The 57,671-nt window shown below is 34.2% G+C and carries 50 protein-coding genes and 2 tRNA genes (2 of these 52 only partly in view); 28 read left to right on the top strand and 24 right to left on the bottom strand.

The window, feature by feature from the left end:
* Positions 1-156, top strand: the final stretch of a protein-coding gene (locus tag ACXAFS_RS02185; protein ID WP_475304998.1) for an alpha/beta hydrolase family protein. The gene continues 684 nt to the left of window position 1, outside the view; the window shows 156 of its 840 coding nt (coding positions 685-840); its start codon lies off the left edge, out of view; the stop codon is at positions 154-156.
* 106 nt (positions 157-262) lie between these two features.
* Here the strand turns inward: ACXAFS_RS02185 and ACXAFS_RS02180 are convergent, their stop codons facing one another.
* From ACXAFS_RS02180 to ACXAFS_RS02170, 3 genes are read right to left on the bottom strand one after another with little or no spacing between them, the layout of a single operon-like run.
* A complete protein-coding gene (locus ACXAFS_RS02180) occupies positions 263-745 on the bottom strand; it encodes a hypothetical protein (RefSeq protein WP_475304997.1) in 483 nt (160 codons plus the stop codon).
* A gap of 26 nt (positions 746-771) precedes the next feature.
* Entirely contained in the window at positions 772-2,559 is a 1,788-nt protein-coding gene (locus ACXAFS_RS02175) for a hypothetical protein (RefSeq protein ID WP_475304996.1), read from the bottom strand.
* A 17-nt stretch (positions 2,560-2,576) separates the two neighbouring features.
* A complete protein-coding gene (locus ACXAFS_RS02170) occupies positions 2,577-2,843 on the bottom strand; it encodes a hypothetical protein (protein WP_475304994.1) in 267 nt (88 codons plus the stop codon).
* Between the two features lie 165 nt (positions 2,844-3,008).
* On the opposite strand from ACXAFS_RS02170, the gene ACXAFS_RS02165 reads away from it, so the two are divergent.
* The 5 genes from ACXAFS_RS02165 to ACXAFS_RS02145 all read left to right on the top strand — a co-directional run bounded on the left by ACXAFS_RS02165 (position 3,009) and on the right by ACXAFS_RS02145 (position 7,910).
* Positions 3,009-3,533, top strand: coding sequence for an RNA polymerase sigma factor (locus ACXAFS_RS02165; protein ID WP_475304993.1), 525 nt, complete (start codon positions 3,009-3,011; stop codon positions 3,531-3,533).
* A gap of 49 nt (positions 3,534-3,582) precedes the next feature.
* Positions 3,583-4,485, top strand: a complete 903-nt coding sequence (locus ACXAFS_RS02160) for a FecR family protein (protein ID WP_475304992.1) — start codon at positions 3,583-3,585, stop codon at positions 4,483-4,485.
* Positions 4,472-6,976 carry a TonB-dependent receptor gene (locus ACXAFS_RS02155; RefSeq protein ID WP_475304991.1) on the top strand — a complete coding sequence of 835 codons (2,505 nt, stop codon included), beginning with the start codon at positions 4,472-4,474 and terminating at the stop codon, positions 6,974-6,976. Before ACXAFS_RS02160 ends, ACXAFS_RS02155 begins: the two co-directional genes overlap by 14 nt.
* Before the next feature lie 26 nt (positions 6,977-7,002).
* Positions 7,003-7,623, top strand: coding sequence for a Crp/Fnr family transcriptional regulator (locus tag ACXAFS_RS02150; protein ID WP_475304989.1), 621 nt, complete (start codon positions 7,003-7,005; stop codon positions 7,621-7,623).
* A gap of 71 nt (positions 7,624-7,694) precedes the next feature.
* Positions 7,695-7,910: a YgaP family membrane protein gene (locus tag ACXAFS_RS02145; RefSeq protein WP_475304988.1), complete on the top strand. Its 216-nt coding sequence runs from the start codon at positions 7,695-7,697 to the stop codon at positions 7,908-7,910.
* A 53-nt stretch (positions 7,911-7,963) separates the two neighbouring features.
* Here ACXAFS_RS02145 and ACXAFS_RS02140 read toward each other — a convergent pair.
* Both ACXAFS_RS02140 and ACXAFS_RS02135 read right to left on the bottom strand, forming a co-directional pair.
* Positions 7,964-8,037, bottom strand: a tRNA-Ala gene (locus ACXAFS_RS02140).
* Between the two features lie 3 nt (positions 8,038-8,040).
* Positions 8,041-8,838 carry a universal stress protein gene (locus ACXAFS_RS02135; RefSeq protein ID WP_475304987.1) on the bottom strand — a complete coding sequence of 266 codons (798 nt, stop codon included), beginning with the start codon at positions 8,836-8,838 and terminating at the stop codon, positions 8,041-8,043.
* Between the two features lie 36 nt (positions 8,839-8,874).
* Between ACXAFS_RS02135 and ACXAFS_RS02130 the strand changes: the two genes are divergently transcribed.
* The 6 genes from ACXAFS_RS02130 to ACXAFS_RS02105 all read left to right on the top strand — a co-directional run bounded on the left by ACXAFS_RS02130 (position 8,875) and on the right by ACXAFS_RS02105 (position 12,463).
* On the top strand, positions 8,875-9,375 hold the full coding sequence (locus ACXAFS_RS02130) for a GNAT family N-acetyltransferase (protein ID WP_475304985.1): 501 nt from the start codon (positions 8,875-8,877) through the stop codon (positions 9,373-9,375).
* Positions 9,372-10,709: an MATE family efflux transporter gene (locus tag ACXAFS_RS02125; RefSeq protein WP_475304984.1), complete on the top strand. Its 1,338-nt coding sequence runs from the start codon at positions 9,372-9,374 to the stop codon at positions 10,707-10,709. Before ACXAFS_RS02130 ends, ACXAFS_RS02125 begins: the two co-directional genes overlap by 4 nt.
* Before the next feature lie 40 nt (positions 10,710-10,749).
* A complete protein-coding gene (locus ACXAFS_RS02120; protein ID WP_475304983.1) occupies positions 10,750-10,926 on the top strand; it encodes a hypothetical protein in 177 nt (58 codons plus the stop codon).
* A complete protein-coding gene (locus ACXAFS_RS02115) occupies positions 10,919-11,077 on the top strand; it encodes a hypothetical protein (protein ID WP_475304982.1) in 159 nt (52 codons plus the stop codon). The genes ACXAFS_RS02120 and ACXAFS_RS02115 overlap by 8 nt, the downstream gene beginning before the upstream one ends.
* A 98-nt stretch (positions 11,078-11,175) precedes the next feature.
* Entirely contained in the window at positions 11,176-11,628 is a 453-nt protein-coding gene (locus ACXAFS_RS02110) for a 6-pyruvoyl trahydropterin synthase family protein (protein WP_475304981.1), read from the top strand.
* Positions 11,629-11,692: 64 nt separating this feature from the next.
* Positions 11,693-12,463, top strand: a complete 771-nt coding sequence (locus tag ACXAFS_RS02105; protein WP_475305908.1) for a UDP-2,3-diacylglucosamine diphosphatase — start codon at positions 11,693-11,695, stop codon at positions 12,461-12,463.
* On the opposite strand, the gene ACXAFS_RS02100 is transcribed toward ACXAFS_RS02105, so the two are convergent.
* From ACXAFS_RS02100 to ACXAFS_RS02090, 3 genes are read right to left on the bottom strand one after another with little or no spacing between them, the layout of a single operon-like run.
* A complete protein-coding gene (locus tag ACXAFS_RS02100) occupies positions 12,460-13,734 on the bottom strand; it encodes an MFS transporter (RefSeq protein WP_475304980.1) in 1,275 nt (424 codons plus the stop codon). The genes ACXAFS_RS02105 and ACXAFS_RS02100 overlap by 4 nt on opposite strands.
* Positions 13,735-13,737: 3 nt before the next feature.
* A complete protein-coding gene (recJ, locus tag ACXAFS_RS02095) occupies positions 13,738-15,429 on the bottom strand; it encodes a single-stranded-DNA-specific exonuclease RecJ (protein ID WP_475304979.1) in 1,692 nt (563 codons plus the stop codon).
* Positions 15,430-15,435: 6 nt separating this feature from the next.
* Positions 15,436-15,873 (bottom strand): OsmC family protein, encoded by a 438-nt coding sequence (locus ACXAFS_RS02090; RefSeq protein WP_475304978.1) that lies wholly within the window; start codon positions 15,871-15,873, stop codon positions 15,436-15,438.
* A 66-nt stretch (positions 15,874-15,939) separates the two neighbouring features.
* On the opposite strand from ACXAFS_RS02090, the gene ACXAFS_RS02085 reads away from it, so the two are divergent.
* The 4 genes from ACXAFS_RS02085 (at position 15,940) to ACXAFS_RS02070 (ending at position 24,883) form a co-directional block, all read left to right on the top strand.
* Entirely contained in the window at positions 15,940-16,542 is a 603-nt protein-coding gene (locus ACXAFS_RS02085; protein ID WP_475304977.1) for a carboxymuconolactone decarboxylase family protein, read from the top strand.
* Positions 16,502-17,320 (top strand): toxin-antitoxin system YwqK family antitoxin, encoded by an 819-nt coding sequence (locus ACXAFS_RS02080; RefSeq protein WP_475304976.1) that lies wholly within the window; start codon positions 16,502-16,504, stop codon positions 17,318-17,320. Before ACXAFS_RS02085 ends, ACXAFS_RS02080 begins: the two co-directional genes overlap by 41 nt.
* 154 nt (positions 17,321-17,474) lie before the next feature.
* Positions 17,475-20,303 (top strand): carboxypeptidase-like regulatory domain-containing protein, encoded by a 2,829-nt coding sequence (locus tag ACXAFS_RS02075; RefSeq protein WP_475304975.1) that lies wholly within the window; start codon positions 17,475-17,477, stop codon positions 20,301-20,303.
* Positions 20,304-20,308: 5 nt separating this feature from the next.
* The gene (locus tag ACXAFS_RS02070) at positions 20,309-24,883 is read left to right on the top strand and encodes a TonB-dependent receptor plug domain-containing protein (protein WP_475304973.1); all 4,575 of its coding nucleotides are present in this window, start codon (positions 20,309-20,311) and stop codon (positions 24,881-24,883) included.
* Positions 24,884-24,936: 53 nt separating this feature from the next.
* Here ACXAFS_RS02070 and rsmI read toward each other — a convergent pair whose 3' ends face one another.
* Entirely contained in the window at positions 24,937-25,605 is a 669-nt protein-coding gene (gene rsmI, locus ACXAFS_RS02065; RefSeq protein ID WP_475304972.1) for a 16S rRNA (cytidine(1402)-2'-O)-methyltransferase, read from the bottom strand.
* A 267-nt stretch (positions 25,606-25,872) separates the two neighbouring features.
* On the opposite strand from rsmI, the gene ACXAFS_RS02060 reads away from it, so the two are divergent.
* A complete protein-coding gene (locus ACXAFS_RS02060; RefSeq protein ID WP_475304971.1) occupies positions 25,873-29,286 on the top strand; it encodes a DUF7933 domain-containing protein in 3,414 nt (1,137 codons plus the stop codon).
* Here the strand turns inward: ACXAFS_RS02060 and ACXAFS_RS02055 are convergent.
* A complete protein-coding gene (locus ACXAFS_RS02055; RefSeq protein WP_475304970.1) occupies positions 29,283-30,029 on the bottom strand; it encodes a hypothetical protein in 747 nt (248 codons plus the stop codon). The two genes, ACXAFS_RS02060 and ACXAFS_RS02055, sit on opposite strands and share 4 nt — an antisense overlap.
* Before the next feature lie 169 nt (positions 30,030-30,198).
* On the opposite strand from ACXAFS_RS02055, the gene ACXAFS_RS02050 reads away from it, so the two are divergent.
* The 8 genes from ACXAFS_RS02050 to ACXAFS_RS02015 all read left to right on the top strand — a co-directional run bounded on the left by ACXAFS_RS02050 (position 30,199) and on the right by ACXAFS_RS02015 (position 41,576).
* Positions 30,199-30,855 carry a thymidine kinase gene (locus ACXAFS_RS02050; RefSeq protein ID WP_138432612.1) on the top strand — a complete coding sequence of 219 codons (657 nt, stop codon included), beginning with the start codon at positions 30,199-30,201 and terminating at the stop codon, positions 30,853-30,855.
* Positions 30,839-31,948: an alanine racemase gene (gene alr / locus ACXAFS_RS02045; RefSeq protein WP_475304968.1), complete on the top strand. Its 1,110-nt coding sequence runs from the start codon at positions 30,839-30,841 to the stop codon at positions 31,946-31,948. The genes ACXAFS_RS02050 and alr overlap by 17 nt, the downstream gene beginning before the upstream one ends.
* An 80-nt stretch (positions 31,949-32,028) precedes the next feature.
* Positions 32,029-32,430: a large conductance mechanosensitive channel protein MscL gene (gene mscL, locus ACXAFS_RS02040; protein WP_475304967.1), complete on the top strand. Its 402-nt coding sequence runs from the start codon at positions 32,029-32,031 to the stop codon at positions 32,428-32,430.
* A 193-nt stretch (positions 32,431-32,623) separates the two neighbouring features.
* Positions 32,624-33,613, top strand: coding sequence for an aspartate-semialdehyde dehydrogenase (locus ACXAFS_RS02035; protein WP_475304966.1), 990 nt, complete (start codon positions 32,624-32,626; stop codon positions 33,611-33,613).
* 152 nt (positions 33,614-33,765) lie between these two features.
* Entirely contained in the window at positions 33,766-35,931 is a 2,166-nt protein-coding gene (locus ACXAFS_RS02030) for a prolyl oligopeptidase family serine peptidase (protein WP_475304964.1), read from the top strand.
* Between the two features lie 163 nt (positions 35,932-36,094).
* Positions 36,095-37,453, top strand: coding sequence for an Ig-like domain-containing protein (locus ACXAFS_RS02025; protein ID WP_475304963.1), 1,359 nt, complete (start codon positions 36,095-36,097; stop codon positions 37,451-37,453).
* Positions 37,454-37,466: 13 nt separating this feature from the next.
* Positions 37,467-40,604, top strand: coding sequence for an FG-GAP-like repeat-containing protein (locus tag ACXAFS_RS02020; RefSeq protein WP_475304962.1), 3,138 nt, complete (start codon positions 37,467-37,469; stop codon positions 40,602-40,604).
* A gap of 66 nt (positions 40,605-40,670) precedes the next feature.
* Positions 40,671-41,576 carry an ABC transporter ATP-binding protein gene (locus ACXAFS_RS02015; RefSeq protein ID WP_475304961.1) on the top strand — a complete coding sequence of 302 codons (906 nt, stop codon included), beginning with the start codon at positions 40,671-40,673 and terminating at the stop codon, positions 41,574-41,576.
* 6 nt (positions 41,577-41,582) lie between these two features.
* Here ACXAFS_RS02015 and ACXAFS_RS02010 read toward each other — a convergent pair whose 3' ends face one another.
* The 10 genes from ACXAFS_RS02010 to pdxA form a co-directional block, all read right to left on the bottom strand.
* Positions 41,583-43,835, bottom strand: coding sequence for an efflux RND transporter permease subunit (locus tag ACXAFS_RS02010; RefSeq protein WP_475304960.1), 2,253 nt, complete (start codon positions 43,833-43,835; stop codon positions 41,583-41,585).
* A gap of 32 nt (positions 43,836-43,867) precedes the next feature.
* Entirely contained in the window at positions 43,868-44,317 is a 450-nt protein-coding gene (locus tag ACXAFS_RS02005; protein WP_475304959.1) for a 3-oxoacyl-ACP synthase, read from the bottom strand.
* Positions 44,308-45,426, bottom strand: a complete 1,119-nt coding sequence (locus ACXAFS_RS02000; RefSeq protein WP_475304958.1) for an NAD(P)/FAD-dependent oxidoreductase — start codon at positions 45,424-45,426, stop codon at positions 44,308-44,310. The genes ACXAFS_RS02005 and ACXAFS_RS02000 overlap by 10 nt, the downstream gene beginning before the upstream one ends.
* 52 nt (positions 45,427-45,478) lie before the next feature.
* Positions 45,479-48,457, bottom strand: coding sequence for a reprolysin-like metallopeptidase (locus ACXAFS_RS01995; protein ID WP_475304957.1), 2,979 nt, complete (start codon positions 48,455-48,457; stop codon positions 45,479-45,481).
* A 165-nt stretch (positions 48,458-48,622) separates the two neighbouring features.
* Positions 48,623-49,972, bottom strand: a complete 1,350-nt coding sequence (accC, locus tag ACXAFS_RS01990; RefSeq protein ID WP_475304956.1) for an acetyl-CoA carboxylase biotin carboxylase subunit — start codon at positions 49,970-49,972, stop codon at positions 48,623-48,625.
* An 83-nt stretch (positions 49,973-50,055) separates the two neighbouring features.
* Positions 50,056-50,538, bottom strand: a complete 483-nt coding sequence (gene accB, locus ACXAFS_RS01985) for an acetyl-CoA carboxylase biotin carboxyl carrier protein (RefSeq protein WP_475304955.1) — start codon at positions 50,536-50,538, stop codon at positions 50,056-50,058.
* Between the two features lie 30 nt (positions 50,539-50,568).
* Positions 50,569-51,567 (bottom strand): beta-ketoacyl-ACP synthase III, encoded by a 999-nt coding sequence (locus tag ACXAFS_RS01980; protein WP_475304954.1) that lies wholly within the window; start codon positions 51,565-51,567, stop codon positions 50,569-50,571.
* A 178-nt stretch (positions 51,568-51,745) separates the two neighbouring features.
* Positions 51,746-51,949: a 50S ribosomal protein L32 gene (rpmF, locus tag ACXAFS_RS01975; RefSeq protein WP_111683250.1), complete on the bottom strand. Its 204-nt coding sequence runs from the start codon at positions 51,947-51,949 to the stop codon at positions 51,746-51,748.
* Positions 51,950-51,957: 8 nt separating this feature from the next.
* Positions 51,958-52,497 (bottom strand): YceD family protein, encoded by a 540-nt coding sequence (locus tag ACXAFS_RS01970; RefSeq protein ID WP_475304953.1) that lies wholly within the window; start codon positions 52,495-52,497, stop codon positions 51,958-51,960.
* A 79-nt stretch (positions 52,498-52,576) separates the two neighbouring features.
* A complete protein-coding gene (pdxA, locus tag ACXAFS_RS01965; protein WP_475304951.1) occupies positions 52,577-53,617 on the bottom strand; it encodes a 4-hydroxythreonine-4-phosphate dehydrogenase PdxA in 1,041 nt (346 codons plus the stop codon).
* A gap of 97 nt (positions 53,618-53,714) precedes the next feature.
* Here pdxA and ACXAFS_RS01960 point away from each other — a divergent pair, with 97 nt between their 5' ends.
* Complete coding sequence (locus tag ACXAFS_RS01960) at positions 53,715-54,305, top strand: riboflavin synthase (protein ID WP_475304950.1); 591 nt, start codon at positions 53,715-53,717, stop codon at positions 54,303-54,305.
* Here the strand turns inward: ACXAFS_RS01960 and ACXAFS_RS01955 are convergent.
* The 3 genes from ACXAFS_RS01955 to mce all read right to left on the bottom strand — a co-directional run bounded on the left by ACXAFS_RS01955 (position 54,302) and on the right by mce (position 55,315).
* Complete coding sequence (locus ACXAFS_RS01955) at positions 54,302-54,502, bottom strand: PID-CTERM protein-sorting domain-containing protein (protein WP_475304949.1); 201 nt, start codon at positions 54,500-54,502, stop codon at positions 54,302-54,304. The two genes, ACXAFS_RS01960 and ACXAFS_RS01955, sit on opposite strands and share 4 nt — an antisense overlap.
* Positions 54,503-54,762: 260 nt before the next feature.
* Positions 54,763-54,836, bottom strand: a tRNA-Ile gene (locus ACXAFS_RS01950).
* Between the two features lie 74 nt (positions 54,837-54,910).
* Complete coding sequence (mce, locus tag ACXAFS_RS01945) at positions 54,911-55,315, bottom strand: methylmalonyl-CoA epimerase (RefSeq protein ID WP_475304947.1); 405 nt, start codon at positions 55,313-55,315, stop codon at positions 54,911-54,913.
* A 115-nt stretch (positions 55,316-55,430) separates the two neighbouring features.
* Here mce and rbfA point away from each other — a divergent pair, with 115 nt between their 5' ends.
* Positions 55,431-55,823: a 30S ribosome-binding factor RbfA gene (gene rbfA / locus ACXAFS_RS01940; RefSeq protein WP_475304946.1), complete on the top strand. Its 393-nt coding sequence runs from the start codon at positions 55,431-55,433 to the stop codon at positions 55,821-55,823.
* Complete coding sequence (locus ACXAFS_RS01935; protein ID WP_475304945.1) at positions 55,824-57,026, top strand: ABC transporter permease; 1,203 nt, start codon at positions 55,824-55,826, stop codon at positions 57,024-57,026.
* Here ACXAFS_RS01935 and dusB read toward each other — a convergent pair.
* On the bottom strand, positions 57,023-57,671 hold the 3' portion of the coding sequence (dusB, locus tag ACXAFS_RS01930) for a tRNA dihydrouridine synthase DusB (protein WP_475304943.1). It continues 344 nt past the right edge of the window; the window shows 649 of its 993 coding nt (coding positions 345-993); its start codon lies beyond the right edge, outside the window; the stop codon is at positions 57,023-57,025. The genes ACXAFS_RS01935 and dusB overlap by 4 nt on opposite strands.

Raw genomic sequence — 57,671 nt, 5'->3', positions numbered from 1 at the left:
GAGGCTTATGCTTTGCATAAATGGAACCCAAATAGTCAGTTAAAAATCATCGATACTGCAGATCATGTGTTTAATGTATGCCATCCATGGGAAAACAACAAACTTTCACCAGAGCTATTAAATGTTACCAATACTATTATAGAGTTTTTGTCTTAAACGTAATTTAACTCATAAAACAAGAGCCAGCCATAGAATTAATATGGCTGGCTCTTTTCTTACAATAAACCTTTTTTAAAGGCTAGCGATTTCTTAAAAAAACTTACTAGTTTTTTTCAAATGTTAACATATCTGTACCTCCGTTACCACCACTAATATCAATCAGTTCAATACGTGTAGAAGATGATGTTACTATGTCCCAATCGTCATTTAAATCTTCAAAATCATTACTTTCCGGCACCGGAAAGAAGATATTAAAGTCTATATCATCATCACTACTGCTATCGTCGTTGCTATTACTATCATCCGTAACAGACCAAGTTCCTGTTACAGTATTTGATCCATTTGTGGTAACTAGAGATCCATTAGCGTTAAACGTAAAATTGTAACCGTTAAAATCTGAAGTTTCATTTTGCCCAGAGTCTACAAAATTTGTAATTCTCCATGTGCCTGTTTGAACATTACTCTCTACCTGTGCTATTTGTTGGCTATTATCTGTACTACCATTATCATCGTCTGTAGAACACATTGAAGACATTAATGTTAAACTCAACATTAGCAAAAAACCAAGATTAAATACTTTTTTCATAATTATTAATTTAAAATGTTTTTGAATTATATTTTTTGAAGGGTTAAAGTGTCGGTTCCACCTCCGCCTCCACTAACATCCTGAAGTACTACCTCAGTGTCTGATGAAGATATAACATCCCAATCATCATCATTAAACTCTTCAAAAGGAGATGCTGTACCAAAGTTTAATGTCATTTGATTGCCTGAGCTAAACACAGACCACGTTCCGTTATTTGTGTTAGACCCATTTGAAGCAAAAACTGTACCATCTATATTAAAGTCTAATTCATAACCCGAATAATTTGCGGTTTGGTCATCTGCATCTTCTGTATAAGAAGCAACTATCCATAATCCTTCTGTAAGAATACCTTCTAAATCATCATTTCCGCTTCCACCATCAAAAGGATTGCGTTCAAAAGTTAAGAAGTCTTCAGATCCATCACCTCCACTTATATCTTTTAACCTAATAATTTCATTTGTTACTTCTAGAACGTCCCAATCATCTGCTAATTCTTCTAATGGTATGGTTGTGCCAAAATTTAGATTTAATCCTAACTCTGTGTTATCACCAGAAGTTGTAGACCATGTACCATTAGTTGTTGCACTCATATCTGTTGCAGTTGCCGTATTATCTGATGAGAAGTTAAAAACATAATCGGCAAAATCGGCTGTTTCGTCTGTATCATCAAAGAAATAGGTTATATACCAGTCTCCATTTGTAAGAGCATTAACCAATGCCGTGTCATTAACATTACCACTAGATTGGCAATCGCTTTCAAACCTTAACCTATCATCTCCTAATCTTAAATCTACTTCGGTCTCATCGTCATCTTCTTGTTCAATTTCATGTAAATTCCAGGTATCATTAAAATCTGGTAATCCTGTTATATCAATTGTTACAGAAATATTGTTACCTGTACCTGAGGCTTCCCATGTTCCGTTATATGTATTTGCACCTTGTGTTACCAATATAGATCCGTCGTTGTTAAACTGAAATACGTAACCTACATAGTTATCTTCAAGATCATTATCGTTACGTTCTAATTTATCTACAGTCCATTCTAAACAATCTGCAAAAACCGAATCTAAATCGTTTGTGGTACAGTTGTCACAGTCATCATCATCAAAGTCGTTATCATCATCTTCATCACAGGTATCATCTGCCATTTCTATTGCGTTTTCCAACTCTTGAATACTATTAATCGTTTGGGTACTACCATCTGCAAAAATTACTGTTATAGGAAAGTTTATAGTTACTGCAGCGTATTCATCTAAATCTTCAATAAAATCATACATATCATTATCATTGTTGATACTTATTGAATTGATTAAGTCATTATTTTCATTGTATATAGATGCTGTTATAGGATACTGAAAGTCTATACATTCTATATCATCGTCATCTTCATTATCACCCGCACAATTTGCGGTTAGGGCAGCAAGTTCTTCGTCAGAATTAACAACAACAGTTGTAAAATCGGCAAGTATTACTGTTATAGGGAAAGATATAACTACAGAGTCTATATCGTCATCAAATAAATCGATAATATCTTCTATATCTTCATAACCGTCTTCATCGTTTATTTCGAGTTCAATACCATTAACGGTAACTGTAACCGGAAGTTGAACGCTTAAGCAACTTGCGCTATCTATAATGTTATCGTTAGAGCCATCGTTAAACGCTGTTCGGCTCATTAAATTAGCTACAGTTGAGTTAGCTTCAATAGTTTCCTCAACAGGTGGGTCAATTGACAAATCGTCTTCTGTTCTACAAGAAGTCATCATAAATAACAATCCTAGAACAAGCAGCAAGGTTAGTTTTAATGTTTTCATAGTTAAAATGTTTTGTTTTAAAAAAGTTCGTTTTTTGAATGGCTTTTATCTGCCTCTTTATTATTAAAACAACCCATAAAAAAATTGTCCCAAGAAAAAATCATTTTTTTTTCACTTATGCTTAATTCTAATTGTTTTAGGTTATGTAAAGTGGCCTTTAAGTTATTAAATCTTTTATTTGCTTGTCTATATTTATACAGGTTTATTAAACTATAGTCTTGCTCTAATAACTTTTCTAAATTATTTATCTTTTGTTTATACTGAAATAATTCTTCATTTTTCATTGAGGTGATAGACTTAATAAGCTTTGTAGTTTTATTGGCTTGTGAAACTTGCATAATGAGGCTGTCTTAAAAAAGTTAAGCTATATATTATTGAAACAACTGTAAAAAGTATTATCCCAAAAGAGATTAAAAAAAATTACATAGTTTTAGATAAAATTTTAATTAGTGTCAAAATCTATTTATAAAGATATCTGCGATAAGATTCGGTTTTCAAAACTTTATGAAAAGTATGCGCAAACGTTGAGTAATATTTTGTTTTATAAATATGGAGAGCTTTTAAACCCGTCTGATAAAGTACAAGAGGCATTTGTTAAATTGTGGGAAAACTGTGCAAAAATAAAACCAGAAGCTGCCAAATCTTACTTATACACCACTGCAAATAACATGATGCTAAATGAAGTAAAGCACCAAAAAGTAGTATTAAAATACAAACAGGTAAAACCAAAAGACTATACAAACGAGTCACCAGAATTTATATTACGCAAAAAAGAATTTCTAAAACGGTTTGAACGGGTTTTGTCTCAATTAAAAGAAGAAGAGCGCGTTGCCTTTCTATTAAATAAGGTAGATGGTAAAACACACAAAGAAGTTGCTGAGATTTTAGGCATTACAAAAAAAGTGGCAGAACACAGAATATATGCGGCTTTAAATGCTCTTAAAAGTCAACTCGAAGAGTTAAACAGAAAATAATTATGGGATAATTGGAAGTTAGGTTGTTTTAATAATACAACGATATGTTATGGACAAAGAGCAATTAATAAAAAAGTGGTTAAACAATAGCCTGTCCGATACAGAGCTAAAGGATTTTAACTCATTAGAAGATGCTAAACTTTATAAAGAAATTGTAGAGGAAGCTCAGCGTTTTAATGGCAATATTAATGCCGAGGTAGAACCATTTACTTCTCTAGATAAAAAATTGGCTTCCAAAAAAAGCACCTCCATTAACTGGGTAAAACTAGTTTCAGGTTTTGCCGCCGCACTAATCTTAGGATTTGCTTTATTTACTGTGTTTAACAACGAAAATCTAAGTACGTTTAAAACAGATTTAGCTCAAAACGAAACTATAACCTTGCCTGATAACTCAATAGTTAATTTAAATGAGTTGTCCGAGTTACAATATATTAGCTCTAATTGGGATAATAATAGGGCTTTAGAACTAAAAGGAGAGGCCTTTTTTGATGTAGAAAAAGGTAAAAAATTTGATGTAAACACAAAATTTGGAAAAGTCAGTGTTCTTGGTACAGAGTTTAATATACTTTCTAGAGACAGTGTCTTTAAAGTATCTTGCTACGAAGGTTTAGTGCAAGTAATGTATAATAACAGCAGTGTAAAATTACCTGCTGGTACAGAGTTTGTTTTAACCTCAGGAAAAGGAATAAAATCCAATATTGTAATTGCAGAGCCTTATTGGCTTAAAAATATGAGTGTTTTTGAAAATGTCTCTTTTGATGATGTAATTAAAGAACTTAAAAAACATTATAAGATTGAAGTGAAATATCCATCTGAATTAAACATGAAATTTACAGGTGTTTTTGAACATGATAATCTTGAAAACGCCCTAAAATCTATTACAAAACCCCTTAATTTGACCTATATAATCCTAAACAATAATGAGGTCTTAATAAGGAATGGGCAAAACTAAAATATACATATTTCTATTCCTGTGCTTTATTGCCATCTTTAAAACTCAAGGGCAAGACCTGGAGAAAAAAGTAGCTGTTTCTATAGTTTTAGAGCAAATTACAAAAGCACACAACATCTCTTTTAATTATGAGAGTAGCCTTTTACAAGGTATTGTTGTAAAACCCTTTGCTAAAGATTTAACCCTATCAGAAAAGATTAAGAATCTCGAAAAGCAAACAGGATTGGTTTTCGAAAAAGTAAGCAACCTCGTTTACACCATTTCTAGAGCCATAAGACTATGCGGATTTATTAAAAATTCCGAATCGCAACAATCGCTTTTTGGAGCTACAATAAACAGTAAGTTTACTTACGCTGTAACAGACGAAAAAGGTTATTTTGAAATTGAATTAAAATCTAAAGGTGAATTAATAACAATAAGACATGTTGGTTTTAAAACTATTGAGCGCCAAGCCAAATATTTTAACCTACAAGACTGTGATATAATTACAATGCTTGTACAACATGAAGCAATCTCACCAGTACTTATAGAAACTTACCTTGTAAGAGGTATAGATAAGAGGCAAGATTGGTCTACAACAATAGATTATAAAAGGTTTAGTCTTTTACCAGGACTTATAGAATCTGATGTGCTACAAACCGTACAAGCACTACCTAGTATTTTAAGTGTTGATGAAACCGTGTCTAATATTAATATTAGAGGTGGTTCTCATGATCAAAACCTTATACTTTGGGACGATATTAAGATGTATCAAACTGGGCATTTTTTTGGTCTTATTTCTAGCTTTAACCCTCTAATGACACAAGCAGCAACTGTTATTAATAACGGTTCGGATGTGTCATTAACAGATGGTGTTTCTGGTACAATTCATATGCAAACAGACCAACAATTAGACCCTAAATTCAATGGTGTTTTTGGAGTTAATTTTTTAAATGCAGAGATTTTTTCAAATATCCCAATTGGCAACAAATCATCGCTTCAAATTGCATCAAGAAAGTCTTTAGACGACTTTGTACGTACACCAACTTATAATGTTTATTTCGATAGGGTAACCCAAGATACAGAAGCACAGACTAACGCATCTAATGTTGTTAATTCTAAGCAAAATTTCAACTTTTATGATGCTTCTTTAAGGTGGCTGTATCAACCTACAGATAAAGACTTTGTAAGGCTAAATTTTATTCTAATAAATAATGATTTAGGATTTAATGAAACTGCTGACATTAATGGAACATCAAGAACTAGGCGAAGTAGTGTTTCTCAAAACAGTTTTGCGGTAGGATTAAACTACAAAAAGCTTTGGAATAAAAAATTTACCTCAACAGTAAACATATATGATAGTGAATATAAGCTTGAAGCACTAAATGCAGATGTGCTAAGCAACCAGTTGCAATTACAAGAAAATGTAGTATCTGAAACAAGCTTGCAATTAAACAACCTCTATAAACTAAACCAATGGCGTTTTAATTTAGGGTATCAATTTACAGAAACGGAGGTAATTAACTTAAACGATATCGATTTACCTCGATTTGTTAGACGAGACGAAGAAATATTAAGAGAACATAGTTGTTTTGCACAAGTTTTATACAGTAACGTAGAGAATGATTTTTCTGTAAGAGGAGGTATTAGAGCTAACTACTTAACACGATTTGAAAAATGGATCTTAGAGCCTAGACTAAGCCTTAGAAAATCTCTTGGAGAACATATTGAAATTGAAGCTCAGGGCGAGTTTAAACATCAAAGCACATCACAAATTGTTAATTTCCAAAACGATTTTTTAGGTATAGAAAAAAGGCGTTGGCAGTTAACAGATAATGACAGCATTCCTATTTTACAAAGTAAGCAAGCATCTTTAGGTATAATGTATAAAAACAATGGCTGGTTATTAGACGTTAAAGGATATTACAAAACAGTAGATGGTATTACAACCCAAAGCCAAAGCTTTACAACCAAATACGAATTTAGAAAAGAGAGAGGAAACTATAATGCTTACGGGCTTGAGGTTTTGTGCCGTAAAAGATTAGGTCGCTTTAACAGTTGGTTAAGTTATTCCTACATTAATAATACTTATACCTTTGATGCTTTAGAAGATGTTGAGTTTCCGAGTAATTTTGACATTACACACTCCGTAACCTTAGGTACAACATTTAGTAATAAATCTTGGAATGTCTCTGCAGGACTAAATTACAGAACCGGAAAACCCACCTCAACACCTGTAATTGGCAATGAAATATTAAACGATGACGTTAATTTTAACGAGGCTAATAATGATAGACTCTCTTACTATCTAAGAATAGATGCTTCTGCCATATATAAGTTTAAATTAAGCAAAACGTTAAGGTCAGAGGTTGGTGCATCAATCTGGAATATTTCAAACAGAGAAAACACCATAAATAATTATTACCGAGTTAACCAAGACGAAATAGTAAATAAATTTTCAAGATTTTCTTTAGGTTTAACAACTAATGCCGTGTTTAGATTGTATTTTTAGGTACACTGCATAAAAACAGCAAATACATGGACTTTGATATAAGCATACTATCTTTTTTAAAACCTCCTTTACTAAAAAAAGTACTTGAAGAATCTACCGTAAAAGAGTTTAAAAAAGGTACAGAAATTTTGCGTGCCGAGCAATATGTCAAAGTTTTACCAATTGTTCTAGAGGGACTAGTAAAAGTGTACTCTAGGTTTAATGACAAAGAGCTTTTACTTTATTACATTCAACCATCCCAAAGTTGTGTAATGACATTTTATGCATCATTAAAAAATACACCAAGCAAAGTATTTGCTAGTGTAGAAGAAGATTCTAAAATCTTATTAATTCCTGTTAGGTTGCTTCCTGCTTGGCTAAAAGATTTTCCAGATTTTAATGAGCTATTTTACGATCAGTTTAATCTGCGCTATTCAGAACTACTAAATACCATTGGGCATCTATTGGTAGATAACATGGATAAACGATTGTATGAACATTTAAAGGGCAAACTAGAATTAACTAACAGTGCTTCTGTAAAAATGAGCCACAGCCAATTGGCTAATGAGCTTGGTACAGCACGCGAGGTAATTACTCGCACTTTAAAAAAGCTTGAAATAGAAGGCAAGGTAGAGCAAATCTCTGGCGAAATTAAAATTTACCCTTAGTGTGACCAAGGTCACTGCACAGCTTTTTAAAGTTCATAATCTTTGTAGTATAATTTTAAAAATAAAACACCATGAAAAAAAATATGGGAACTGCAGACAGAGTTATTAGAATAATAATCGCTGCAATAGTTGGGGCACTATACTTTAAAGAAGTAATTACAGGAACTTTGGGCATTATATTACTTGTTCTTGTAGCTGTATTTGTTTTAACAAGTCTAATTAGTTTTTGCCCACTATATGCACCATTCGGAATTAAAACCTGTCCGATTTCAAAACAGAACAACTAAAAATTTATTTGCTCTAAAAAAGAAAAACCTTGAGGTAAACCCAAGGTTTTTTGTGGAGCATATCGGAGTCGAACCGATGACCTCTACGCTGCCAGCGTAGCGCTCTAGCCAGCTGAGCTAATGCCCCAAATTATTTAAGTCCGCTCAACACCAAAACTGGTATTGTAGAACTATGAAAATCTTTTTTCAAAATGACATCATCTTCCCAAAGTTTTGAGAAAAATCCTCGCTTGCGCCTTACCACGCACAACAAATCTGGACTATGATTCTTGTAATGCTCTAATACAGCCTGAAACGTTGTTGGGCTTTCTGCCTTGGTTGTATTGGTAATCATGGCTTTTAATTCTTCATTTATCTCAAAATCTTCAGGTTTATGAAACGATGTTTTCACTAATAATAAATTAAGAACAGCCTTAAATTGGTCTTTAATACTATGAATTGGTTGTAAGACTCCTTCACGCTTAATTACAGCAGATTTTAAAGCCAATAACATCTTTACTATTGGTTTGTAGACATAACCTTCTGGAACAATTAATGCTGGAATTTGCGTTCTTTTTATAATCTTTCCAGATGTTTTACCAAGATAAACCTCGTCTTTAATAGAATTAGTTCTTGGTTCTAATATAATTAAATCAACATCTAAGGCATGGCTAACTTTCTCAATGGTATCAATTAATTTGCCTTTAAAGGTTTTTGTAACAACCTCAACACCTTTGGTGTCAATTGCTGCAACGTGCGATTCTAAAAAAGCTTTAGACTCTCGCTCTAAAATATGATCTACTTTTATCATGGTTCCTGCTTTGGTGTAAACATTATATATTTGAACCACATATAACTTTGCGCCAAATGCTTTAGCAAAATCAACGGCATATTGTAAATGCGATTTCGCGTTTTTTGAAGACCCAACAGGAACTAAAATCGTTTTCATATTTATAATTCTTTAAAACAAAAGTACAATTTAAAAATGATTAGAAAAGGGAAGATTGAAGATATAGAATCGATTATGGAATTAACAAAAGCCTGTGCAAAAACCATGATTGCCAATGGTATTTATCAATGGAACGAACATTACCCAAACGCTTCTGCTTTTACTAATGATGTTGAAAGAGACGAGCTCTATGTTTTAGAATTAGATTCTGAAATAAGAGGTACAATTGTTATTTCAACTTTTATGGATGAAGAATATAAATCTGTAAAATGGCTAACAAAAAACTGTAGCAATCTTTACATTCATCGTTTGGCTATTCATCCTTCTATACAAGGTAAAGGCTTTGCGCAGCAACTCATGAATTTTGCAGAGCAATACGCTATTGAAAACAACTATAGTTCTATAAGATTAGATACCTTTTCTCAGAACACAAGAAACCAAAAGTTTTACGAACTTCGCGGCTATAAACGATTGGGAGATATTTACTTTCCTAAGCAAAGCGAATATCCTTTTCACTGTTACGAATTAGTCCTTTGAGCACAACAAAAATTACTTTAAAACACATCAATAAACTTGCTATACCAGCATTAATCTCTGGTATTTCTGAGCCTATTTTATCTTTAACTGATGCTGCAATTATTGGTAATATGGACTTAAATGCCACAGAATCTTTAGCAGCTGTAGGTATCGTTACCACATTTTTATCCATGCTCATTTGGGTTTTAGGACAAACGCGAAGCGCAATTTCATCTATTGTTTCCCAATACTTAGGCGCAGATCAATTAAGCGAAGTAAAAAACCTACCTGCACAAGCTATGTTTATCATTACATCGCTTAGCTTAATAATTATTGCTATTACCTATCCTTTAGCTTCACAAATTTTTAAACTCTATAATGCCTCAGATTTAATATTAACCTACAGTGTAGACTATTACCATATACGTGTGTTTGGTTTTCCGTTTACACTCTTTACTATTGCTGTATTTGGTACATTTAGAGGCTTGCAAAACACATTTTACCCAATGCTTATTGCTATTGCTGGTGCAGTAGCCAATATTGTTTTGGATGTTGTTTTGGTTTATGGTATCGAAGGGTTTATTCCTGCTATGCATATTAAAGGAGCTGCTTATGCAAGTGTCTTTGCACAAGTAATAATGGCACTTCTCTCTGTTTATTACATACTTAAAAAGACAGATATTCCTTTGTTGGTTAAATTTCCTTTTAACAAAGAGATTAACCGCTTTATTTTAATGATTGCCAACTTGTTTATTAGAACTATTGCACTTAATGTGGCTTTATATTTTGGAACTAGCTTTGCCACAAAATACGGCACCACTTATATTGCGGCTTATACCATAGCCATTAATCTTTGGTTTTTAGGCGCTTTTCTTATTGATGGTTATGCAAGTGCCGGAAACATATTATCAGGTAAATTATATGGTGCTAAAGACTATAAAACACTTATAGACCTTAGTAATAAACTTATAAAGTATGGTGTTGTAGTTGGTGTAGTTATTGGCTTAGTTGGTGCCATTTTCTATTATCCGATTGGTTCTATTTTTACGGATGATAAAGCTGTGTTAGAAGAATTTAGTAAGGTGTTTTGGTTGATTCTTGTTATGCAGCCTTTGTGTGCGCTTGCCTTTATATTTGATGGAGTTTTTAAAGGTTTAGGAAAGATGGAATACCTAAGAAACGTATTGTTATTTTCAACGCTTCTAGTATTTATTCCTGTTATTTTTACTACTGATGCTTTAGATTATAAACTTCATGGTATTTTTATAGCCTTCACGCTTTGGATTATAGCAAGAGGGCTCCCACTAATTATAAAATTTAGAAAAACTTTCAATACACTAATCCAAAACACTTAAATTTGAACAATAATCATTAGGAAACTCTACGCTAGTATTTATGAACTTATTAGTATCGCTTCTACAAGAAGTTAATATTGAAGAAAAGCTAAAGAACGCACCAGATGACAACTATGGTATTGGTGTATTTATAGGGTCAATGTTGCCTTTTATAATTTTAGTGATTATTGCATATGCTGTCTATAGATACAATAAAAAAAGAATGAATAATGATTAGTTTACTTATAGCAACTACTTTACAGAATAGTCAAGCTTATGAAACCGGATTTGATATTGGTTATATATTGGGTTTGTTGTTTCCTTTTGCTATAATTGGAGCTATAATATTCCTTATCATTAAGATTGTAAAAAAGAAATCAAAAAAATAAAATATGGATGTACTTCAATTTTTAGGTGGAAATGGATTGTTTTTAATACTGGCCATTGTATTAATTGTCGCTTATTTCTATAACCGTAAACGTAGATAATGAAAAATATACGTATCACAAAACAATTCTCTTTTGAAACAGGTCATGCCCTTTATGGTTATGATGGCAAATGCAAAAATGTGCATGGACATAGTTATAGGTTAGATGTAACAGTTATCGGCACGCCTATTTCTGACAATACCAATGTTAAGTTTGGGATGGTTATTGATTTTGGAGATTTAAAAAAGATTGTAAAAGATGAAATTGTAGATGTTTTTGACCACGCTACAGTGTTTAATAAAAACACACCACATGTAGAATTAGCTAGAGAGTTAGAGAGCAGAGGACATAATGTGTTACTTGTAGATTATCAGCCAACTAGCGAAATGATGGTCATTGATTTTGCCGAAAAAATAAAAAAACGATTACCAAATAATATAAAGTTACATTCCTTAAAACTTCAAGAGACAGCAACCAGCTTTGCAGAATGGTTTGCTTCTGATAATGAATAAATTTGAAATGTCACCTTGAGCGCAGTCGAAAGGTCTCATAATTATGACTGAAAGTAAATTTCAAATAAAAATCCCTAAAGGCAAAAAAATATATTTTGCCTCAGACAATCATCTTGGTGCTCCTACAAGTGAGGCTTCTCGTCCTAGGGAGAAGAAGTTTATAAGTTGGCTAGATCAAGTAAAAGATGATGCTGCGGCCATTTTCTTAATGGGAGATTTATTCGATTTTTGGTTTGAATATAAAACTGTAGTGCCAAAAGGATTTACCAGAACACTCGGCAAATTAGCCGAAATCACAGATTCTGGAATTCCGATTTATTATTTTGTTGGTAATCATGATTTATGGATGAACGGTTATTTTGAAGACGAACTTAATATTCCTGTGTTTCACAAACCTCAAGAATTTACATTTAAAATGGATACTGAGCATAGTCAAAGTACGTTTTTTATTGGTCATGGAGATGGTTTGGGTCCTGGTGATAAAGGCTATAAACGCATGAAAAAAGTCTTTACCAATCCATTTTTTAAATGGTTATTTAGATGGTTACATCCAGATATTGGCGTGAGAATAGCCCAATACTTATCTGTAAAAAACAAATTGATTTCAGGTGATGATGACGCTAAGTTTCTTGGAGAAGATAATGAATGGTTAGTAACCTATTGTAAACGTAAACTTGAAGAAAAGCATAGCGACTATTTTATTTTTGGGCACAGACACTTGCCGTTAGACATTCAGCTTAATGCTAATTCAAAATATATAAACCTTGGTGATTGGATTCAATATTACACCTACGGAGTTTTTGATGGCTCTACATTTGAATTAAAGGAATACTAAGACTTTACTTCATCGAATTTCTCTTCGATATCTTCTTGTAAATCGAGCTCTCTCAGTGGTTTATTTTTTAAGCTCATTATAACAACTGTTAAAAGGGTTACAGTACCTCCTAAAACAACCGCCAAAGGCGCACCAAAAATACGTGCTGCAATACCGCTCTCTACAGCACCTAGCTCATTAGAAGACCCAACAAACATGGAGTTTACAGCACCTACTCGACCTCTCATATGATCTGGAGTTTTAAGCTGAAGAATGGTTTGACGAACCACCATAGAAATACCATCAAACACACCAGAAAAGAACAAGGCAACAACACTAAGCCATAGTAGTTTTGAAGCACCAAAAATTATCATAAATACACCAAAACCAAATACAGCTACTAATAGTTTTTTTCCTGTGTTTTTTGTGATTGGAATATAAGTTGTAGCTACCATAGTTATAATACTTCCTGATGATAAGGCAGCATTTAAAATACCAAAACCTCTTGGTCCTGCGTCTAAAACATCTTTAGCAAATACCGCAAAAATAGCTACCGCTCCACCAAAAAGTACAGCGACCATATCTAGAGTTAATGCTCCTAAAATAACCTTATCGTTAAAGACAAATTTAATTCCAGATTTAAGACTTTCTTTTATAGATTCGTTTGTTGCTTTGTTTAAAATTGGCTTTTTACTAATTCTAAAAACCAATATCAATGCTAACATTACCAAACCAAAAATAATCCCTAAGGTATAGTGTACACCTATCCAAGCTATTAAGAATCCACCGCATAACGCACCAAACACACTTGCTCCTTTCCAGGTACTACTGCTCCATGTTGCTGCATTTGGATAGGCTGACTTCGGCACTATTAAGGCGATTAACGAAAAAATAGTTGGTCCGAAAAACGCTCTTAAAACACCTCCAAAAAACACCAAACTATAAATACCAATTAAGATGCTTTTAGTACTCCAACTTGCTTCGATTTGTTCTGAAGTCAACCAAAACAAGCCAAAACTAATTAATGAGAATAGTGCTATGCATAGTGTAAAAAGATTGCGTTTTTCCTTTCGATCTACAATATGACCAGCAAAAGGTGCCAGAAAGAACGCTGGTAAAAATTCGCAAAGCCCTATGATTCCCAAACTTAACTCATCATTCGTTAAAGAATACACCTGCCATTCTATAACAACAAATTGCATGGACCAACCAAATACCAAGGCAAATCTTACTAATAAAAATATATTAAACTCCTTAAAGCGGAGTGCTGCATATGGATCTGTTTTTGCCAAGAGTTATGCTTTTATATCTTTTAATTTTAATTGCAAGCTTACACTACCATTCCAATGATTTTCATCAATAGTGTAAGCTGCATCAAAAGTATTTCTATTTTTAATAATATCTAGTTTATCTCCCAATCCAAAACCTATGCAGACTATAGGATTACTATCAGCTTGCTTTGCAGTAAAACGCAAGTGCTTATCATCTTCGCCAACACATTTTCCCCAACCAGTATCTTGTACACCTTGTGTCATAAAAACTGGCGTCATATTTCCTGGTCCAAATGGCGCAAACTGGCGAACAATTCTATAAAGTTTATGATCTATCTGACTAAGTTCTATCTGCAAATCCACCTTCAATTCTGGTATTAACAGCTTTTGGTCTATAGTGTCTTTTACAACAGCTTCAAATTTAGCTTTAAACGCTTCATAATTTTCTGGCAACAATGTTAAACCTGCGGCATATTTATGACCACCAAACTGTTCTATAAATTCCGAACACGCTTCCAAGGCATTATACACATCAAATCCTTTAACCGATCGTGCTGAAGCGGCTAATTTTTCACCACTTTTTGTAAATACCAATGTTGGTCTGTAGTATGTTTCGGTTAGTCTAGAAGCAACAATACCAATGACACCTTTGTGCCAGTTTTTGTCATAAACAACGGTTGTAAATCGGTCTTGCTCTTTATTATTTTCAATTTGAAGTAAGGCTTCTTCGGTTATAAGTCTGTCCGTTTCCTTTCGATCTGTATTAAACTGATCGATATCTACAGCATAACTAGCCACAAGATTAAAATCGGTTTCGGTTAATAAGGTTACAGCATGGTTACCATGTTTCATTCGGCCTGCTGCATTAATACGTGGTGCTACAATAAAAACCACATCGATAATAGATAATTCATCCTTCTTTACTTCCACAATAATTGCTTTTATTCCTGGTCTTGGATTAGTATTTATAACCTGTAAACCGAAATAAGCAAGTGCTCTATTTTCGCCAACAATAGGTACAATATCTGCACCAATTGCTGTGGCTACCAAATCGAGATATTCGGTTAAATCTTCTACGGTTTGCCCTTGTTTTGAAGCTAAAGCAGTAATTAACTTAAAGCCAACACCACAACCACAAAGTTCTTTAAAAGGATACTCACAATCTTCTCGCTTAGGATCTAAAACCGCAACTGCATCTGGTATTTCACTTCCTGGTCTGTGATGATCGCAAATAATAAAATCAATGCCTTTTTCTTTGGCATAAGCTACTTTTTCAATTGCTTTTATTCCACAATCTAGAGCTATAATAAGCGTAAAGTCGTTATCATGTGCAAAATCGATACCTTGGTAAGATACTCCGTAACCTTCTTCGTAGCGATCTGGAATATATGTAGCTACATTAGCCGTTCTGGTTTTTAAATATGAGGACATTAATGCTACAGACGTAGTACCATCCACATCATAATCTCCATAAACCAAGATGTTTTCTCCTTCAGCAACGGCTTTCTCTATGCGCGCAACAGCCTTGTCCATATCTTTCATTAAGAATGGATTGTGAAAATCATCAAAACTTGGTCTAAAAAACGTCTTAGCATCTTCAAAGGTTTCGATGCCACGTTGCAACAATAAAGTCGCCACAATATCATCAACCTGAAGCGCAGTTTTTAAAGCTTCAACTTTTGAAGCATCTGGTTTAGGTTTTAAGGTCCAACGCATACAAGATTACATATTATGCTTAGTTCCTATGTGGTAAATAATTTCAGTATTTACTTTAGCAAACCGCCTAAACATTTCCATAACACCACAATATTTGTCGACTGAAAGATTTACGGCGCGTTCACACTTTTTCTTATTTAAATCTGAGCCATAAAAATGATAATCAACCTGCACAGTATGATAATATTTAGGGTGTTCTTCGGTTAATTCACCTGAAACTTCAATCTTGAAATCATCTATCTTTTCGTTCATTTTATTTAAAATGGAAATCACATCTAAACCAGAGCAACCAGCTAAAGATGACAACATCATAGCCTTAGGAGACAATCCATAGCGTTCTGTTTGCCCTTTAATATCTGTATCCATTTTTACGGTTTTTCCACTAGGGTTGTCCGATTCAAATGTTAATCCTCCTTGCCAATGTGTTACTATTTTATGTGCCATTTTTCTTTACTTTAATTTTTAGAACTGCTATCTTGTACATTCAAAAATACCACTAAAAAAATAACTATGGCATTAGTAACTCCGTTATCTCCAGAACACGATTTAGAAACCAAAGAATTAGCAGAATTCTTTAATGAAACACTAGGGTTTTGTCCTAATTCGGTCTTAACAATGCAACGCAGACCAGCCATTAGCAAGGCTTTTATTAATTTGAATAAAGCCGTAATGGCAAACGAAGGTCGTGTAACTTCAGCCTTAAAACGAATGATTGCTTGGGTTAGCAGTAATGCTACTGGTTGCCGATATTGCCAGGCACATGCTATAAGAGCCGCAGAGCGTTATGGTGCCGAGCAAGAGCAATTAGATAATATATGGGAGTACAGAACGCATCCTGCTTTTAATGAGGCGGAGAGAGCAGCTTTAGATTTTAGTTTAGCGGCTTCTTTGGTACCTAATGCGGTTACTGCTGAAATAAAAGAACGCTTATACCAACATTGGGATGAAGGTGAAATTGTAGAAATGCTTGGAGTAATTTCGTTATTTGGGTATCTAAACCGTTGGAACGACTCTATGGGTACAGATATTGAAACTGGTGCTGTAGAGAGTGCGAACCAATACTTAGGTAAACATGGTTGGGAGAAAGGAAAGCATGATGGAACCAAATACTAAAAAAATTATGTTACTAAAAAAGTATAGTCTTCTTATAACTCTAGGCCTCATATTATTTGGCTGTAAGTCAGAAAAGGAAACCTCAAAAGATGATTCCTTTACTTTTATTGAACGTAATTCCTACTTAGTAGACAGTTACAACGGTTTAGATTATTATCGCTTAACTGAAACCACAAAGCTTATGGATGGCTACTATGTTGTAGGTGATGAAACTAAAAAATGGGAAGAGTTTGAATGTAAAAAAGGCTTATTGAATGGAGACTATATTGTATTTCATGAAAATGGTGAGATTTTCTCTTTTTCAAAATATGCTAATGGGAAACTGAACGGTGAGGAGTTAATGTATGACCCTTTAGGAAACCTGACCAAAAAAAGCATGTATAAAAATGGTGTTTTAGTAGATAGTCAATTTACGTATTTTGATACCGGAAAAGTAGAGTCTGAAATAAAATATGAAAACGGTCAAAAGGTAGAAACGCTTTATTACAATATGCTTGGTCATATAGTATCACAATCTTTTATAAAAAATAGCCGAACCATTACTCAACGTCTCAAAGACGGGAAATTATACTCTGAAATGGTATCCTCTAATTACGATGATTATAAAACCATAAAATTTTTTAACGAAGACGGAAGCACCAAAGCATACTTAAGAAAAATTGAAGAACGCGATAGCCTTTTTATAGTAGAGCTTAACGATGACGGTAAGGAAATAAAGCGTGTTAATGTACAGTCCAATCCTGTTGAAGCCTCCCAATATTCTAAGTTGTTTAACTAAAAGACGTTTTCTCATATCATTTTATTAAACCTCATCAGAAATGGTGAGGTTTTTTGTTTTATACACTTTACTCATTCATTTGGGCACTTCACTCATTCCTTATTTCTAGCCAATGAAGTTGGTTATACATTTGAATCAACCAACACACACAACTATGGCTAGAATTTCATTTAAAATATTCGTATTGCTGATATTATTCCCTGTGTTCTGCTTCGCTCAAGAAGGAACTGTAACAGGAACACTAACCACTTCATCAGACGGCTTGCCTTTGCCTGGAGCCTCTATCATTGTTAAAGGAACGACCTACGGAGTTCAAACCGATTTTGATGGTAATTACAGTATAAAATGTAATGTAGGTGACATAATAGTAATTAGTTATGTTGGCATGAACCCTAGAGAAATATTGGTAACAGCCGATATGTTTGGGGCCTCACAAAAGACCTCTGTTGAGCGTAAAAAAGTAAAGCTCATTGAAACTGACGCTTATAGTGAAGCTTTAAAAAATAAAAAAAGGAATAGCTTTAAAATTCCTTCTATTAGAGATGCGAAACACCGTTACAACAAAAAAGACTATTATAACACCTTGTACAGAGTTAAAGACATTCATCTTGACCCAGAACATGTTATCCTAACCTATTTTAATCCGGATATTTATTTCCAGGTTGGTGTAAAATCTAACTTAAGTTTTCAGTTTGTTAAGGAAAGTAACTTGCCAAAATTACAATCCTCTTTTAGCCAAGGTGCTACCGAAAATGGATCTATCGCTTTTTTAGGGCCAGAAACAGGAAACATCTTTTCTTATGGACCAAACCTCAACACTTTAGAATTTGATGGAAGTAATTATATATACGACAATAACGGTAAATTGGTTGCGCTGGGCAATGGAAATGGTGTTAGCTCTAAGCAATACAATAATAGTGTTTTAAATACTGCCATCAATAGATTTACCAATGTCTATTTTGATGTTGACACCAATAAATGGACAGCTGGAATTGATTTTAGTCATAAAAATACCGATGATATTTTTGGTAGAGCACAAAAAATAAACAACGATCTCGCACTAAATTTTAAAACACTTTATGGTAATAGCGAAAAACTAAGTTGGAAATCCTTTGTTAAGTATAGTAATTGGAAAAACAACCAGCCTAACATTAATGGATTTAGAAACAACCTTCTTTTAAATTCATGGGTAACACCTGTGTCTTTTGACAATGGTCAAGGCAGTGTTTTACCAGATAATACACAGCGTAGTTTTAGCCCAACCAACTATAACAATCCTGAATGGTTGTTTAACAATAAAAACTATGATGCCAACACCTTATTTGTAGCCAACCTAGAAAATGACATAGATATTGGAAGTGATTTTAGTATTGGAAGTCGACTAAGCTATAAAACAGTAGAAAACGAGCAATACTTTGGCCTGTTTACCAATACTGTAGGTTTTGAAAACGGTTATCTAAGCAACAAAACCATAAAAAACAATAGCTTCAATGCTATGCTAGACTTGCACTATGACAAGTACTTGGGAGATTTTTCCATAGATGTACGTTCCATTACTAGATTTAAAAATGAGCAATTAGATTATACATTTAAAGAATCTGAAGGGTTTGATGCATTTACCTTTTCAAATCCAAACAATACAAGTGTAATTTCTAATCGTATTGATAGAAATGTGCTGCGACCACATCAATCTATTGCCTTAAAATACAAGAGGTACTCTAAAATTGTATTTAGTAATACTGCGTATATCTCTTCCATTCAGAAAAATAAATTGATTTTACCTTCATCTGTCATAAAAGTTGATTTAGCAGATATTTTAGATATCTATGATTTTAGTGATTTCTCCCTCAGCGCAACAAGTGCTTTTGATGTTAATGAAATGCCTCTTTTTTACAACAATCAAAGCCATAATAGCCTGCAATTGCTACCTTCAGAAAGTCTTGGCTACACTAGTAATTTTGACTTATTTATAAACGAAGATTTAGATTTAGAAGAGCGACACGATTATTCCTTTAATCTCGATTTAGATTTTTATTTATGGGATGTTAATTGGTATTTCACTGCTAGCTATTTTGGTTCAAAAACGAAAGGAAGTGTATTTCCTGTTTTAGAAGGCAATCAATTCCAACTTCAAAATATTGCAGATATTACCAATAAAGGTCTAGAGCTACAATTGGATGTCTCTGAAAGGTTTGGCAGAACGCGTTGGAATAGCACGATAAGTTTTATGACCAACCAAAACAAAGTTACCAACCTTTACAATAATGAAGAGCGTGTACCAATTGCAGGTTTTCAAAATGTGTCTAAAAACTTAATCGTTGGCCAACCTGCTGGTGTCATTGTAGGAACTGCTTTTGCAAGAGACAATCGAAACAATATCATTATAGATAGCAATGGCTACCCAATTGTAGATACAGATCAACAAATTATAGGTAATCCTGTACCAGATTTTACACTTGGCTTTTCTAATCGTTTTACCTGGAAGAAATTAAAATTCCATTTCACGTTAGACTACCAAAAGGGTGGAGATACTTGGAATGGAACCCAAAATGTACTCAATTATTTTGGTACATCACAACAATCTGCAGATCAAAGAAACATTACAAATTATGTTTTTAATGGTGTAAATGCACAAGGCAATACCAATACAATTCCTGTAGATTTTTATAATCCTGAAGATGGTATTGAAAACAACCGATTTGTTCGCTACGGTTTTAGTGGTATTGCAGAAGAAGCCATTGAAGATGCCAGCTATCTTAACCTAAGAACCGTCGAACTATCTTATGATTTTGCTAAAAACAATCATGGTTTTTTCAGACAAGTTGAAATAGGGCTTTACGCTCACAACCTCATCACATTTACAAAATACAGAGGAGCATCCCCTTATTCATCACTTTTTGATACCAATTCTGGACATAATCTTAACTTTTTCAATACTCCTTTAATGAGTGAGGTTGGGCTAAAAGTCAACTTAAAAATATAAACACTATGAAAAAACTTATACAAAACACCAAACTTTTGGTAATTGCCGGACTTTGCTTCTTCACGTTGCTGTCTTATAAAGCTTTTGAAGCATTTAATAATCCAATAGAGAAGATATACACACAAACGGACAGACCATTCTATTTTCCTGGAGAAAGCATTTGGTTTAAATCTTATATCGTAGGTGCAGACAATACTATTACGACCATCAGTGATGTAATGCATGCGGAATTAATTTCACCTAAAGGTGCTATTGTAAAATCCTTAAAACTCAATGTAAAACAAGGATATGCTTACGGAAATTTTGATATAAGCTCGGATTGGGTTGGTGGCATTTACACTTTAAAATGCTACACCAATTGGATGCGTAATTATGGTGAAGATTCATTTTTCACAAAAAAAATCACTATTCAAAAAGTGGTAAAACCTAAGCTGTTACTTAATTTAAAATTCGAAAAAGAAGGCTACGGAAAATCCTCTGAAGTTATCGCAAATCTTGAGGTTAAAGATTTAAAGAATCAACCTTTATCGCATACTGAAGTTACGTATAAAGTGAGTGTAAAAGGCACAGACATTATAAAGGATGTTGTGGTTACAGACAAAGACGGTAAAGCCAAACCTAGCTTTACATTACCAGAAGACTTGGAGTCCGTTGATGTGGTTTTAAACGCTTTGGTATATCACAAAGGCACCACAGAATCTATCTCAAGAGCTGTTCCTGTGGTTTTAAACACTATTGACCTTCAGTTTTTGCCAGAAAGCGGCAAAATTGTAGCTGGCACTTTAAACAAAGTTGCTTTTAAAGGTCTTAATGAATTTGGAAAACCTGTAGATCTCAAAGGAGATATTGTAAATGCGAAAGGAGAAACCGTTTCAAACTTTGAAAGTTTTCATGATGGTATGGGAAGCTTCAATTTTAACCCAAACAAAGACGAGGTTTACTATGCTAAGATTACAGAACCTTTCCGTTCTGAGGAATTAATTCAGCTACCAAAAGTGTACGAAAACGGTGTTCGATTTTCTGTTACAACAGATAGTCTATCAACCAATTTAGATGTTTTTTCAACCTATAGCACACCTTTATTTCTTGAGGTTTCTAATGCAAGTGCATTGCTCTCAAAAAAGGAAATTGGCCTCAAAAAAAATATAAGCTTAAACACTTCAGAATATCCTATGGGTATTACCAAATTCAGTCTAAAAAATGAATATGGCAGCACATTCGCAGAGCGTTTGGTGTTTCTAAATCCTCATAAAAAACTTCATGTAGACCTCAGCCTAGATAAGGAGCTGTACAATACCAGAGAAAAGGTAAAACTTACTATAAAAACATATGATGAGAAGCAGAATCCTATTCCTGCAAACTTATCATTAGCCGTTGCAGATAATAAATTACTGTCCTTTGCTGATGACAAGCAAGACCATATTTTATCTTACTTATTGGTGTCTTCTGAGCTGAAAGGTAAAATTCATAAGCCAGATTTTTACTTGAATCCAAAAGAGCCAAAATCAAAAAAAGCAATAGATTATGTGATGCTAACCCATGGTTGGCGAGACTATATCAATGCTCCTACAGTTACTAAGGAAAATGCACAATACCTACCAGAACAGAGTGCTATACAAACTGGTGTTGTGCTCAACAAAAAAGGGAAACCAACCCAAGCACATTTACTGCTTTTTGATAGAGATGGTAATAAAGTTTTGGTTTTTGACACCGAAGAAGATGGTTCTTTCGCTTTTAAATTCAACAATAATTATCACTTGACTTTATTGGCTTATAAAGACAATGGAGAACGTGTTACCATTGAAGAAACATCCTTAAAAGAAGGACGACACTACAGTCAAACTCCAACTAAAAACGTTGAAAACAAAGAGAACATTAAGTCTTTTGATAAAAATGAAAAACCACTACAAAAGGCTATTAAACAAAAGGCGCAAATCTCTGTCGGTCTAGAAGAAAATAAAAATGGGTTAGACGAAGTTGTTGTTGTGGGTTACAGTACAACACGTAAAGCGAGCTTTTCAGGTGCTGCTACAATGGTTTCTTCAGAAGATATCTCAGCTTATGGCAATTCTGTAATAAATGCTTTGGCTGGCGAAGTTGCTGGTGTTAACATAATTAATCGTAGCGGGCAACCAGGTAGCGCGTCAACAGTTAGAATCAGAGGTTTGGGTAGTGTATCGGGTAATAATCAACCTCTTGTTGTGGTAGATGGTGTACCTTACGACAGTTCAACGTTGAGTGATATCAATCCTCAGCAAGTGAATAATGTGGTGGTTCTAAAAGATGCTGCTGCAACTAGCATTTATGGTTGTAGAGGCTCAAATGGTATAATTCTCATAAATACAAAACACGGAAAATATCCAAATAGTAGTGGCGCAGTAAAACGATTAAATAACAGAGATTATAAAAATTACGCTGTAAAGCAATTTTATCACTATAATCAAAACTACACAGACACTCCAAGAAGTTTCTACATGCCAATTTATGAAGGAAAAAATCTACCAGAAGAGCGTACTGATTTTAGACAAGCCATATACTGGAATCCAGTAGTACAAACCAATGCTGATGGTATTGCCGAAATTGAGTTTTATAATTCTGATGCTGTAACGTCGTTTAAAATTTCTGCTGAAGGGATTGGTTATAACGGTCTTGTGGGCAAAACAGATAAATTATATGCTACCAAGAAGTTATTGAACATAGACATTAAAACACCTAATTATATGGTGTTAAATGACACCATTTCATTACCAATTACCATCACAAATGAAACTGAAAAAGCCATGGAAACTAATTTAAAGTTTCTATTACCTAAACATTTGAAATTAGTGTCGTCTTTTGATGAAAAACTAAACGTGGAAGCTAAAAACGCTATCACCAAAACCATAAAAGTCATACCTATTGAAAAGGGTAAGGACTTAGACATTTCCATTTTGGCAGAATCTGAAGATTATAAGGATCTCATTAAGAAAAAGGTAACTATTTTAAGCCCTTACTTTCCAACTTCTTTGTCATTGTCTGGTTCAAAAACTCAAACGTTTGACTTCGAAATTAACAATGCTGTTAAACATAGTATTACCACAGAGTTTAATATTTACACAGACATTGTAGGAGATGTTATGGATGGTATTGAATCTTTAATCCGTGAGCCTTATGGATGTTTTGAGCAAACATCATCTTCAACATATCCTAATATTATGGTCTTAAAATACCTAAAGGAAGCTGACAAAAGCAATCCTGAAATTGAAGCTAAAGCTCTAGATTTTATAAAACAAGGTTATAAAAGGCTTATTGGTTTTGAAACTTCTGAAGGTGGTTTTGAATGGTTTGGTCATACGCCTCCACACGAAACCTTAACCGCTTATGGTGTTTTGGAATTTACCGAAATGAAAGAAGTATACGATGGTGTAAATGACAAAATGATTTCCAGAACTGTAGATTGGCTCTTAAGCCGAAAAGACGGTAAAGGTGGTTTCAAAAAAAGTGAAAAAGGCTATGATAGTTTTGCCAGTTCACCAACAGATGTTGCCAATGCTTACATTGTCTATGCATTAAGCGAATCTGGTGTCAATGCAGATTATATGCTAGAGTATAATACAGCCTATACAGATGCTGTAAAGAGTAATGACACTTATAAAATGGCATTACTAGCCATGGCTAGTCATAACCTCAATAAAGAAGAAAACTTTAAAACACTTTTAACCAAAATAAAAACAAATATTGAGGAGTATGGTTTTGATAAAATACCTGTAGAAAATACAATTACAAGATCTTACGGTAACTCAAAACAGATAGAAACCGTAGCGCTTACAACATTGGCTTTAATGGACGAGAAAAATGAAAATACAATGCTTGTAACAGAAGGTATAGATTATCTGATTAAGCAACGTAAAAACAACCGTTTTGGCTCTACTCAAGCAACAGCAATGGCTCTTAAAGCACTGATTAATTACACAAAAAGTCAAAAGCAAAAAATACTTAAGGAAAACGATGATATCACCTTAATAATTAATGGTAAATCCATAACTAAAAAATTAGAACTTTCAGACAATGGAAAAATCACCATTAACGGTTTTGAAAACCATCTAAAACAAGGAAAACAGACTATTGCAGTTAAGTTCAACAACCCAAAGGCAACATTTCCTTATACCTTAAATGTAAATTGGGATAGTACTTTACCAGATAGTTCAAAGGCTTGCCCTTTGCAACTCGAAACAACAATTACTGGACAAAACCATGCGGTTGGCGATAATGTAAGTTTTAATATCTCTGTTGCAAACACCAATGCAGAACCCTTAGGCATGGTAACCACAATTGTTGGCGTACCATCTGGAACAACAGCTCAACCTTGGCAACTAAAAAAGATTTTAAAAGAAAACAAGGTCGCTTTTTATGAGGTTTTTGATAATTATCTAGTGTTTTACTGGCGAGAATTTAAAGCTTCAGAAACCAAAAATATTAGGCTAGACTTAAAAGCTGATATTGCTGGCCATTACCAAGCACCTGCAAGTACTGTTTATCTGTATTATGGAGATGAAAACAAAACTTGGATATCAGGAAACATCATTGATATTAAAGATTAGTAATTTCTCATATTTTTAAAGTTGAAAAACCTCATCAGAAATGGTGAGGTTTTTTACCTCTTCCCTCCAACCACAATAACAATCTCACCTTTTGGTGGTTTGTTGATATAATGTTCTAAAACTTCTTTTGCTGTTCCTCTTACAGTTTCTTCGTAAAGTTTGGTAAGCTCTCTCGATACACAAACTAGTCTATCTTCACCAAAGTACTCACAAAAATGCCCTAAGGTTTTTACTAACTTATGTGGACTTTCATAAAAAATCATAGTTCGGGTTTCTTCTGCTAAAAGTAACAATCTGGTTTGGCGACCTTTCTTTACAGGTAAAAAACCTTCAAACACAAACTTATCGTTTGGCAAACCACTGTTTACCAAAGCAGGTACAAATGCAGTAGCGCCTGGCAAACACTCAACCTCAATATTGTTTTCTACACAGGCTCTAACTAATAAAAATCCAGGATCTGAAATCGCTGGTGTACCAGCATCACTAATCACAGCAATTGTAAGTCCAGACTTTAGTTTTTCAATGAGATTATTCACCGTTTTATGCTCGTTATGCATATGGTGACTTTGCATAGGAGTATTAATCTCAAAATGCTTTAAAAGCTTTCCAGATGTTCTAGTGTCTTCGGCAAGTATAAGATCTGCTTCTTTTAAAACCTCTACAGCTCTAAAAGTCATATCCTTCAAATTTCCGATTGGTGTGGGTACTATAAATAGTTTCATCTATTTAAATTTAATCAAATACTTGTTTTTCAATCACTTAATTAGTTTGATGGGCAATATTTTTTATTTGCCAAATACCTATTATGGGCTTTCATTCTTTCAAACTAATTCATCAAAATTACAATCTTTTACTTTTCTTAACGCAACCATTTGTAGTATTTTGTATCTAATCTATAAATCTAGATATTGTATTAGGAAAATTTACGGCTTAACTGTTATAGTATTAAGCTCGTTTATTTTCTCAATGCGTTTTTAAAACTCAATTATATGCTTGTAAAGCTATGTCGCTTATGTTTTTTGTTCCTATTATGCTTACAAGCACATAGCCAAACCACAGATTTATCTATAAACATTGAGGCTCAAAATCTTGGTGGCACTCCTATTTCGCAAGTAGATATATATGAAGATTTTCAATACTTAATCACGCTATCTAATTCTGGTAATGCTGTTAGTAACGCAAGTATTTCCATAGATTTTGATGATGAGATTACTATAATTTCAACAAGTTCTCAAAACAATATTAATGGAGCTACCGATGTTTCAAGTATTGTAATTGCAGCTAATGTTTTGACAGCTACTGTGGCTAATATGCCTAATAACTCTAGTGTAGAGCTCTTGGTTTTAGTCTCTGCGCCAACCAACTTAGGTGGTATTGCAGTTAATGGAACAATAAATCCACCCACAGGCACCACTGATACTAACACTAGTAATAACCAATCCATTATTTCTATAGATGTGTTGGATATTGTTATTGACTTTGAAGTAACTCACACCCAAATTTCACCTACTACAGGAACACCAGTTAGTGCTTGGGGAGACCAGGTTACTTATCAATTTACCATTACCAATAATAGTGAGATAGACTTCCCTGTGGACATTATTAGAGGTCGATTAATTTTAACATCAATCGTTGGTAACGGTCAACCATTTGCCGAGTTTATTTCTTTGGAGTGTATAGATAGTACTAACGGAACCATCTGTCCTGATTTAACTGGTCTTACTACGACTTCTACAACTGTAAACTCATCAAATAGTGCTACTGCTCCAATATTATTTAATTTTAATGATGGTGCTGAAATTACTTCTGGAGGAAGCATCACTTTTGAAATGGTATATCGCTATACCAACTTTACATGCTCGCCAGATCCTATGCCTATTATGGTTGATAGCTTTATTGAAATAGGTTTAAATCATGATAATGTCTCATCAAACCTATCCAACTTTGTAGAAACTATTCTTCCAAACGCAGACCAATGCCCAACAACAGATGTTTGTATTGAAACCGAAATTGTTGATCCCACAGATACTACAGATATAGACTATAATGAAGAGGTTACTTTAGTTACAACAGTATGTAATAATGGTCCCTCTGAAGCTCCTTTGTTTTTCTTTATCCAAAATTTATCCGCAAATGTCGATTGGGACATCATTTCTGTTAATTGTACAGCAACTACTGGACCTGTTGCTTGTGAAGATTTTACAATTTCAGATAATGGTCAATTATGGGTTACTAGTGAGTTTGTGCTTCAACCTAATACCACAATAACTATCGAGACTGTAGTTATTTTTCTTGAACCTCCATGCAACCCGTTTCCAAATCAGGTAGACGCTACAATAAAAAGTCAGATAGTCCTCTTACCTACTCAAACCATAGATATAAACCCAGACAACAATTATTACTATAACTATCTAACGCTTCCAACGGAGGAGCCTTGCGATGAGGAGGATATTTCTGATATTGAAGTTACAAAAACTCAAATCTTTCCTGAATTACCTATTGGAAGTTCGCAAACAAATACTGCAGAATGGGGCGAAATAACTTATGAAATTACTGTAACCAATGATGGTAATACTGATGAGCCTATACAAGTGCAAGACCACATGCCTGTTCCATTGGCTGGCGACGTACCTATTACTGGTACTTTAGTGAGTGTGGAGTGTTCAGGAACAACTGGTACTGCCTCCTGTTTTACTATTGCAAATGCTAACATAGGTGTTACTTTTGATGGTGTAACTGAAGACGGTAGTTTTGACACCTTTTGGGAAATTTTGCCCGAAGACAATTGGATACTTCCGGCAAATAGTTCTGTGTCATTTATCGTTACCATAGATTGGCAGCCAGAATGTTCTATACTACCTATGATTGGTACAAATTATGTGCGCGTAAATTATGTAAATAATGTTCCTGAGACTAATCTTGGTAATAACACTGCTTTTGTACAAACATACTTTGCGCCCTGTATAGATTTAGTAGTACAAACGTATCCTGAATTTGCCCAAGTAGATACTGGAGAATCTTTTGATTGGATTGTAGATATTAGTAATAGTGTAACAAGCTCTAGTGCTATAGATATACAATTTGAAAATATCTTAGATAATGCTTTTACTATTTTAGGCACACCAAACTGTAGTGTTACATCTGGTAGTGCTACTTGTATTTCTACATTCAACATTAGTGGCAATACTATAACAGGTACAATACCCACAATGGAAGCAGGTTCTACGGTTAGAGTTACCATTTCTGTTGCTGCTCCGAGTTTTGGTGGTGGGTTTAACAATATTGCCGAAGCTTTTCCGAGTGCCTCAGATAATGAAGAGCTAACTCCAGAAACCAATATCTCGGTAAATAGTGTTCAGGTGATTTCTCCAATATTAGAAAAAATGTTTGTGCCAGATACAATTTTAGAAGGAGGCCAAAGCGAATTGATTTTTACGGTTTATAACATCGCTACCAATCCAACTCAAAATGGTATAGCGTTTACGGATAATTTACCAGCTGGCGTAACCTTATCTTCATCTCCTGTTTGGGTAGAAGCTAATGGTTGCACAGCCACATTTAATGGATCTGCTGGCGATAATTTTGTTGGAATTACGGATTTAGCATTTCCGAGCGGAGTTGAAAGTTGTACATTTTCAGTAATGGTAACATCAGACATTGCTGGTACATACCTTAATGACTTTCAAAACATAAGTGACACCAATAACCTAGATGCATCACAAGTCAGTGCAACTTTAAATGTTATTGTAGATACTTCTAATGTTGATATTGAAATTCTAAAATCTGTTGAGCCAACAGAAGCTATTGTTGGTCAGGAAGTAACATTTACTATCACTGCAACAAATGTAGGTACAACTCAAGCATCTGCTGTTGAAGTTTTAGATGCGCTTCCTGTTGGGTATGAATACATTTCTGCTACAGTTAGCTCTGGTGTTTTTAATGATAGTACATTTTCTTGGTTAATCCCAGTTTTAGATCCTGGCCAATCCGAAACTTTACAAATTAATGTTTTGGTGGTTTCGTCAACCGATTTACTGAATGTTGCTTTTTTAAATGCATTAAATGAAGTGGATAGAGATGAGACTAACAATGAAGATGAAGCGATTGTAGAAATATCTAATTGCCTATCTATACCTCAAGGTGTTTCGCCAAATGGAGATTTAGATAATGATTATTTGGTGATTCCTTGTATAGAACGCTTTCCTGATAATAGAATTAAAATTTATAATCGTTATGGTACATTAATCTACCAAACCAATAATTACGACAATACTTGGGATGGTAGAGCAAATAGAGGTATCCCAGAATCGTCAGGATTACTTCCAGTTGGTACGTATTTCTACATTTTAGAAATTAATGGATTAGCAAAACCATTACAAGGATATGTTTATCTTAATTATTAACTGAATTTACCTTCAACAATTTCTATAAAGCGCTCTTCGTAATCTTCCTTGCCTTCCCAGTTATTATAATCTGGCTTTACCATTTCGTAGATAAGTGCTCTGGCTTCTACTAGAGAGTCTGTAGTATTTATTTGAGAGATTACACGATCATAGTCTTCACTTTTACCTTCAAAAAGGTGTTTTATGAATGCTAATTTATCATTCAATCCAATCTGTAATCCGTTCCCTTTTAATTTATCATTTAATGATTTTTTAGCTTGTTCTGCTTCACGTTTTTTAGCATCTTCAATAGGTTCAAATTCTGGAATATTACCAAAATCAGAGCTAATAGTTTCAAACTCTATAGTTTTTGGTTTTTCATTTGCAACAGCTTCTTCAACCATAATATCTACTTGTTGACTTTCGCCAGGCATTTGAGCCACCATATCTTTAATCTTTTCCATTACAGGTTCCATAATTCCGTCGTCCTCTACCTCATCTACATTAACATAGGTTTTGTTTCCAACCTCAATATTATCACTTACGGTATTATTAAAAGCTGTATCCAGCATTCCAAAAAATGAAGAATCGTTACCAATAGTTGGCATGTCGTCTTCGAAATTTTCGTGAGCAAATTTTAAAACCGTTAGCTTTTCATAAAGCTTTGTAACCTCCTCGTGCATTCTATCGACATCTTCTCTGCCCTTTAATTTTAGAATCCTGTGTGCTATACTGATTAATTCTGATTCTAATTTCTTTTTCATGTTATTTAATTTTATGTTAAGTAAAGTCAGATGGAACATTTTAAACTACACTATTCTTATTTAAAAATAAATAGTAGATGTTTCGTCCTAATTACTTTTGATTTTTAATATTTTTGATTGACCTTTATACAAACGAAAATTGACTACGTTTTAGTGCTAAAATTACGAAATGTTTCTTGAAAATACGGTAAATCATAAAGAACAATTTGGGTGGATTGAAGTGATTTGTGGATCAATGTTCTCTGGTAAAACCGAAGAGCTGATTCGCAGGTTGAAGCGCGCTCAATTTGCTCGACAAAAAGTTGAAATTTTTAAACCTGCAGTAGATGTAAGGTATGATGACGAAATGGTGGTTTCTCACGATTCTAATGAAATCAGATCTACTCCAGTACCTGCAGCAGCCAATATTCCAATTTTAGCAGATGGTTGTGATGTAGTTGGTATTGACGAAGCACAATTTTTTGATGATGAGATTGTTAGGGTTTGCAATGATTTAGCCAATAAAGGAATTCGTGTCATTGTAGCTGGTTTGGACATGGATTTTAAAGGAAACCCTTTTGGCCCTATGCCTTACCTTATGGCAACTGCAGAGTATGTTACAAAGGTTCATGCTATCTGCACCAAAACAGGAAATTTAGCGCAGTATAGTTACAGAAAAGCGCAGAGCGATGATTTGGTCTTACTCGGTGAAGTTGAAGAATACGAACCCTTAAGTCGTGCTGCTTTTTATAAGTCTATGCTTAGAGATAAAGTGAGACAAATGAAAGTGAAAGACGCTGAAGAGATCAATGCTAAAGAAAATAAGTCTGATGCCAAAAGCGAATGAAACTGTTCTTGAAATTGATTTAGGTGCTTTAACACATAATTTCAATTATTTAAAATCCAAATTACAGCCCAACACAAAATTTTTAGCCGTTGTTAAAGCTTTTGCCTATGGTAGTGATTCTGTTGCTATAGCCAAACATTTAGAATCACTCAATGTAGATTACTTAGCTGTTGCATATGCTAAAGAGGGTGTTTTACTCAGAGATGCAGGTGTTACAACACCTATATTGGTGCTTCATCCACAGCCAATTAATTTTGAAACTATAATAGAACGCTGTTTAGAGCCTAGTATTTATAGTGCTAGAATTTTAAATGAATTCATTTCGGTTGCAGAAGACCAATCACAAAAAGATTATCCTATCCATGTTAAATTTAATACAGGCTTAAATCGTCTTGGTTTTTGGGAAAATGATGTTGATCATATAGTTTCACAACTAAACAGAACTACATCCCTTAAAGTGAAGTCTCTTTTTTCTCACTTAGCTGCCAGTGAAGACAAAAATGAAACTGACTTTACTGAAAATCAAATAGAATCGTTTAAGTCTATAGCTGAAGAATTTAAATCTAAATTAAATTATAAGCCATGGCTGCATTTGTGTAACACTTCTGGAATTATAAACTATCCCAAAGGGCATTTGGACATGGTACGAAGTGGTATAGGACTTTATGGCTTTGGAAACTCAGCTATAGATGATTTACAATTAAAACCCATTGCTTCTTTAAAGTCAGTAATATCTCAAATCCATAATATTGAAAGAGGAGAAACAGTAGGTTACAATAGGGTATATAAGGCTAAAGGATTTGAGAAAACTGCAACAATTCCTATTGGTCATGCCGATGGCATTACAAGAATTTATGGTAAAGAGAAAGGGTTTGTATTTATCAACGGACAAAAAGCCCCTATCATTGGTAATGTCTGCATGGACATGATTATGGTTAATATTTCAGATATTGACTGTAAAGAAGGAGATGAAGTTATCATATTTGACGGCTCACATAAAGCCTCAAATCTTGCAGAATCTTCAGGTACAATTTCTTATGAAATTATTACCGCAATATCCCAACGTGTTAAAAGAAAAATCATCACTGCTTAAGATTTTTTTAACAAATTGTGACTTTTTACTTATTTTAGTATCTCACTAACATATATACTAACTATTTAAAACACTGAATTATGTTAAAAGAATTTAAGAATTTTATTATGACAGGCAACGTAATTGATTTTGCTGTTGCGGTTATCATGGCAGGTGCTATTGGTGCAGTAATCAATGGATTTGTTTCAAAAATTGCTATGCCTCTTATAGGTTTAGTTTCTGGTGGAGTAAGTTTCTCTGATAAGTTTTGGACACCTGGAGACAAAGTGTACAAAACAGTAGAAGAAGCTAAAGAAGCTGGTGTTGCTGCTGTTGAGTATGGTGCTTGGATAGACACTATCATCAGTTTATTATTTGTTGGTTTTGTTATGTTCTTAATTGTTAAGGCTTATAACAAAACTAAAAAGCCTGTTGAGGAAGCTCCTGCAGGACCATCTGAAATCGATTTATTAACTGAGATCAGAGATTCTTTAAAAAAATAAATAAAATATAGCTACCGCTATACTACATATTTATTAATCAAACCCAGACTTAAGGTCTGGGTTTTTCTTTTTAAGAAAACTAAAAAGTTAAATAATTAACACTCTTCTTTTTTAATGTTAAAAGCTTCTCTTTTATTAAAATTAAGGGCTTTATTTTGTTTAATTTTGTCACATAATTATTTAAAAATAACAGATGAAAATAGCTGTAGTAGGTGCAACTGGACTAGTAGGTAATGTCATGTTGAATGTTCTCGAAGAACGAAATTTTCCAATCGATGAATTGCTTTTGGTAGCATCTGAGCGTTCTGTTGGTAAAACCGTAGAATTTAAAGGGAAACAACATAAGGTTATAAGCATTCCTGAAGCTGTGCAAAAACGTCCGGATATAGCTTTATTCTCAGCTGGTGGGAGTACATCTTTAGAATGGGCTCCGAAATTTGCAGAAGTAGGTACGACTGTTATCGATAACTCTTCTGCATGGAGAATGGATTTATCTAAAAAACTTGTTGTACCAGAGATTAATGCTAATCGATTAAATAAAGAGGACAAAATAATCGCCAATCCAAATTGTTCAACCATACAAATGGTTATGGCATTAGCGCCTCTTCATCATAAATACAAAATAAAGCGTATTGTTGTATCAACATATCAGTCAGTTTCTGGAACTGGAGTAAAAGCTGTAGAGCAGTTAGAAAATGAGATAGCTGGTAAAAAAGGTGACATGGCTTACCATTACCCAATTCATAAAAATGCTATACCACATTGTGATGTTTTTGAAGAAAACGGATACACAAAAGAAGAAATGAAGTTGGTGAGAGAGACTCAAAAAATTCTTGACGATAAGAGTATTGCGGTAACTGCAACAGCTGTAAGAATCCCAACTGCTGGCGGACACAGTGAAGCTGTAAATGTGGAGTTTGAAAATGACTTTGACTTAACCGAAGTAAGGCAAATATTAGATAATACCCAAGGTGTTACCGTACAAGATAATTTAGATGTAAACGTATATCCAATGCCGATGTATGCAAATGGGAAAGACGATGTATTTGTGGGCAGAATAAGAAGAGATGGTTCTCAGTCTAATACTCTAAACCTTTGGATTGTAAGCGATAATCTTAGAAAAGGTGCTGCTACAAATACTATTCAAATTGCAGAATACTTGGTTAATAATAATCTCATTTAGATTTTCTTTAATTTTTAGACCCATCTTAAAATTTTGTATCTTTCATCTCGTTATCTAACGAAGTGTTAGAAACTTATCCACGTCTAAAAATATTCAACTCAATATAGTCTTAAGTCAGGCTTTTTATTGAGATTTAATTTTAAAAACCAATTATGAAAAAATTACTTCTAATTACTGCATTACTAAGTATTTTTGTTTCCTGTAAAAACGAATCCGAAAAAGTGAAACCTATTACTGTAAACTATCCTGAAACCAAAAAAGTTGACACTGTAAACAATTACTTTGGTGAAGATGTAGCCGATCCTTACCGTTGGCTAGAAGATGACAGAAGTGCTGAAACCGAAGCTTGGGTAAAATCTCAAAATGAAGCTACTTTTGGCTACCTAGATAACATCCCTTATAGAGAAGAGTTAAAGGAGCGCCTTACTAAATTATGGAACTATGAAAAAATTGGTTCACCTTTCAAAGAAGGTGATTACACCTATTTTTATAAGAATGATGGTTTACAAAACCAATATGTTATCTACAGATATAAAAATGATGCCGATCCAGAGACAGCTGAGGTCTTTTTAGATCCAAATACCTTTAAAGAAGATGGAACAATTTCCTTAGGTGGCCTAAGTTTTTCTAAAGATGGGAAAACATTAGCATATTCAATTTCTGAAGGCGGTAGTGATTGGAGGAAAATTCTAATAATGAATGCTGAAACCAAGGATATTGTTGAAGACACCTTAGTCGATATTAAGTTTAGTGGCATGTCATGGTACAAAAACGATGGCTTCTATTACTCAAGCTACGACAAACCAAAGGGTAGTGAGCTTTCTGCAAAAACAGACCAACACAAAGTATATTATCATAAGCTAGGTACTAAACAGTCTGAAGATCAATTGATTTTTGGTGGTACTCCAGAAGAAAAACATCGCTATATTGGAGCAAGTGTTACAGAAGATGATAAATACTTAATTATATCTGCAAGTGTTTCTACTTCTGGCAATAAGCTCTTTATAAAAGATTTGTCTCAACAAAACAGCAAGTTAACGACTATTTTAGATCACACAGATTCTGATACTTATGTGATTGATAATGTAGACAGTAAGCTTTACTTGGTTACGAACCTAAATGCACCAAATCAAAAAATTGTTACAGTAGATGCGTCTAATCCAACTTCAGAAAACTGGAAAGACTTTATACCAGAAACCGAAAATGTTCTAAGTCCATCAACAGGAGGAGGGTATTTCTTTACTGAATATATGGTAGATGCCGTTTCCAAAGTATTACAATACGATTATGATGGAAAACTTGTAAGAGAAGTAAAGCTACCTGGTGTTGGTAGTGCTGGTGGGTTTGGAGCTAAAAAAGAAGAAAAAGAATTGTATTATTCTTTTACAAACTATGTTACTCCAGGCAGTATTTACAAATATAATATTGAGGAAGGAACCTCTGAATTATACCGTAAACCAAGTATAGATTTTAATCCTGAAAATTACGAAAGTAAGCAAGTGTTTTATACCTCTAAGGACGGTACAAAAGTTCCAATGATAATCACTCATAAAAAAGGTTTAGAGCTCAATGGTAAAAACCCAACTATATTATATGGTTATGGTGGTTTCAATATTTCTCTTACACCAAGCTTTAGCATTACAAATGCCGTATGGATGGAACAAGGTGGAATATATGCTGTAGCTAATCTGCGTGGTGGTGGTGAATATGGGAAAAAATGGCATAACGCAGGTACTCAAATGAAAAAGCAGAATGTTTTTGATGATTTTATTGCTGCAGCAGAATATTTAATTTCAGAAAAGTATACCTCATCAGATTATTTAGCTATTAGAGGTGGTTCTAACGGAGGCTTATTAGTTGGAGCAACCATGACACAAAGACCAGATTTAATGAAAGTAGCGCTACCTGCTGTGGGAGTTTTAGATATGCTACGTTATCATACATTTACTGCTGGTGCAGGTTGGGCATACGACTACGGTACAGCAGAGGATAGTAAAGAAATGTTCGATTACTTAAAAGGCTATTCACCTGTGCATAATGTAAAAGAAGGAGTTGAATACCCAGCAACTTTGGTAACAACTGGAGATCATGACGATAGAGTGGTTCCTGCTCACAGTTTTAAATTTGCTGCAGAATTACAAAGTAAACAATCTGGTGATAACCCAACACTTATTAGAATAGAAACCGATGCTGGTCATGGTGCTGGTACTCCTGTAAGTAAAACCATTGAACAATATGCCGATATTTTTGGGTTTACACTTTATAATATGGGCTTTGATGTACTACCAAGTAAAACAAAGGAAAAAGTAAAAGGTTAACATTTCATATGCTTTAGTTTTAAAGCATTTTATATTGTCGTTTATCTTTTTTTACTTGATTATAAACGATTTAATTAAAAAGTCTTAGATTTACTCCTATTTTTGTTAAAAAAGTAGGAGTTTTTTTGTTGAAACTGTTTTATTTATACGTTGTCATCAATACATGAAAAAGAATTACATTCTAAAACTGTTTTTTTTAACTGCATTATTATCATCTTGTAGTGAATCAGATGACAGCACAACGCCTTTGTCTATTGAAACGGATCCAGACGAAGTCTTTTTAGCTCAAAACTCTAGTGTTGAGATATTTATATTCAATAACGATTCTAATATTCCCCAATCAGGTACGCTATCTTTAACACAGCCATCGTTAGGCTCTGCAGTAATTAATGATAATAATACACCAGATAATGTTAATGATGATTTCATAGTTTACACTGCAAATTCAAACACTATTGGTGAAGATTCTATGCAATACATTATATGTGATGCATCTGAAAATTGTTCAACAGAAAACATCTCTTTATCAATTTCATCTTTGTCTACTGTAAATATGTTTGAAGGTGATACTCCGCATGAAACTTTATCATCTTATAATTTCTTCGAAGGAGATTTAAACAACCTTAACCCTACATTTGGAGTTTTTCCTTATGACCTCATTACACCTTTATTTACAGATTATGCCAAGAAAAAACGTTTCATATGGATGCCTAATGGAGTAAAAGCTAACTATATTAATGATTATACTCCACTAGATTTTCCGACTGGTACTGTTATTATCAAAAATTTCTTTTACTACAATGTACAGCCTGATAATTCAACAAAAATTATTGAAACCAGACTGATGTACAGAAAAGAAAACGAGTGGGATTTTGCAAATTATGTTTGGAATGAAGAACAAACAGAGGCTTTTTTTACAAACTCTGGCAGTATTGTTAATTTAAGTTGGCTAGAAGGAGAAAATATAAAGACAACAGATTATAGAATACCTTCTAGAGCAGAGTGTTTTACATGTCATAATCAGCTAGACGACCCAACAACTATTGGTTTGAAACCTCAGAATTTGAATAAAAATTATGACTACGCTGATGGTTCTGCAAACCAACTGCGTAAACTTATAGAGTTTGGATATTTAAACACTGATGTTCCTGATAACATAAATTCCTCTGTCGCTTGGGATGATAATTCTCAACCACTTGAAGCAAGGGTTCGCTCTTATCTAGATATAAATTGTGCACATTGTCACTCTGATGATGGTCATTGTAATTACAGACCCATGAGATTTGCTTTTCATTTAACAGAAGACTTAGCAAATTTAGGCGTTTGTGTAGAGCCTGAAACTCAATTCATTCCAAATTCTTATATTGTAAAACCCAATGACACCGACCTATCCATACTTTATTACAGAATAAGTACTACTGATGAATCTTTTAGAATGCCTTTATTGGGAAGAACAACTAACCACGAAGAAGGTATTAATCTAATAGAGGAATGGATTAATTCTTTAAATAATTGCGACTAACACAAAAAAAGATATGAAAAAAATTACACTCTTACTTATCGCAGTTTTTACATTTTGCTTGGGCAATGCTCAGGTTTTAAATGAAAACGCAAATTGGCCAAATAGTGACTGGTCTTTAACAGGAACATATACTGCTACTGGGCTTTTATCTGACCCTACAACTACTGGCTCGACATTTACTTTTGATGATGATGCTGCGGGATCGAGTTCTGATGACACAATCCAAGCAACCTCGCCGATAATTGATCTAACTCCTGCAAGTTTAGCAGGTGAAAATTTTATTATTATTAACGGTGATTATGTATATAGACCATTAGGAAACGATGTATTATCAATAGAGGCTTATGATGCTGACACTACTACTTGGTATACCTTATGGACTTTTAGCGGTAATTCTGCAGGTTCTGATTATGAAACATGCTCTAATACAGAATCTTACTCAACTGGATTGCTTGACATAACAGGGTTTACTGCTACTCAATTATCTGGTTTTAGATATCGTATTAATTATGATGACCAAAATGGTTGGCAATGGGGCTGGTGTTTAACATCTCCGACAATTACCTCTTTAGATCCTTCAACTACTTGTCTAGACCCTACAAACCTAGATGTAGTTAACATTGGGCAGACTTCGGCAGATTTAATCTGGACAGAAATCGGAGTTGCTACAACATGGAATATTGAATGGGGTCCTGTTGGCTTTACACCAGGAACAGGAAATGTTATTACAACCTCATCAAACCCTTTCACATTAACAGGTTTAACAGATAGCACAAATTATGAATTTTACGTACAATCCGATTGTGGTGGAGCTAGTAACGTATCAAATTTTGTTGGGCCAATGGGTTTTGGAACAGCCTCACCTTCAGGTGTAGCATGTGCTTCTGCAATCAGTATGACTGTAGAAGAAGACTGTAGTACAGCAACACCAATGACTTTTGACTTTAGTACGGCAATTGATATCGATGCTTCTAATGAAAATCCAAGCTGTGACGCTGTAGGCAACTATGGCTATTTTGTGAGTTTTACTGCACCTACTATTGGTTCAGTAGTTTTTAATTTTAGTGGAGCTGCAAATAGTATTGGTTTAGAAGTGTATGACTCTTGCGGTGGTGCTTCTGTATCTACCTGCACCAATAATGGATTTAATGCAGGAGATACATCTGGCCTTATTGGAGGTTTAACTCCTGGTGCAACTTATTATGCTGTGATTTGGAGGGATCAGCAAAGCGGAACTGCTGACTTATGTATAGAAGAAGGAGCGAGTTGTCCAGACCCAAGTAGTTTAGATGTAACTTCAATATCCTTAGACTCAGCTATTTTGAGTTGGACAGAAAATGGTATAGCAAATTCATGGAATATTGAATGGGGAACAACTGGATTTACGCCAGGCTCAGGAAATGTTGTAAACAACCTTAATGCAACAAATTATAATTTAAATGGATTGTCATCCGGTACTAGCTATGATTTTTATGTTCAATCTAACTGTACTGGTGAAACATCAGATTTCTCAGGTCCTTTTACATTTACAACACAAGCACCATCAAGAATTAATTTCTCTCAGCAGCCAATAACTGTTAACGGTTATGATTTAGCGGTTGTTGATATGAATGGTGACTTTTTAGATGACATTGTTGGTGTTTCTTCCACAAACATTAATATTCAGGAGCAGAATGCTGATGGATCATTTACAAACATAAACATTACAACTCCTAATGCTGATTATTTACCAAGTTGGAGTATGGCTGCGGCCGATTTTGACGCCAATGGAAAGACAGATTTGCTATATGGTGCAGGTAGTGGTGTAACATTTATGCAAGCAAGTAATGATGGTACAAGTTTTACTGAACAATCTACATCGCAGTATGTATTCTCGCAACGTTCAAACTTTGTTGATATAAATAACGATGGTAACCTTGATGCTTTCGTTTGTCACGATGTTGAGCCTAATGTCTACTTCATAAATGATGGTACAGGTGTTTTTACTTTTTATCAATCTGATGTTACACCAGACGCTCCTTACTCATTAGGTAATTACCCGTCAGGAGGTGATTATGGTTCTATATGGATAGACTATAACAACGATAGAAATATTGATTTATTCATCGCTAAATGTGGTGGTGCCGTTGAAAGAAGAACAAATATAATGGTGACTAATAATGGTGACGGAACTTACACAGAAAACGCTGCTATCCTTGGTTTAGCAGATCCAATGCAAACATGGTCTTCTGCTTGGGGAGATTTTGACAATGATGGCGATATGGATGTTTTTGTAGGTGCTAGTTCAGGCACTCACAAATTAATGGAAAACAGCGGTTTTTCGGATGATGGAAATCCTAATAATGATTACATTTTTACCGATGTTACTGCTGGAGCAGGAATTGTTGCTCCAACAGGATGGGAGAGTTCTGTTCATGATATTGATAACGATGGTTACCTTGATATAATTAGCAATGGTTCTATAATGTATGGCAAAGGAGATATGACGTTTGAGGACGCTGATGATCAGCAGATTAACTACAAGAATGGTAGTTTTGGTGATTTAAACAATGATGGATTCATAGACACATACTACAATGGTGTTAGGTATTATAACCAAGGTAACAGTAACAATTGGGTTAAAATAAACACTGTAGGTATGGCACATGTTACACCAAATTATAGTAATAGAAATGGTATTGGAGCACGTGTTGAACTGATTACGCCTTCTGGAACCCAAATAAGAGATGTCAGAAGTGGTGAAGGTTTTGAATTTATGAGCTCGTTAAACGTACATTTTGGACTTGGGGCTGAAACCTCAATTACAGAAATTAGAGTTTACTGGCCATCTGGAGTAGTAGATGTTTTTGAAAACCCAAGTATCAACTCAACGCATGTTCTTGTTGAAGGTTCAGCTCCTTTAAACATAGAAGATGAAGCGTTCGCTGATATTTCTATTTATCCTAATCCTGTTGAAGATGTCTTAAAAATTAAGACCACAGCTATTTTAACAGAAAAAATCGCAACTATTTTTGATGTTTCTGGTAAACGCGTTTTCAATCAAATGATAACTAATGATGAGTTAAACGTTTCTGGTCTTCAAGGTGGTGTTTACTTCCTTAGAATTGAATCTGATGGCAGAAGCATAAGAAGAAAGTTTATCAAAAAATAAATGTTGTTCAATAAATACAGAAAGCCGCTTGTATATCAAGCGGCTTTTTTATGGTATTTTTGCTATATGCTTCAAATTAAAAATGTTAGTTTCAGCTATACTAAAAACCAAATCCTTAAGGATATAAACTTCACCGTTAATTCTGGTGAAAATGTTGCTGTTATTGGTGAAAGCGGATCTGGTAAAAGCACTCTACTTAAACTTATCTTTGGAGAATACGATCTAGAACAAGGACAGATATTTTGGAAAAACACTGAAATTCTTGGCCCAAAATATAACTTAGTGATTGGCTACGATTTTATGAAGTTTGTTACCCAAGAGTTTGATTTAATGCCTTATACTTCCGTTGAAAATAATATTGGTAAACATCTGTCGCGTTTTTATCCAGAAGAAAAAGAAAAACGCACAAATGCGCTTTTAAAGGTTGTAGAACTAGAAGGTTTTGCAAAAACAAAGGTAAAAACCCTATCTGGCGGACAGAAACAACGTGTAGCATTAGCCAGAGCCTTAGCAAAACAACCGGAAATCTTATTATTGGATGAGCCCTTTAGCCACATAGATAATTTTAAGAAACAAAGCTTAAGACGAAGCGTTTTTAGGTATCTAAAAGATAATGACATTACTTGTATTGTTGCAACACACGATAAAAATGATGTGTTGGGTTTTGCTGATGATATGATTGTCCTAGATAACAAAGAAGTCATTGCCAAAGACAAACCTCAAAACCTTTATAAAAATCCAAAGCTGCCCTTAATCGCTTCTTTCTTTGAAGAATTTAACGTAATTAACGGCAAAATATATTACGCGCATGAGCTTAAAATTGTAAATAATTCCGAATTAAAAGCAACTATAAAACAATCCTATTTTAATGGCAATTCTTGGCTATTAGAAGCCTTATTTAATAAACAGTCTATATTTATTTACCACAATAAGTCATTAGCAAAAGGAGAGGAAGTTTATTTTTCTTTTTGAAATAAGCTATTTATCAAACTGCTTTAACAAAGCAGGTAAATAAAATATATCTGTGATCAACGCTATTCCCACTGTTACCGCACACAAAATTCCAAAATCACTTACAGAAGGTGTCGCGCTAGAAGCTATAATTAAGAAACCGCCTACCAGTGCAATAGTTGTGGATATTAAGGCGCCACCTGTATACCGCATTGCGCTATCCATACGCTCTTTTGGAGAACCAGAGACTGTATTACTACGTCGGTATTTATAAACCAAATGTATAGTATCATCCATTGCAATACCTAACATTATTGGAGTAATCATAGCTGTAGATACATCCAACGGAATATCTAATAAACTCATTGCTATGGCCAAAATCGCTAAAGGCAGAATATTAGGGATTAAAACCAAAAGCGTTGTTCTAACACTTTTAATAAAAACCAATAAGCATATAAATGCGACGAAAAAGGCAGCAAAAAATGATTTAAACTGTGTTTCTAGTATAAACTTGTTTAACTGTGCAAATACAACAGCAAAGCCGTTTATTTTTAGGTTAAAATCGTCAGTTTCAAAGCTTGCTTTAAAATCTTGTTCTACATCAACAAGTATTTTTTCTAATTCTGAGGTTGTCATTTCAGGTAAACTAAGTGTTATACCTGCTGTGGAAAAATCTTCAGAAAATAATTTGAAAAAGCTATTGTCATTTGTGTCTACACTAGATAAAGTGGACTTTATTTTAAGTTCAGAGACATTACTTTGAAATAATACAGGCGAACGTTTTTCTAAAAATGATTTAATATTTACAATCGAAACCGGAGCTATGATTAATGGATTTTTTTCAAGCTTATTCTGAAAATCTTCTAACTGCCCCAAAGCCTCTTTACTTAAAATTGGTTCACCGTTCTTTGTGGAAACATTTAGCTGTAATCTTGAGCTTCCTTTTAGTTGATTTTCAACAATTCTTAAATCCTGTTTTGCCTTTCCTTCAGCCAGTAAATCGAGTGACCTTGTATCTATTTTGATCTTAGTTACAGCATATAAACCCAACAATAACAAGGTTGTAAAACTTACAATAATTGTGCGCTTATACTGTGTTGTAAATGTGTTTATCCAATCTATAAATTTCGTCTGATTAATTGATTGTAATGCTAAAACCGGTTTTGCTTTTTCAAAATTTAGCGACATAAAACTAAACCCAATTATAGTTATAACGTAAACCAGCAAAAAGCTCAATAACAATCCTACACAAGTTAAGATTCCCATGTTTTTAAATGCTGGCAACGGAGATAAGAATAGTGCAAAATAACCCACAAAAGTGGTTAATGTAGTGTAAAAACAAGGTGTTAAACTCTTTCTTACTGCTATAGAAATGAGATCTACTTTATCTTTAATATTGTTAGAAAGACCTTCTTTGTGATAAATATTTATGATATGTACGGCATCACTAACGCTATAAACCATTAGAATGGTTGGTATGAGCATTGAGATCATATTTAATGCAAAACCCATTGATGCAATAATGCCAAATAGTAAACCTACTGGTATGGCAACCGATAACAAGGACACTAAAAGATAGCGTTTACTTGGTAGTAAGAATAATAATAAAATGGTAATGACTAAAACGGTTAACACGCCAAAAAGTAAACTTTCTTTGTAAATACCCTTACTATAGGCTTCATTTAATACAGGTGGACCTGTGAGATGATAGTCTGTAAAATGATGCTCTATTGCAGATGTTATTTCACCTAATATTGCTTTACGCTTTGTTTCTATTGTAGGTGTTGGATTGAGCTGTACATAGAAAAATAAATTTTTATAATCTTCTGAAACCAATTGCGAGGTTACATTTGGTAATTTTGAAAATAAACTTTTTAAACCTTTTTCGCTTCGCTTACTATTATAAAGTTCCAAAAATTGAATGTTACCGTTGGCATAAAGTGGATACTTTGCCTTAGCCAAACTAAAAGAGGTCTTTACATAAGGTAATCGCTCGATGTCCTTGGTAAGTGCCATTAATTTACTATTGGCTTCTTCAGATAGTGCATTATCTACAGGAAACATGGCTACATAAATTTCATCTGAACCAAATTTTTCTTGAAAATCTATATATGCCTGATAACTGGGATCGTCCTCTAAAAACCAAATTGTTAGAGAATTATCTATTTTAAGTTTGTTAATTGTTTGATAACCTGCTAAGGCCATCAATACAGCAAGAAGTGCAAGTACTGCTACTCTAAATTTAATTAGAGCTTTAACAAAGATTTTTAGTTTTGCCATCAATCAAAAAATGTTCTAAATCAATAGATTTATTATATCACTTTTACAATTGCAAAGGTACTGCTTCTAAAGCTAATAGTATCACCTTCGGTTTTTCCAAACAATAATTTAGCAATTGGAGATTGTGGTGATATGGCAAAATAAGTCGTATTATCTACATCTAATTCACCCTCACTTATACTAATAAAATAATTGTGTTGAGACGTAAAAACAATACTGCCAAGTGCTATATTGTGATGCTTTGACGAATGATTTATTCTTTGAAGTAAGGTTTTATTCTTTTGTAATTCTGCTAATTGCTGACCTACCTTTTCACGCTCTAATTGCACCATTGCACGTCCCGTTTCGTGCTTGTCCCCTGCACTACTTTTGGTTTCAGATTGTAATGAGGTTTCTAAATCTGAAATAGTTTTTGAAATTACAGATAAACGCACTTCTAATGCTGCGCTGCATTTGTTAAATAATTTCTCTTTTATTGACATGCCAAATCTGCTAATTCTTTACCAACACTACTTCCTATTGCCACACCCATTCCACCAAGTCTAACACCACAAAATACATTGTGATTAATTGCCTTTACAATTGCTTTTTTCTGTGACCCTACTCCCATTATGCCAGACCATCTGTGTTCTATTTCAAAAGGTATGTCTGGTAAAATTGTGTTTTTTAAAATCGATTCTAATCGATTCTGAATAAGTGCTGTTTGTCCGAACTGCTCTGTTTCTTCCGTTTTAAAATCTAAATTCCTACCGCCTCCAAATAGAATTCTATCATCAATATTTCTAAAATAATAGTACCCTCTATCTAAATGAAATGTGCCTTTAATATGAAGATTTTTAAGAGGTTTTGTTATTAATACCTGAGCTCTTGCTGGTTTTACGGATTCATTAAGTAATTGTGAAGCAAAACCATTTGTAGCAATAAGTAATTTTGAAGTCGAAAATTCATTGAAGTTGGTTTTAACTTTCACAGAATTGACATCGGATGAAAACGACTCTACCGTACAACTATTAAGAACTTTTACACCCAAGTTTAAAACTTTTTGTAGTAAAGTTTCCATCATTTTACCCGTGTCTAATTGACCTTCAAATTGGTTAAAGGCGTATTGAGATCGAATATTTTTAAAATTAAAACTATTGTCTTTAAAACTAAAAACATCTGCATTAAAGATAGGCTGAAGAAGCGTATTAATGAATGTCTTTTTTTCTGCGCAAAGACTAAATAAGGCTTCGCTTTCTTTAGCAAACAATTCATAGCCTCCCATATTTTGATAATTAATCTTGGCATCGCCTAAATTTGATCTTAATAACTGTAAGCCATTAATGCGTTTTTCTATTAAACCAAGTACTTCTTCTTCAGAGTGTGTGTTTAAATCATCGATGATTTCGCTTAAACTACCAAAACAAGCAAAGCCTGCATTTTTTGTACTTGCGCCTTGAGGTAAAATTCCTTTTTCTAGAATAACTATTTTTGCCCAAGGAAACTTAGTTTTTAAACAAAGTGCAGCATTTAGCCCAACTATACCACTACCAACAATAGTAAAATCTATTGTATTAAACCACGTTTTTATTTCCCAATACGATAAATTCATAGCAAAAAAAAGCTCCTAAATATAAGGAGCTTTTCGTTTTTATCGTTTAGAATTATTCAACAATAATCTTCTTAGTTACCTTAAATGAGCCATCTGAAATATTTAACAAATAGACTCCGGATTGAGCGTTATTTAATTGAATAACTTCATCAAATCTATTTGTGCCGTTAAAGGTTTTAGTGAATATCGCTCTTCCTCTGATGTCATATACTTCGATATTAATGTCGTCTCCTGATTTTGGGTTGAAGCCAACGGTGAAAGTTCCATTATTTGGATTTGGATAAACACTTAAATTATCTAACTCATTATCATCTATACCAAGGTTATTAATAACATTTAATGAGTAATCTTCTACCTCACCATCAAAACCTGTCTCACATGATGTTGGGAAATCATTAGCGCCTGGTGCGGTATACTTTGTACTAACTCTCATGATAGTTGTTCCGTCTGCTGCGTCAGTTGGAACAGTAATCGTTAAAGGAGATCCATCTGTCAATTGATCTGCAATATTTGCTGTAGTACCCAAATCTAAATCGTATTCTTCACCAGGATCACCAAATGAACAGTTTTGGTTCCAGTCGATCCAAACTCTGGTTATAATCTGATAATTCCCATCTGAATTGGCTCTAACAGATAAATCGTAATCCATACCTGCCTCAACGTCTGTTGAAATATTTGTAAAATCTGAATATGGTGCCGTCTTTGGACCTGCATCTAGGTTGTTAATTGTGTTAAATATTACACCTGTAGTTCTTGTTTGGAAACTCAAATCACCTTCAGAAGGACAAACACCATCAGTAATTGTTAAATCTACTGTGGCTTGTTTTGTGATTGAAGGGGAAGTAGCTGTAAGTGTAATTGTATAAGTATTACTCGATAAAGCATTTAACCCTGTTAGGTTTAAGGTTACAGTGCCGTCGGAATTTAAAGACATAGGGCTTAAGCTTGATCCAGCACCACCTGGCACACCCGAAACGCTAAATGATGTCGTCTCAGAGAAACCATTAGAGGTTACATAACTAAAATCTATTGAGGCTGTATCTTGATTACAGATTGTTACATCTCCATTTGTGGCACTAATGCTGAAGTCTTGAGCACTTGAAATTGAAAACGTATTAGACACTGCATAGAAAATGTTATCAGCCGCTTCTACTAAAACTCTTGCGTTAGTTGTATTTCCAACACCAGGAACTGTTATGGTAGCTGTACCTGTATTAGGAACACCAGAAGCTAGAGTTGTAAAAGATAGTCCTCCATTAGTAGTAAATAGAATATTTACTGTCTGACAATTTATTGGTGCCGAACTTGTTTGACCAACAACCCAAGATACTTGCTGGCTAGAGTTTGCACCCCAAGTCGGAGGGGTGTTTACCGTAAATGGTGTTGAAAAATTTTGTACCGTTACTGTCATTTCATCTGAATCTGTAGCAGCACCACCAGCTTCATTATCCCTTACTGTTAGTGAAAAGTTCATTGTTCTCCCAACAGATGGTACAACTTCCCATGTGGTTGCTAAAGAGCCGGAGAAAACTGTGCTTAATGGCGGCATGTATCTGTCTGGTGATGTAGATGGATCTAATGATCTAAACAAGGGACCAGCAGTATTGGTAGACAATGGAGGCATTGTGGCTGGAGTTGCATCTACTTGCTCCCAGCAATATGTTAATCCAGAAGCTGTATCCGCATCCGTTGCAGACCCTCTTAAAACAAATGCAGTAGATAAAGGAATTGTATAATTAGCACCTGCATTAGCTACTGGAGCTACATTATTAGTTGCGCTACCCGCAAAACATGTGCTACTAGGTCCAGAAGATATATTTGCCCACATTTCTTTTATGTTCTCACCGTTAAAATAATCATCACTATTGTTTTGAACATTTGGCGCACAAATACCTGCATAACCCATAATAGTAGAAGCGCTTCCTGGTTCTACAGAAACACTTGATCTTTGGCAATTGTTGTTTTGGGTATGGTTTGCACCATATTGATGACCCATTTCATGTGCAACATAATCAATATCAAAAGCATCTCCTTGAGGTACAGGTGACCCTGTAACACCTTGTGCTTTATTAACCGTACAAGGTGAACGCAATAGGGCTATTCCGCCACCACCAGTGCTAAAAACATGCCCTATATCATAATTTGCAAAACCTATATTTGCATCACAAGCTGTTTGGTTTTGACCTAGCATGACACCACCATTATTATTATTATATGGATCGGTTGCTGCATTTAAAAAGATTACATTACTATTATTGGCAACTATGACCATTGTTACACCCAAATCTCGTTCGTAAACACCATTTACTCTTGTCATGGTTGTATTCATAGCGGCTAGAGCACCCGCAACAGTGCCTCCGTGGAATTGAGCATATTCGCCTGTACATGCTAAAGCTAAACGATACGTTCTTAAAGTTCCATCATTAGCATTTCTTAACGCAGTTGCATCTGTATTAGATATTTTAAAACCTTCAGGATCGTTTTCTGTTTCACAGATAAAACTTTCTCTTGGGTCATCTTCATCAGAATTTATAAAAGCCATATATGTTTTTAAGTCTTGTGTATAAGGTTCTATAAAAACTGTTTTTTGATCAGAAAGTACCATACCGCTAAAACCTTTTTGAGGAGATATGCTAAATCTCATAATAGCAGCAGGATTATCAATACCCTTTCCAACAAAAGATCTTATTTCAGGAAATTGCATTTGTAGTTCATATTCCATTACAGAAGCCTCTTGTACCAAATAAGATTGAGGCTTCCCATCTTGGTTTGGAAATTGAAGAACAATACCTTCATTTTTATTTGAAAATTGACGCTTAGGAACATTAATCAGCTGTTGTTTCAGCTCTTCGATATTAATATTTATTAACGTTGAATGTTTGGGTTTTGACTTATAAAAACTTACATCCTCTTTATTAATTTGGTCTTTATTTATAGACCAAGTGAGCTCTGTTTTTTGCGCATAAGTTAGCGACATAAAGAATAAGGCCGCCAAAAAGCTTAAAAAGAACTTTGGGTAATTATTTTTCATTATTGAATATTTTAAATGTGATAACAAAGGTATTGGTTCTCTTAAGACTTTACAAAAAAAAACTAAATTCTTTGATATATCTTCAAGTGAAGTGAACAATTTGAATATATTATTAATTCTATGGAGAAATCTGAAAAACAAAAAAGCGACCATTAGGTCGCTTTTTTATTCTTCTTCAGGCTTTATTTTAAAGTCTTCCATAAACTTAGTGGTATAATTTCCTGCTAAGTAGTCTGGATGCTCCATTAATTGTCTATGGAATGGTATAGTCGTTTTTATACCTTCTATTACAAACTCATCTAAAGCACGCTTCATTTTATTAATTGCCTCCTCTCTGGTTTGCGCAGTTGTAATTAACTTGGCAATCATAGAGTCATAGTTTGGTGGAATGCTATAACCAGCATATACATGTGTGTCTAAACGCACTCCATGACCTCCTGGCGCGTGTAGTGTTGTTATTTTACCTGGTGATGGTCTAAAATCATTAAAAGGATCTTCTGCATTAATTCTACACTCAATAGAATGTAAATTTGGTGTATAATTCTTTCCTGAAATTGGAACACCAGCAGCCACTAAAATTTGCTCTCTAATTAAATCAAAATCAATAACTTGCTCTGTAATTGGGTGCTCTACCTGAATACGTGTATTCATTTCCATAAAGTAGAAGTTTCTATGCTTATCTACTAAAAACTCTACGGTTCCTGCACCTTCGTATTTAATGAATTCAGCTGCTTTAACTGCTGCCTTACCCATTTTTGCTCTAAGTTTATCAGTCATAAATGGTGAAGGCACCTCCTCTGTTAGTTTTTGGTGTCTTCTTTGAACAGAACAATCTCTTTCTGAAAGATGGCATGCTTTACCTCTTGAGTCGCCTACAATTTGAATTTCGATATGTCTTGGCTCTTCAATGAGTTTTTCCATATACATATCGTCATTTCCAAAGGCTGCTTTAGACTCTTGTCTTGCTGAATCCCATGCTGCTTTTAAATCTTCTTTTTTCCAAACAGCGCGCATACCTTTACCTCCACCACCTGCTGTAGCTTTTAACATTACAGGATAGCCTACTTCTTCGGCAAGTACAACACACTCTTCGTAATCTGCAATAATACCATCACTACCAGGAACACAAGGTACACCAGCCGCTTTCATTGTTGCTTTTGCTGTTGCTTTGTCTCCCATTTTAGAAATCATTTCCTCAGAAGCTCCGATAAATTTTATACCGTGTTCTTCACATATTTTAGAAAATTTAGCATTTTCAGATAGGAAACCATATCCTGGATGTATGGCATCTGCATTTGTAATCTCTGCAGCTGCTATTATATTTGAAATCTTTAAATAAGATTCGCTACTAGGTGCTGGACCAATACACACGGCTTCATCTGCAAACTTAACATGAAGACTGTCTGCATCTGCGGTTGAATATACTGCAACGGTTTTAACACCCATTTCTTTGCACGTTCTAATAACACGAAGTGCTATTTCTCCTCTATTTGCAACAAGTATCTTTTTGAACATAACTTTTAGTTTAAAAATTCAACTTCCAAGCACCAAATTCCAAATTATTGGGTTTGGGATTAGTGGATTGGAATTTTCAATTGTTATGATGGATCAACCAAAAATAACGGTTGATCAAACTCTACTGGAGATGAGTCGTCTACTAATACCTTTACAATTTTACCAGAAACCTCAGACTCTATCTCGTTGAATAGTTTCATGGCTTCGATAACACATAAAACGTCACCTTCTTTAATTTCTGTACCAACCTCAACAAAAACAGGCTTGTCTGGAGCTGGTTTGCGATAGAATGTTCCTATGATTGGAGATTTAACAGTAATATATTTAGAATCGTCAGTTGCAGGAGCTGGAGCCGCAGGTGCTTCTGGTGCCGCTGCTACAGTAGCTGGAGCTTGCTGTTGAACAACTGGTGCTGCTGCTTGAACAGGCACTTGTTGTACAATAGTTGTTTCATTGTCCGATCCTGTTCTGATTGTTATTTTAACATCATCCATTTCTAACTTAACTTCACTTGCGCCAGACTTAGCGACAAATTTAATTAAGTTCTGAATTTCTTTTAAATCCATAATATTTAAATAGTTTTTGTTAGTTAGTTTTTAGTTGGGATTATAAGCCCATTTAAAATAGATAGAACCCCAAGTAAACCCTCCTCCAAAGGCAGCAAATATTAAGTTGTCACCTTTTTTGAGCTGAGATTCGTAATCATTTAGTAATAATGGTAAAGTAGCAGAAGTAGTATTTCCGTACTTTTCTATATTCATCATTACTTTTTCGTCTTCTAAGTTAATTCGTTGTGCTGTGGCGTCAATAATTCTTTTGTTTGCCTGATGTGCAACTAACCAAGAAATATCATTATTTGTTAAGTTGTTTCTTTTTAATATGCGTTCTGCAACATCTGCCATGTTGAATACAGCGTTTTTAAATACTGTTCTTCCATCTTGAAAAACGTAGTGCTTGCCTTGATCGAAAGCCTCTTGTGTAATAGGGTATGACGAACCTCCGTAAGTAGCTTGTAAAAACTCACGTCCTTCGCCATTACTTCTAAGTATCTCATCTTGAAGCCCTAATCCTTCTTCGTTAGGTTCAAACAAAACAGCCCCTGCTCCATCACCAAAAATGATGCAAGTTGCTCTGTCTTTATAATTTATAAATGATGAATTTTTATCTGCTCCTATAAGAAGTACTTTTTTGTATCGACCAGATTCAATGTATGCTGCTGCTGTTGACATTCCAAAAAGAAAACTAGAACAGGCTGCTTCTAAATCGTATGAAAATGCATTCACTGCACCTATCTGAGTAGCTGTATAGGCTGCTGTTGAGGCTGCTTTCATGTCTGGTGTTGCCGTAGAAACAATAACCAAATCAATCTCTTTTGGATCTAATCCTGTTTTTTGGATTAAGTCTTCAGCTGCTTTTATGGCTAAAAATGATGTTCCCTTACCTTCTTCTTTTAGGATTCTACGCTCTTTAATACCAGTTCGTGTTGTAATCCATTCGTCGTTGGTGTCTACCATGGTTTCTAAAATTTTGTTAGAAAGCACGTAATCCGGTAGATAACCTCCTACAGCTGTTATTGCCGCTGTGATTTTACTCATTATTAGCTTTTAGATTAATTAAAAGTATTGAAAAATGACAAAAATGAACTGTTTTTATTCGGTTTTTAGCATTTTTTGGCAAATAATTATGCAAATTAAGTGGTTTTTCACTTATTCAGAAAATTTAAATAAAAAAAACGCCCACAAGTGAGCGTTTTATTATATGCGTGCATAATACTTATGCTAAATTTTCTTCTTCAGCAGAATTATCTATTAATACTTGTCCTCTGTAGTATAATTTTCCTTCATGCCAGTGTGCTCTGTGATATAAGTGTGGCTCACCAGTTGTTGGGCAAGTAGCTATTTGAGGTACAGAAGCTTTGTAATGTGTTCTTCTTTTATCTCTTCTTGTTCTAGATATTTTACGTTTAGGATGTGCCATTTTAAATGTTATTTATCCGTTAATAGTTTTTTTAAATTATTCCAACGAGGATCTATTTCCTCTGATGTTTTATCTTCTTTTGCCTCTTTAGGGCTTAATTCTTCTAATTTTGAAAGTATCTCAGATTTTAATGTGCCGTCTTCTATACCTGGATGTACTCGTTTAGCGGGTACTGCTAAAACAATAAGCTCATAAATATACTGAGCTATGTTTATCTCGTACTCACCATGAGGTATAATTAAGATATCTTCATTATCATCATTGTACTCAGAACCAAACTTAACTACAAGTTTAAATTCATCTTCAATGTCTTGATTATATGGTTCGTTTGTTAGGTCACAATTAACATTAACAAAGCCAGATGCATCAAAATACAACTCCAATAATGTTGACTTTTTTATGAGTTTTAAGTCAATCTTTACATCAACTTCATTAAACTCTTCGTATTCAAAATTCTTAAAGAACGTATTACTTATGGTGTAATCAAAACTGTGCTCTCCTTCTTTTAATCCAACAAATTGAATCGTAAAATCTTTTAATGCCTTCATTACCACACTCATTTTGAGCCTGCAAATATATAAATTTTTAGTTATTTAAAGCTCAGATATCAACAAATTTTGTTAATATCTATTTTGAAGCTTTTTTTAGCGGGTTTTTTGAATAATAATTAAACTCTTCTCTGTTTTTAAAAATTCTGATAGCCGTATAAATAGCCTGCACAAACGAATGCTCGTCTGCCTGTCCTTTTCCGGCAATTTCATATGCAGTTCCATGGTCTGGAGAAGTCCTAACTTTATTAAGTCCTGCGGTATAATTTACACCTCCTCCAAATGCTATTGTTTTAAACGGAATCAACCCTTGGTCATGATACGAAGCTATCACAGCATCAAAACTTTTATAATTATTAGAACCAAAAAAGCTGTCTGCTGAATATGGACCATAAACTAAACTTCCTTCTTCTCTTATCTTTTCTAGTGTTGGTCTTAATACAATATCGTCTTCATTTCCAATAACACCATTATCACCAGCATGAGGATTAATTGCTAGGACCGCAACCCTTGGTTTATTGATGCCAAAATCTTGTTTAAGAGATTTTGTGACTGTTGCTATTTTTTCCCTAATTAAATCTTCAGTAATGTGATTGGCAGCATCCTTAAGAGGTACATGGTCAGTAAGTAATCCTACACGCAAATTCCCAGCAACCATAAACATTAAACTTTTACCACCTAAAACCTTTGCCAAATAATCAGTATGTCCAGGAAACTTAAACTTGTCTGATTGGATATTGTGCTTATTAATTGGTGCGGTTACTAAAACATCTATTATGCCTTTTTTTAAAGCGTTGGTTGCTGCTTCTAGAGATTTTATAGCATATTCACCTATCTTTTTGTCTTCTTTTCCAAATTCAATTTTAACAGGTTCTTTCCAAACATTTACAACATTTACCTTGCCATGAACTACTTTTTCTGGTGTGTCAATATTGAAAAAATTTATCTTGCTTTTGAAATGATTCTTAAAAAACTGCATTGTCTTTCCGGAAGCAAATATTACAGGTGTGCTTAACTCTAATGACCTATTGTCTTCATATGCCTTTATAATAATTTCTGGGCCTATTCCATTAAGATCTCCTACAGAAATACCTACAACAACTTTTTCTTCTTTCTTCATACTACAAATTATCCTATTTTTTTATTAAAAGGTGCAAAGGTGTTGAATTGTGTCCTTAACTTTGCAAATGCAAATTTAACTAAATAAAGCGGATACTATGTTTACAGGTATAATTGAAGATTTAGGAACTATAAAAAATCTTACTGCTGAAGGAGAAAATCTTCATATTGCAGTACAAACCTCTATAACTTCTGAACTGAAAATAGACCAGAGTGTGGCTCATAACGGAGTGTGCTTAACCGTTGTTTCTATTAATGATGATAACTACGTGGTTACAGCAATTAAGGAGACATTAGACAAAACGAATCTTGGAATGTTGAAAATAGGTGATCTTGTAAATATAGAGCGCGCCATGAAACTTGGTGATCGCTTAGATGGACATATTGTTCAGGGTCACGTTGACCAAACTGCCGAATGTATTGCCGTCATTGAAGAAGATGGAAGTTGGATTTATACCTTTAAGTATGATCCGTCTCTAAGCAACATAACCATAGAAAAAGGATCTATTACTGTAAATGGAGTGAGTCTAACGGTTGTAAATTCTAAAATAAACGAATTTTCTGTAGCAATAATTCCTTATACCTATGAACACACTACGTTCAAAAACTTAAATGTTGGTGATACAGTAAATCTAGAGTTTGATGTAATAGGTAAATATGTAAAACGTCTCAATGACTTGAGAAACTAAGCTGTTTTCTTGGAAATTTTATACGCTTTATAAATTCCGAAACTTAACGCGACGGCAAATAACAGAATAGCACCACCATCGATTGGAAGACCTGGAGGTGGTGGAGGCATAGGTGGTGGAGGTGTAGCTCCTTGTGCCCCAGAGGCAAAACCCATGGATAAAAATAAGATTAGGACAAATACCTTACTATTGTTCATATCATCAATTAAGGGTGCGTAAATGTAATAAAAAAACCTATCTAACAAAACAAATACAATCAAAAAACGTCTTTAAACGGCAAATATTGTCGATGAAATACTTAAAATGTGCTAAAATTAGGGAAGATACGCACAAAAACTCACGAACATTTAACGCAAATATAATATTAATTCTTATTCTTAGAACGTCTAAACAATCCTAAATGAAATAAATATTATTTAAAAACAAAAAAGCCCTTCTATCTAAGAAGAGCTTTTTGTGGTCCCACCTGGGCTCGAACCAGGGACTTTCTGATTATGAGTCAGATACTCTAACCAACTGAGTTATAGGACCTATTGGTTATTACCAGCTCTTTATTTCTAAAGAGTTTGCAATATTACTATATATTTTAAAACTCTACAAGAATTTTAATCCCTAATGTCTTGACATAATTCAATCAATACTCCATTTGTAGATTTTGGGTGCAAAAATGCTATGATTTTGTTATCTGCACCTTTCTTGGGAACTTTATGGATCATTTCAAACCCTTCTTCTGTCAATCGCTTAATCTCTTCTTCGATATTATCTACGGCAAAAGCGATATGATGAATCCCTTCGCCTTTTTTTTCTATAAATTTAGCTATTGGACTATTTTCATTTGTCGCCTGCAACAATTCTATTTTATTGGGTCCACATTTAAAAAACGATGTTTTTACACCTTCACTTTCAACATCTTCGATTTTATAGTGCGCTTTGTCAAACAATGCCTTGAATAATCCGTTTGATTTATCAATATCTCTTACCGCAATACCAATATGTTCAATTTTTTTCATCTTATTTAGTGTTGAATTCTAACATCTGCCTAAGAAATGGATTTCATTTCTTTCAAACTATGATTTTTGTTATATAAAAATACCATAATCTTTAAATATCATCTACTTTTGCAATATGGAAAGTAATAGGCAAAAGAAAATAGCAGGTATTTTACAACAAGATTTAGCAGAAGTGTTACAGCGTGCCGCATCTTCTGGAGGGCTAAAAGGTGTGATTATTTCTGTTTCAAAAGTTAATGTAACGGTAGACTTATCTATTGCTAAGGTATACTTAAGTATTTTTCCTAATAAAGAAGCCAAAGCACTATTAGAAGGTATTAGGTCTAACACTCCATTAATTAGACACGAATTGTCTCAGCGCACACGCCATCAATTAAGACGTATGCCACACTTAGAGTTTTTTATTGATGACTCTTTAGAATATATAGACGGTATAGAGCGTTCTCTTAAGGGTGAAGACAACCCGTTAGACAATACAGACTTATTAGACAAGCGTAAAAAATCTTAAGTGAATTTTCCGTTATATATAGCAAAACGCTACCTGTTTTCTAAAAGCAGTAGCAACGCTATAAACATTATGACCTTAATTGCGTCTGGAGGTGTAATTATTGCCTCTGCTGCCTTGTTTATTGTTCTTTCTGTATTTGCAGGTTTAAAAGATTACAGTCTTCAGTTTTCATCATTTGTGGATCCTGATTTAAAATTGCTTCCTGTAGAGGGCAAATCCTTTATATTTTCCAAGGAAGATAGAAACAACCTAAAACATATTAATGGCATCTTGTCATCTTCTGAAATAATTGAAGAGCGCATCATAATAAAATCTGAAAACAAGAACTTACTTGCTACGCTTAAGGGTGTGGACGCTAACTACCTAAACGTAACACAAATTGATTCAATGGTTAGCAAAGGGTACTGGTTTGCTCCAAACAGCAACGAAGTTGTTTCTGGTTGGGGCATTTCTCATAACCTCTCATTTGGAATATTAGATTTTAGAACCGCCTTATCCTTATATGTTCCCAAGCTTGGAAAAGGACAGATTAGTTCTATTAAAGGTGCTTACAACGCTGTTTACGTTAATAATGTTGGCCTGTTTGATATTAATGAGGAGTTAAATGATAAATATATTTTTTCTGACATCTCACTAGCCAAACAATTATTAAATTATAAAGACAACCAAATAAGTGCTTTAGAATTGAAAATACACCGTGAAGCAAATGAAGATGACATTAGAAATGCTATAGCTACTAACTTTAAAAATAGATTTATCATAAAAAACAGGGAACAGTTAAATGATGCTTTGTTTAAAATGTTAAATACCGAAAACCTCGCCATCTATCTCATTTTCACCTTAGTTATTATTATTGCTTTATTTAATGTAATTGGTGCAATAATTATGATGATTTTAGATAAAAAGAAGTCTTTAAATACGCTCTTTAACTTAGGCACGGAACCAAAAACAATAAAATCTATCTTCTTTTGGCAAGGCAGCCTCATGACCATCATTAGTGGTATTGTGGGTATAGTAATTGGTTTACTGATAGTGTTTTTTCAACAGCAATTTGATTTAATTATGCTAACACCAGAATTGGCATATCCTGTACGATTGCAAGTTTTTAATGTCTTTTTGGTTTTGATTACCATTTTTGGACTAGGTATCATAGCTTCTCGACTAGCTTCTCAAAGAATAACTAAGACCTTAATACAGACTTAGGCAAACTGATAATCTCCAAATTTATCTAAGACCTCATCAAAGGCATCAAAGACATCTTTAGAATCATCACTGGTTACCATTTTCATACGATATTCCTTGAAGTTTGGAATACCTTTAAAGTAGTTGGTGTAGTGTCTTCGGGTTTCAAAAACACCTAGTTTTTCTCCCTTCCAGTCTATAGACATTTGCAGGTGACGACGTGCTGCTACTACACGTTCTCGCATAGAAATAGGTGGTAAATGCTCTCTTGTTTTAAAATAGTGCTTTACTTGCTTAAAAAACCAAGGATTACCTATGGTCGCTCTACCAATCATCGCTCCATCCAAACCATATTCATCTCGCATTTCTACAGCACGTTCTGGTGTGTTTACATCACCATTTCCAAACACAGGAATATGCATTCTCGGGTTGTTCTTTACCTCAGCAATTGGTTTCCAATCTGCATTACCTTTATACATTTGTGCTCTTGTACGACCATGAATGGCTATAGCCTTACAGCCAACATCTTGCAGCCGTTCCGCAACTTCGACAATTCTTATTGAATCGTGATCCCACCCTAACCTGGTTTTTACAGTAACCGGTAAATTGGTACGCTTCACCATTTCGGCAGTAAGCTGCTCCATAAGACAGATGTCTTTAAGAATT

It is taken from the genome of Winogradskyella sp. ABM4_392 (genome assembly GCF_056160445.1).
Note: the sequence above shows the minus strand (reverse complement) of the source record. Positions and strands in the feature narration are given on the sequence as shown.

Coding starts and splice junctions, on each gene's coding strand:
- ACXAFS_RS02180 (WP_475304997.1), bottom strand. CDS start 745: ATGAAAAAAGTATTTAATCTTGGTTTTTTGCTAATGTTGAGTTTAACA.
- ACXAFS_RS02175 (WP_475304996.1), bottom strand. CDS start 2,559: ATGAAAACATTAAAACTAACCTTGCTGCTTGTTCTAGGATTGTTATTT.
- ACXAFS_RS02170 (WP_475304994.1), bottom strand. CDS start 2,843: ATGAAAAATGAAGAATTATTTCAGTATAAACAAAAGATAAATAATTTA.
- ACXAFS_RS02160 (WP_475304992.1), top strand. CDS start 3,583: ATGGACAAAGAGCAATTAATAAAAAAGTGGTTAAACAATAGCCTGTCC.
- ACXAFS_RS02155 (WP_475304991.1), top strand. CDS start 4,472: ATGGGCAAAACTAAAATATACATATTTCTATTCCTGTGCTTTATTGCC.
- ACXAFS_RS02150 (WP_475304989.1), top strand. CDS start 7,003: ATGGACTTTGATATAAGCATACTATCTTTTTTAAAACCTCCTTTACTA.
- ACXAFS_RS02145 (WP_475304988.1), top strand. CDS start 7,695: ATGAAAAAAAATATGGGAACTGCAGACAGAGTTATTAGAATAATAATC.
- ACXAFS_RS02135 (WP_475304987.1), bottom strand. CDS start 8,838: ATGAAAACGATTTTAGTTCCTGTTGGGTCTTCAAAAAACGCGAAATCG.
- ACXAFS_RS02130 (WP_475304985.1), top strand. CDS start 8,875: ATGATTAGAAAAGGGAAGATTGAAGATATAGAATCGATTATGGAATTA.
- ACXAFS_RS02120 (WP_475304983.1), top strand. CDS start 10,750: ATGAACTTATTAGTATCGCTTCTACAAGAAGTTAATATTGAAGAAAAG.
- ACXAFS_RS02115 (WP_475304982.1), top strand. CDS start 10,919: ATGATTAGTTTACTTATAGCAACTACTTTACAGAATAGTCAAGCTTAT.
- ACXAFS_RS02110 (WP_475304981.1), top strand. CDS start 11,176: ATGAAAAATATACGTATCACAAAACAATTCTCTTTTGAAACAGGTCAT.
- recJ (WP_475304979.1), bottom strand. CDS start 15,429: ATGCGTTGGACCTTAAAACCTAAACCAGATGCTTCAAAAGTTGAAGCT.
- ACXAFS_RS02090 (WP_475304978.1), bottom strand. CDS start 15,873: ATGGCACATAAAATAGTAACACATTGGCAAGGAGGATTAACATTTGAA.
- ACXAFS_RS02085 (WP_475304977.1), top strand. CDS start 15,940: ATGGCATTAGTAACTCCGTTATCTCCAGAACACGATTTAGAAACCAAA.
- ACXAFS_RS02080 (WP_475304976.1), top strand. CDS start 16,502: ATGGTTGGGAGAAAGGAAAGCATGATGGAACCAAATACTAAAAAAATT.
- ACXAFS_RS02075 (WP_475304975.1), top strand. CDS start 17,475: ATGGCTAGAATTTCATTTAAAATATTCGTATTGCTGATATTATTCCCT.
- ACXAFS_RS02070 (WP_475304973.1), top strand. CDS start 20,309: ATGAAAAAACTTATACAAAACACCAAACTTTTGGTAATTGCCGGACTT.
- rsmI (WP_475304972.1), bottom strand. CDS start 25,605: ATGAAACTATTTATAGTACCCACACCAATCGGAAATTTGAAGGATATG.
- ACXAFS_RS02060 (WP_475304971.1), top strand. CDS start 25,873: ATGCTTGTAAAGCTATGTCGCTTATGTTTTTTGTTCCTATTATGCTTA.
- ACXAFS_RS02055 (WP_475304970.1), bottom strand. CDS start 30,029: ATGAAAAAGAAATTAGAATCAGAATTAATCAGTATAGCACACAGGATT.
- ACXAFS_RS02050 (WP_138432612.1), top strand. CDS start 30,199: ATGTTTCTTGAAAATACGGTAAATCATAAAGAACAATTTGGGTGGATT.
- alr (WP_475304968.1), top strand. CDS start 30,839: ATGCCAAAAGCGAATGAAACTGTTCTTGAAATTGATTTAGGTGCTTTA.
- mscL (WP_475304967.1), top strand. CDS start 32,029: ATGTTAAAAGAATTTAAGAATTTTATTATGACAGGCAACGTAATTGAT.
- ACXAFS_RS02035 (WP_475304966.1), top strand. CDS start 32,624: ATGAAAATAGCTGTAGTAGGTGCAACTGGACTAGTAGGTAATGTCATG.
- ACXAFS_RS02030 (WP_475304964.1), top strand. CDS start 33,766: ATGAAAAAATTACTTCTAATTACTGCATTACTAAGTATTTTTGTTTCC.
- ACXAFS_RS02025 (WP_475304963.1), top strand. CDS start 36,095: ATGAAAAAGAATTACATTCTAAAACTGTTTTTTTTAACTGCATTATTA.
- ACXAFS_RS02020 (WP_475304962.1), top strand. CDS start 37,467: ATGAAAAAAATTACACTCTTACTTATCGCAGTTTTTACATTTTGCTTG.
- ACXAFS_RS02015 (WP_475304961.1), top strand. CDS start 40,671: ATGCTTCAAATTAAAAATGTTAGTTTCAGCTATACTAAAAACCAAATC.
- ACXAFS_RS02010 (WP_475304960.1), bottom strand. CDS start 43,835: ATGGCAAAACTAAAAATCTTTGTTAAAGCTCTAATTAAATTTAGAGTA.
- ACXAFS_RS02005 (WP_475304959.1), bottom strand. CDS start 44,317: ATGTCAATAAAAGAGAAATTATTTAACAAATGCAGCGCAGCATTAGAA.
- ACXAFS_RS02000 (WP_475304958.1), bottom strand. CDS start 45,426: ATGAATTTATCGTATTGGGAAATAAAAACGTGGTTTAATACAATAGAT.
- ACXAFS_RS01995 (WP_475304957.1), bottom strand. CDS start 48,457: ATGAAAAATAATTACCCAAAGTTCTTTTTAAGCTTTTTGGCGGCCTTA.
- accC (WP_475304956.1), bottom strand. CDS start 49,972: ATGTTCAAAAAGATACTTGTTGCAAATAGAGGAGAAATAGCACTTCGT.
- accB (WP_475304955.1), bottom strand. CDS start 50,538: ATGGATTTAAAAGAAATTCAGAACTTAATTAAATTTGTCGCTAAGTCT.
- ACXAFS_RS01980 (WP_475304954.1), bottom strand. CDS start 51,567: ATGAGTAAAATCACAGCGGCAATAACAGCTGTAGGAGGTTATCTACCG.
- rpmF (WP_111683250.1), bottom strand. CDS start 51,949: ATGGCACATCCTAAACGTAAAATATCTAGAACAAGAAGAGATAAAAGA.
- ACXAFS_RS01970 (WP_475304953.1), bottom strand. CDS start 52,497: ATGAAGGCATTAAAAGATTTTACGATTCAATTTGTTGGATTAAAAGAA.
- pdxA (WP_475304951.1), bottom strand. CDS start 53,617: ATGAAGAAAGAAGAAAAAGTTGTTGTAGGTATTTCTGTAGGAGATCTT.
- ACXAFS_RS01960 (WP_475304950.1), top strand. CDS start 53,715: ATGTTTACAGGTATAATTGAAGATTTAGGAACTATAAAAAATCTTACT.
- ACXAFS_RS01955 (WP_475304949.1), bottom strand. CDS start 54,502: ATGAACAATAGTAAGGTATTTGTCCTAATCTTATTTTTATCCATGGGT.
- mce (WP_475304947.1), bottom strand. CDS start 55,315: ATGAAAAAAATTGAACATATTGGTATTGCGGTAAGAGATATTGATAAA.
- rbfA (WP_475304946.1), top strand. CDS start 55,431: ATGGAAAGTAATAGGCAAAAGAAAATAGCAGGTATTTTACAACAAGAT.